Raw genomic sequence first — 57,671 nt, forward strand, 5'->3', positions numbered from 1 at the left:
ACCACAAGACCATAGTATTAAGTCCTGTACGATTTCTATGACACCTACTGGTAAATACTATGTGTCCATCTTGACTGAATACGAGAAAGAGATTGTACAAAAAGAAGTAGAAACAGTTGTTGGATTAGACTTTGCGATGGATGGATTATACGTTAGTTCTAAGGGTGAGAAAGCCAATTATCCTAAGTTCTATCGTAAAATGTTAGACCAATTAGCAAAGGCACAACGAGTATTATCAAGACGCACTAAAGGTTCTGAGCGTTGGAATAAACAACGTATCCGTGTAGCTAAGTTACATGAAAAAGTATCAAACCAACGCAAGAACTTCCTTCATCATAAGTCTAAAGAGTTAATTTATGCATTATAACGATTTCTTCTTCGTTCCATCCTCGTTTGACCTTGCGTTATTTCCATTTCATGATGTTGTTGCTCTCGTTGTATTGTCTGATGAGTTGGTACTATTTCCTCACGATTTGGTTCATACGTACGGATTTCTTTTGATTTAGAAGATTTTTTTCTACTAAAATTCACTTTCAATCTTGGTAAACTTGGAATGCGCATTTTAAATGTAGGCTGGAATGGTTTCTTCTTTCGCTTAAATAGATTCGTTTTTTCTTGTTTTTCATCGATGCTACCACGCTTTAACATGCTGGCAAACAAGCCACCAAGTAAAAATCCGGCTACTAGCAGAAGTAGATATAATCGTTCTGCTGTCAGTAAATTCATGATATGTCCAAGAACTACTAATGATTTTGCTTGTTTTATATCCCATAATAAACCACCCCACAATGCTAGTAATCCTAATGTAATTGCATAGGTACGGAATCGTAATATAAGTGGAATCACAGCAACGCATCCAGCAATCTTTGCATTTGCTAGTAATGAATTAGTTGTTACGTATTGATCCCAAATTGTAAGTAAAAATGTGATAAATATCGTATAAGCAAGCCAACTACATATTCTTGAATGCATTCGTTTTGTGTAATAACTACCAAAACTAGTGAAAAACAACATTCCCCCTAAATATAATGACAATTCAAGCGGGATTTGTTTCATAATACCTGCAATTGGGAACAGGAGGCTGAGTACCATTAAAAGCACATCAAATTTCTTCAAAACTCTCATCCCTTTCCGATTTCTATCTTTCTTCTATATAACAAAGCAATTTTTTGTTTTAGCATGCTCCTCACTTCCACTAAATTATAGTTTATATGCATGCGCATAATAACATTCCTAAAAAACATCTTAATCCTACTAGCACCAAAAAGTAAATAAAAAAACAAAACTATAATTGACAATAGAGGTCTAGATTTATATAAAGAAATGACAAATCCCGCTATTTTTAGATTAGCGGGATTATCAAATTACCTATTATATACTTAACGATCTTTCCCATCTTCACACATGTGATGAACAAGAGCTTAACAACTTGGATATACTCTTTTTATATGATACTTCCATTCACACAATAGGGAATTTATTATTTCTCATTCACTCCCAAAGCCCCAAGCGCCATCTCCATATGTGCTTCTTCCTTTGTCTGTAGTGCAAACAATCCAATCATGACTGGATAAGCAGCGCCCAGTTCAATGATGTGTTCAAACATTCTCGGCCAAACTTTTCCTCCTGCTTTTTCATATTCGTTTAATAGTACTTTCAAATTTTCCTCTCCAAAAATTCTCAGATAAAGGGTGAAATCAGTAGCTGGATCTGTCACTTTCGCTTCTGTCCAATCTAAAAGACCTGTTACTTTTTCATTTTTATCAACTAAAATATGCGGCGGATGTAGATCGCCATGAACAAATGCAGAGTGCTTCGGCCAATACGATTCATCTGCAAGCCATTTTTGCCAGCGTTTCCATAGTTCATCAGAAACACTAAGTTGTGATTTTATTTGTTGCATTCTATCTACTAATAACTGTTTGGCTTCAGCAGGTGGAAGAACTTCTATTCCGTGTTTAGTCGCTTCATGATGATTGATCGAATGCAAAGTAACGAGAGATTCTGCTAAAGATTGAATAAATGTCATAGACGGTGGATTATGTTGAATGTGCCACACATAATTTTGTATTTCTAAATCAATCACTGCTGCAGGATTACCTTTTACTAATGGATACGCAATTAACTCTGGTGTGTTGATTTTCCAATTCGGTACTGCAACAGGTACATGCTTTTGAACAAGATCTAGTATTTTCCCTTCTAATGCCCCTCTTTCAATGACGTCTGGCCTTCTTGGTTTGCGAAGAACCCATGAAACGCCCTTCTCATCAGTAGCAAATACAACTTGAAAATCCATTCCTGATTCATTTAATTCAGCACTTGCTTTATCCAACTGTAAACCATTCTTTTCAGCGATGTTTAAAATCTCCTCTATACTGGTTTGCTCATTTCCATTTGTCATAGAAAAACACTCCCTTCAAATTCTTCATATGAGTACAAAAACCACAGACTGATTGCCCATGGTTAGATTGACCACTCCCACGGCTAAAGCACATGGGCTTTCCTGCTCACAAATTCTGTAAACTGAATATACCGTAACAAATAAAGTGAAACTTTAATCAGTGAGGTCTTACTACCCGCAAATAGCCGGATAAACCGAAAAATATCTCTATGATTATATGTGTCTCTCAATTACAAATAATTTTTAAACACTACTTTCCTATTTTTATTTCGCTCTTCCTTGCACCCAAGTAGCAATATCATTTATAACATACTCAGGGATATTGGCAGGGCTATAATATTCATCCGGTTTACTTAATTCTCCCTCTCCTTCTGTAAAGAAGTGATTTAGCTTTGGATATAGTCGATAATCAACGTTATCTCGCTCTTTTAATTGTTCTTTCCAAAGAGGAATTTCTATTTTTGATTGAACTTGATAGTCTCGTTCTCCTTGAATAATGAAAAGCGGCGTCTTTTGTTCTTTTGACAGTTCTGCTGCCTTAATTTTATGAATAGAATCCCAAAATACAGGTGATCCTAAATAAAAATCTTTTGGAGGGTTCTGACTAGAGAAGTTAGGATCGTTTAATAATTTAAATTGCGCTTTGTAAAATTTATATTCTTCAGGTTTCATTCTACCGATAGAATACAAGTAATCAAATTGGTCTAAAACAACATCTTGGATTGTACGAGCTGGTCCTCCCATCACAATTGCCCCAGCGATATTTTGATTTTGGTCTTTTTCAATCATTTTCGGAACCATCATTCCACCTTGGCTATGACCAAGGATATAAATTTGATTCTTGTCTATCATAGGTTCATTTTGAAGAAAACGAGTGGTAAGAAGTGCATCGTCCGTTGTCTCTTTATCAACTGTATAAAAAGGGCTTAATTGTGTTTTCAAGCCATGTTCATACGTTCGTTTATTATAGCGAAGAACAGCAATTCCTTTCGAAGCAAGCCCTTCAGCTAAATCGCGAAAAGGTTTTAAAGCAAACGCAGTTTCATCCTGATCGCTTGCTCCAGATCCTTGAACAAGAATAACTGCTGGGAAAGGGCCCTTTCCTTTCGGAACAGACAATGTTCCTGGTAGTGGAAACGCGCCACTTCCGACCACTACTTCTTTTTCAACAAACGATTCAGGCTTACTATATGATGGACGTTCTGCAACAGGACTAAACGACATACTAAGTTGAAAATCATCTACTTTTCCAGATGGGTCTAATTTAATTAGTAAAGGTACAGTAAATTGTTCAAAAACTAGTCCCACTTCTACATTTGTATGTACAGAATTCGTCTCTTTTTGTTTCACTTCCCCAATACCAATAAAGGAACCTGCTTCTAATTGCAGCGGTAATCCCTCCCAATATCCTTCCAATCCCTTTTCGGATAGTACCTTCTGTAAAGATCGAGAAGTTAAGTCAAATGCAGCTTTATAATTTTCATTGTGCATATTACGGATAAATGTAAGAGTAGTAGATATAACAGGATTTTCATCATCAACATTGTCTATTTCTTTTATATTTGTGTTTGTTTCCTTTAATGTCGAAATAAATCGGTAGCTGAACGGATTATTATATGTATCTGGATAAAAACTTGTTTTTAATACATCCGTATTCCTATCCTCATATAAACTTGCGAAATTTTTAGGTAAAATTACTTCCTCCGCATATGAAATAGAAGGAATACTTATCGCACAAATGGCACTAACGAGTAAAATTTTATTCCCTATTCGTTTTCTCGTTCTCATATTTATTAGTTCCTTTCCAAAATTAATTTTTTCAACATACATCCCAATTCATGCAATCCGAATGAATATTGTAAAAGAAATTAATAATCTCTTTTACAATCAACCCTAAACAAACTTCAACAAAAAATCTCTTCTTCCTCTTTTTTATTATATAAATTCTTTATAATATGTAATCGATTCATTACTAAAAATAACTGTTCTAAAACAGGGAGGGAATAACAAAAAAATGACTAAACTAAGTTAGTCATTTTTTATACTCTTACCTGCATGATGAGCGACATATCTTTTACTTATAAACTTACATCTTCTACTTGTTTTTTCACTGGCCATTCTTCTAACGTGTAAGCCATCTCCCAAAATGAATATTCGTATTGACTGCTAATTACAAAATGCTGTTTCATCCGCTTACGGTCAACTTCTGTTACCGTTTCCGCAATCGCATCTAGTCTAGCAATTTGCTCCTCTACTAAAGTACGGAACCAGTCAGATCCGTATGCTGAAATCCATTCTTGGTAAATTGGCTCTTCAGGTTTACATTCTTTGAGTTTCTCGCCGATTTCATAATAAAGCCAATAGCACGGTAAAATCGCCGCAATCACATCCCCGATATGCCCTTCATATGCAGCGCGATACATATGTGATGTATACGCATAAGCGGTTGGAGCAGGAATGAATGATTTTTTTTCTTCTTCCGTAATTCCTAATTTTTTCGCGAAATTCTCATGTAGTGATAATTCAGCTTGATATGTATTTTGCGCATGATGTGCCATACGAGCTGTTGTTTCTAATTCAGTAGCTTTTGCCGCTCCTAACGATTGTACTCTTGCAAAATGACTTAAATAATATGAATCTTGCAAAACATAATAACGGAAACTAGCTAAATCTAATGTTCCTTCTCCTAGTTTTGTCACAAATGGATGGTTAAAACTTGCTTCCCAAATCGGATTAACTTCTTTACGTAATAATTGTGAAAATGACATAATAGACCCTCCAATAAACATTTGTAATAGAAAAAAATAAAACGAGTTTCTTAACTAAACTACTAGGATCCACTCAAATAAGTGTGTAAAATAAAAAAGCTTTCTTTACACATACGTAAAGAAAGCGGACTGGACATCATTAATATTTTAAAAATATTATCTTCTGTCACTTCCACTTCCCTACGCTAGTATTACCCAGATCAGGTCCTAAGGGTTTCAAAGGTATTCTTTGGTCTCAGCCGGTAAAAGGCCCCCCTAGTGGATAGATATAAACTATTTATTTCATATTAATCATAACATATTTTAGAGTACCATCAAATATGATTAATAAATTTAGCACTAATATACATACACAACTACTTTTCATCACACATCTTTCCGATACAAATTAATTAAATCTTTCAAAGCTGCCGCTGCTGCTCCTCTTGGACTTGAAGCTCCCCCGGTTGAAGTAACTTTCCCCATTGTGTCGGTATGAAAAGTAATTCCTTTTTCCGTCCCATTTACATGCGCTAGTGGGTGCCCTTTCTCTATTTCACGCGGATATACTTCAAGTTTAAGATTTCCTAAGTGATCTTTATATGCTTTCGCAATTAGTTTTAGAGATTTACCATGTTCTTTTGCTTTCTCTATATCTTGTTTTGTAACACCTTCTATCCCATTTACACATACGTAATCAAGGGCGTATTCCGACTGAAATAGACTATTCGCTAGCAATAATAGTTTACAAGCACTATCCATTCCACTTACATCTAATGATGGATTTGTTTCGGCGATTCCTTTTTGCTGTGCTTGATGTAACGCTTCTTCGAATGTTACATCTTCTTCGTACATCTTTGTAAGAATATAATTTGTTGTTCCATTTAAAATGCCTTCTATACTTTTAATTTGGCACCCTGCTAAACTATATTGTCCAATATCTAATGTAGGGAGTGCGGCAGCAGTTGCTCCGCTATAACAAATACGTACGTTTGCGAGTTTTGCTTTTTCTTTTATTTCTTTCCATGCGTTAACAAGTGCTCCTTTCGAAATAGCTACTACATCCATCTGATTTTCAATTGCTGTCTGCATGTATGTTTTTCCTGGTTCCCCAGTTTGAAGATTAGTTGGTGTTGATTCAATGAATACAGTACCAAGAGGAAATTTTTCATTTTTATCAAGCGGATAGTGTTCCGTATACTTCTCTAATGCATAAGAACCAGTACCATAAGTTAATAAATTTTCAATATGTAAACCCTCTTCATTATACAGGCTGACTGCCCTTCCAATAATCCCAGTAAAAATTAGTTCGATTCCGTATACCTCTTTTATATATGAAGATTTCTCAAATACTAATTTCAAAAATTCTTTTCCAACAGTTCCATATCCAGACATCACTACGTTAACTCTCATATCATCACCTCAAATTATTATGCTATTTTAATATTAACTCCATTATACTCCGAATGTATGATACGATTCACGAAGTAAAACTCCCTCAGAAGAACTTGAGGGAGTTATTACATTTCCATATCAATATGAATCCAGTTATTCTGGTAAATTTGATAATTTTCTAGCAATATCTCGATAAAACGCATTAATATCAGAAAACCCTAATGCATCCGATACACTTAATCCCACCATATCAAGGTGATCCCAGTTTTGCTTTGTCTCAATATGATTCCATTTTCCGCGCTCTGGTGTACCACTACTATTTATAACTACATCAGTAGAAGGTCCTACCATGGAATTTGTATTTACTACACCGTCATTTTGCCACCAAGATGACTCAATAAATGGCCGATTTTGTTCATACCTTGCGTATGATCCTAAGAAAATCGCATTCCCCATTAATGTTTTATTCATGGTAATGTGCGGGAAATGAAGCCCTGTTAAAGGCGCTGCCTGTGTTGCATGTCCACTGTAAGAGAAATAATAAACATCTGGTTGCGCTTTTACCCAATCATTCAATTCTTTCGCTCCATCTGTACTTAAATCCCATTGGCTTATATCTTTCCCATCTTTCAAAATAGAACTATTTAACACACGGTTTGCATATTGATAAAATGATTCTCCCGCTTTCTTTTTCATTCCCCATTGATCCAATTTAAAATCATATAATGATAGATTATTATTTTCTCCAATTCCGGCAGTTGCGACTAATAATTGCTTTACAGCTGGCAAAAGTAAACTCCCATCTGCAAGAGTTGTCCCATTATGCGGGGTTGCTAATGTTGTTACACTATGAACATATGACTTTCCGCCTTGGAACAATGGCGATATCTTCACATCAGTATGCTGTTTCGCATATGCTCGTTCATCTTGATTCCCTTCTTTCAACAATTGAACAAGCGTGCGGATCGTTTGACCTCCCATGCTATGTCCTACTAAATGAACCTTATTTGTTTCATTCCAATTTGAAATAAATCCATTATATGTTCTTCCATAACGATCATGCCCATGTTTCTCAGCGTGATATGCCCCGTAATCAACTGTTCCACCACTAATTTGAGCATATAACTCACAAGCACGATCCCAGTTACTTGATAACGGTCCAACAGCAGCAGTATGTACACTGTATCCATCTCTCTTTAAATTCTCTTGAATATCATGTACACCTCCCCAATACTTCACACCTAACAATTCATCTCTGCCCCATCCTGTAAAGCCATGAACTAGAATAATAGGTTTATTATTTTTCTTCCCTTCTTCTGCATGTGTTGATACTGGAAGTGCTATGCTAGAAATGATAAAACATATAACCGATAATCCCAAAAGTAATCTTTTCATTTTACATCCCCTTTTTGTTTTTCTCTCCCCAATAAAAACGCTTTCAATTTTACCTCCTTGTAATGTAATAGAAAAAAGGTCCACAAAGATATACCAGCGCAAGTTGCAACGGTTATATAGTGTGGATCTCCAATTCTCTATCACAGTTAATAACTTAAAGATAATGTAAACCATCTTATCAGAATTGTCTATCAATTATGAAATATTACATAGTTGATAAAGTTTTGTTGACAAATTTTCAACTTGCATCCTCAAAAGTAATAAATTTTACCGAAATTAATTTATGAAACTCTTTGACTTGTCTTTTCATCTTTAAATATTCATTTACTAATGTATTGTCTGTTGACATTTTAGGCTTTTCGTAACCTAATGATTTTTTGAAGTGAATAAGCTGTAGCTTCGTTTCAGCCGCTTCCATTTCTCTATATACATCCTTTTTCGCAACAATCAGATACCATTGAGACTCAGAATCACGAGAATTTCCAATCCAAGCATCGCTGTTATACGAAACAGGAATTTCTTTACTGTTTAAATCGATACTCGTAATATGTTTTTCATCTTCATGTGTAAATAATAACGAAACTCCTTTTGGGATTTCCGGTAATTTTTTTATAGAAGTGTAGCCGTAGTGATCATTCATATCACTCTTCCGCAAAATTTGATTTTTTATCATAACTTGCGCTGTAGATTCATCTATAATAAGTACTTTTTTTTCATCAAAAATCCCCGTTTTCACTTCAAATACTTCTTTTTCTTTTATATTTTCTTTGTAACGTTCAAAAAGAGGTAAAGTAAATTGTTCGTCCCCAATCATTATCATCCCGTTCGCAGGCCGTTTATTTTCTTCAGAAGAAGAACAGGCACTTAGGCTTGTTATGATCAGGACAATTAACATAAAAAAAGATATTATTTTTTTCATTATAGTTCCTTTCGTTGTCTAATTTAATTTTCAAGTATACTCATTAAGGTTTGATTTCATTTATCTTTGATACAGCAAAACCTGACTCATCCTATTTTACTGATCCATAGTCCTATAAAGTTTTTGCAGGTAACGCCAACGAGTCATAAAGAAATACAAGATTTGTATACATACAAATGAAATTAAAATGGTAATTGAACTATTTAAAATAGAAAAATCCACTAATTGTTGCAGTGCAATGTATGCGACTGCAGTATGGATTACTGCAATAATAATTGGTAAAAAGAACATGATTAACAACTGTCTCGTTACAACTCTTTTTAGTTCTCGCTTGCTTAATCCCATTTTTGAAATCATTTTATATTGTTGCTGATCCCGATCTAAATCTGTATATAATCGGAAATAAATGAAACTCGCTGCAAAGGTAAAAAATACGATTCCCACTAAAACACTTGCCATAAGTAGCAATCCGTTTGCTTGTTTTGCTTGTAACCACTCTAACGTTAAAGCAGCGAAATAATAATTACGCTCTTCACCATCTCTATCTAGTATGTTATTTAATTGATGTGAAATTTCTTTCGTTTTCATCCAATCATCTACAACAAATCCATAAATACGCTCTTTAGAGAACGTGATATCCTCACGAGCAATGAATGGAACTGTATCATATACTTGGTCTTGTACTGCAATTAAAGTATTCCCTACTTCATGTGGTAAAACTAAATTCTTTACAGCTTTTTTCACATGAAATGTTTTCACCCAATCCCCATGAATCACTTCAATTTCTTTTTTAAATTCACCATCTTTAAATTCTTGTATTTGTGCTACCCATCCTGGGACTAACAAAATCTCATCTTCTTTATCAAGCATTTCCTGTTGGTAGCCAAGAGCCTTCGCAAGATCATTATATTCACTTAATTTCATAACAGAAACATTGCTTTCCGTATATTTAGTAGAGGCAGAACCCAGTCGATAAGCAATATTTTCCTCATTAAGATATTTCTTAATTACAGCAAGGTGCTCATTTTCCATCTTATTTTCTTCAAAACTCATATACGTAAACGTGTACGGATTGGTCATTCTTGACAGTTCTTTATTTCCAAGTGCAGCAGTAGTTCCAATTGCAGTGAACGCGACTGCCGAAATGATAGACACAATAAAAAACATCGTTGCATTATCTTTCATTCGATATATTAGCTCTGAGAACGTTAATATATTTGTTTTCTTTAAAAATAAAGATTCCCGCTTTTTAGCAGCTTGCAACAGAAAAACACTGCATTGCGTATACAGAAAATAAGTACCGATTATAACTAATAACACACCTAATCCTAATAATGGAAAAGAGATAATTCTTCTAAAGTTAATATAAAGTACGATTCCATACCCAGAACTGATACTAATAAACGATAGAACCGACAAAATAATAGAAGATTTCGGTTCAGGTTTTGGTTTTTCTTCGGCTTGAATGAGTTCCACAAGCTCTGTTACTTTTATCATTTTAAAAGTAAACAGTGATACAAGTAAAAATAAGAAAAGAAATGTAACCACAGTTAATAGAACTGCTTGAGTTGGAATATAGAAAGGCAATCCATTATTAATCATTAAAATACTGGCACTAATAAGTAATACCAATTTAGAAAAAATAAGGCCGATCATAATACCTATAAAGATTGAAACAAATCCAATTAACATATTTTCAATGAGCACTAACTTTTTTAACTGTTTTATAGACATTCCTTGTATCATTAAAATACCGAACTCTTTTTTACGTGTTTTTAAAAATGAACTTACTGAATATAAGATAAAGAAAAATGAAAAAACAAAAATCAAACCTTGTGAGATTCTAAACCCAATCGTACCAAGTTTACTTATCGTTTCACTTGTCGATTTCAACTCACCAGCTAAATCAGGATGAAATAATAAAAGCGCATACGTAAAGAAAATCATAATGGAAAATGTGCTGCTTAGGAAATGAGCAGCATATGTACGTTTATTACGAAAAACATTATTAAATGCGAATTGACGAAAAGTCATTTTTCTTCCCTCCCAGTAATGAGAGCACATCCATAATTTTTTGATAAAAAGTTTGCCTGCTTTCACCACAATAAATTTCATTATATAATTCGCCATCTTTAATAAAGATAACTCGACTGCAATAGCTCGCTGCATATGGATCATGAGTAACAAGCATCATCGTGGTGTGTTCTTTCTGATTTAGCTCTGCTAACATACCCATCACATCATTTGAAGACTTAGAATCTAAGTTTCCTGTAGGCTCGTCCGCTAATAATAATTGCGGCTTATGAATGATCGCACGAGCAATCGCAGTGCGCTGGGCTTGACCACCTGAAATTTCATATGTTCTTTTATGCAAAATATCCAGAATTCCTAACTTTTCTGCAACTTCTTCCACCCGCTTATTCATTTCCTTTACAGCCACTCCATCTAACGTCATTGGCAACACAATATTTTCTTTTATAGTAAGCGTACTGAGAAGATTAAATGACTGAAAAACAAATCCTAGCTGTTGTCGACGAAATAACGCTAATTCTTCAGATGACAATTGAAAAGGATTCGTACTATTTATTAAAATATTTCCTGATGTTGGTGAATCAATCGTAGATACCATATTCAATAATGTTGTTTTTCCGCTACCAGAAGGACCCATAATACCAACGAACTCACCCTCTTGAATAGATAAATCAATATCAGCAAGAGCTTTATAAGGAACTTTCCCCTTATATACTTTACTAATTCCTTTCGCCTGTAATATTTCCATACTTCATTCTCCCTTCATTTATTCTGCTTAGTTTGAAGTGTAAAGGAGTTATCTTACATCTCATATTGATTCACCTTTCATTTATCTTACAACTTTGTAAGGTTTCTAAAAAAAGCTGATGAAATAAACTTTTTCATCAGCTTTTTATGAAGAATAAAACATAGTCCGTACCGTTGTACCTTTTCCAACTTCAGAATGTACTTCTACTTTATGGCCTAAATGTTTTGCGATTTCATGTACAAGATATAGCCCCATCCCTGTAGATTCTTTAAAATCTCTACCATTTTCTCCTGTAAAGAACGGTTGAAATACTCGTGGTATATCTTGTTTTGGTATACCTACTCCAAAATCCCTTATTTCTAAGATGATAGTTTTGTCTATGTTATATGCTTTCATTATAATTTTTTCTCTACTGCCCGCTGAATACTTAATTGCATTAGATACAATTTGACCAACTAAAAATTGAAGCCATTTCACATCGCTTTCTACAATTATATCTTTTTCAATCTTGACTTCTGGATATACAAAATTCCGGATAAAAAAGCGCTTATGTTCATGTATTGCTTCGTTTACTAACTTGTATAATTGCACTCTTTCTACGTAGAAATCCTGCGTGAAAGTTTCTAGACGCGCCACGTATAGAGCCATTTCTAATCCTTTTTTCAGTTTATCTGCCTCTTCACCAATACTCTCAAATCTAGGATCAACTTCATCTTGTGTAATCAATTCAATAACAGATAGAGGTGTTTTCATCTGATGGATCCATTGATTCATAAAAGTTAAATGCTCCTCATTTTTACGTTCCTGCACTTGTAACTGATTCTGATAGTGACGATATTGAACTTCTAATAACTCATGTAATGCAGTAGATAGGACTGCAAAATCTGATTTTTGTACAGATTCATCTAAGGATTGCATCGGATTTGCCAATCTTTCATAAAAAGACTTATGGGTAAAATAGCGATATAATAAATACGCAAGCAAAAAACATAACCCTAAAAACATTGCATAAAGTGCAGTTGTCATATGACGATAGCCATCAAACCAATAAACAAGGAAAATAGCGATGAATTGAAAAATTGTAAAACATAGTAGTGGAATATGCTCACGTATAAATAGTTTCATCATTATTCTCCACCGATTTCCCATGTTATATGTAATCGATAACCGACACTACGAATGGTTTCAATTGCACCTTGAATACCTAACGCTTGCAACTTTTTCCGAACACGTGTTGTATTCACACTTAGCGTATTATCATCAACATATGATTCACTATCCCAAAGTTTGTTCAATAGCACTTCTCTACTTACAACGCGCGGATAATTTTTCATTAACATTTCTAACAAAATCGCTTCATTTCTTGTTACATCAATTTCTTGATTACGTAGCTGTAATATTAAACGCTCTGGAAACAACGTAAGCCCTTGTTGTTCAACCATTCGTTCTTCTATTTTGGGCGCATAGTCTCCATATGCACGCCTTAGTTGACTACGAATTTTCGCCATTACAACTTCATAATGAAACGGCTTTGGAATATAATCATCCCCACCATTTTCTAATGCCATCACTTGATCCATTGTTCCTTCACGCGCTGAAATAAATAAGATTGGACATGTAGAAATAGCACGAATTTGCCTGCACCAATAATATCCATCGAAACTTGGTAAATTAATATCTAGTAGCACTAAGTCTGGTTGTTCTTGTGAAAAAATATCTAATACACGTTGAAAATCAACAATCACAATTGCTTGATACCCGTATTTCTCAATATAAGAAGATAATAATTCCGCGATTTTAGGATCATCTTCCACAATCATAATTTTAACCATGTTTTCATTCCTTTCTTATACTCTCTACGTAAGCATATACTACCATACTTTTTCTTACTTATTTTAAAAATTCATGACATGACTACGCGAACACTTCATTTCTTTACCTATATGACAGCTGGCATTTCCTTCAATTGACACTTATGCATACAAAAACCCCCTTTTTACAGATACAATAATGACAACATTATAAAAAAAGAGGGAAATAACGGGGACTACTAACAAAAGAATTCGTACAAAAATGCTTAAAAAACAAGGGGCTACTATTTTAGATTACGGATGTGGATACGGAAGAACATTATGTGAGTTAAGAAAAGCAGAATTTATCAATCTATATGACGTTGATTTCTCAGAAGAAATGATTAAACGAGCAAAATGCAAGAGTCAAATGAACTCCGTTCGCTGTGATGCCGGAGCAATTCGCTCGTATTCAGCAAATTATTAAAGAAAAAAGAAAGGTATCACGTCCTATATTAACTCAAGACACCAAAGAAGAAATTGAAGACAAATTATTACGTTCTCTCTTATGTGAAGAAGAGATTTTGATTACATATTATGAAGATGGTTATGTATTAACAAGCTATATGACTGTTGTTGATATAGATCCAATGGACAAGAAGGTAATTTGTACAGATGCTTTCTACGATAAGAGCACTTATAAATTCATTGATATTATTGATGTATAATAAAAAAAGAACCTGCTCTTATGATTTTATTGATGTGCACCCCAATTGTTAGACACAATTAGAGGCGCACCTTTTTATGACTCTGTGAATAAAATAACTATAAACCTTTTTATTTATGGGGATAAATTATAATTTTACACAAGGTAAGATTCTGTTTCGCTTGGGATGGTGATTCCCATGTTGATCTGAACTTATGGTGCTGGTGTTATGCTTATAATATCTAATACATTTTCCAATTTGAATTGTAGAAGCATTTCTTGTTTAACAGCCGCTTGCAATGTCTGTTTCACACTGTTATTTACTGCTAACAAACTTGATAATGTCACAGGTGGAGGTGTAATACCAGTAGTTAATGTTCCTAATAAAAATTGAATTTTTTCCGCTTCAGTATTAATAATATGAGCTAATGCTAATTCTTCAAGAGCAATAGAAGCCAAAATTAAAGAAGTTGATTGACCTGCAGTAATTGATATCGTTGGAGTTATATTAGGGATATTCGCTTGAGACATACTCATCTTCCTTTCATTTTTTAATTCCATACATCATACGAACTTCTAAAGGAATTAGAGTCTGTCCACAAAGCCCGTATTTTTTTTGGACTCCTGTAATATAAGATTTAGGCGCTAACGGAACGAATAATTCCCTTATATCATCTAATGTAAACAACTGTTTGTTACTTTCTAATTCATTTTATTTTCGGGTTATATGCCCTGTATATTAGAAGTGACACCAGGAAAAATCATACAAAAAGACACCTTCAACTGGGGAAGGTGTTTTTTATCAATTCCAAATACATATAAATTTTTAACATCAAGAGGCTAACGTAAAGTAAACGTAAAAAGACGCGCCTCCTACCACCATTGCTCCTGCATAAGCTGTAATTAAATCTCCAATAGATGATACAGAAACCTAGAATGCAAGAGCAAATTCATTCATCATACATGCATCCATAAATTCTGAGTATTGACAAAATGACATCGTCAATATTTAAGCTCTTTCTTTAGACTCATGACATTTAAATATTAAAAACTATCGCACTAATTCCTCTGTTACTGATTTGTACATTTACTTATACCCTATCTCTATAACAGGAGAACCCGTCGCATCATTCCTAAACAAGTTAGTTCCATGCGCAGCTCCAAGTCTTTTTTCATTAAGATTCTTACTTCTCCTTCTCAGCTACCGGAGTTCTCTGTATGCAATCATTCTTAACTACTCTTCTCTTCATTGCTATTTTTGTTATTAGTTATTTTTCATATAATAATTTACAACATCCCTGTTGTCAAATTTTTCTGAAATAAAAGGTGTGTGATCCCTTTTCAGAGAATATGTATTTAGGTTAGCCTTATAGAAAGGAGAAGTATATATTGTTAGAACAATTAGAATTAATTCTCGATGCGAAAGCCAGTCTAGGAGAAGGTCCTTGTTGGGATGAACAGAAACACCTACTATACTGGGTTGATATTCTAGAAAAAAAGTTATTGATATATAATCCTATTACAAATATAAATCGCGAAATTTCATTCGACCAACAAATTGGATGTGTCGCTTTAGATACATCTGGCGGAGTTATATTAGCAATGGAACGTGGTTTCCATTCTCTTAATCTTGAAACAGAGGAATTAAAACTTATTCATGACCCGGAACCTCATTTACTAGAAAACCGCTTTAACGATGGAAAGTGCGATCCTGCTGGTCGTTTTTGGGCCGGAACGACAGATTTATATGGCGTCAATGCAGCCGGTTCTCTCTATTGCTTACATACTGACTTTAGTGTGGAAAAGAAATTAAAAAATGTTAACACATCAAATGGTTTAGCATGGTCACCTGATCATACCTATCTTTACTTTATTGATACGCCTACCAAAAAAACAGTCCGATTTGAATATGATCTACATACAGGGAATATCTGCACCCCAATAGATGTAATATGTATACCTAATGATGAAGGACTTCCAGATGGTATGACAATTGATAAAGAAGGCTATTTGTGGATTGCACATTGGGGCGGCGCAAAAATTACAAGATGGAATCCAAGAACTGGAGAGAACGTGTTGACTGTTCCAATTCCATCCCCCTATGTAACTTCCTGTACTTTTGGAGGATCCAACTTAACAGAATTATATATTACTACTGCCCGAACAAGAATGGATCCAGATCAATTAAAAGTTTACCCATATGCTGGTGGCGTATTCCGAATAAAAACACAGGTGAAAGGCTGCCTGACTTATCGGTTTAATCATAAGAAATCGCAGGTGAAAAAATGAATCGAATCGCATACATTAGACAAGAAGAAAAAAAGTATCATGATTTTTGTTATGAACAATATAAATTATTCGAAGCCGGCTCTTGGCTTTACAAACCAGTAAAAACAGTAATAGATATGATGCGTTATTTTGAAGGCAAGGATCAAGTGAAAGTACTTGATCTCGGTTCTGGGGTTGGGAGAAATAGTATACCAATTGCAAAAAAGATCATTCATAATGGTGGAAAAGTTACATGTGTCGATTTATTGGACTCTGCACTAACAAAATTAAAAGTAAATAGTGAAGAACATCATGTCATCGGCGCCATCGAAATCATACAAATAGAAATTGAAAATTATAATATTGAACCCGAAAGTTATGATTATATCGTTGCGGTATCTAGTTTAGAACATGTTCCATCAAAAGAATCTTTTGATAAAGTACTCTTATCCATGAAAAATGGAACGAAACATAATGGTATCAATTGTCTAATTGTAAATTCTCAAGTTCAAGAAATCGATTTAACAACGAACGAGGAACTTGACCCTTTAATAGAAGTAAACCTTTCTACTGAAATGATGATGAATACACTTCGGAATATGTATGCAGGGTGGAAAGAAATTCAAGTAGAAGTTAAAAACTTGACGTATAACATCATGCGTAATAATAAATCAGTTCAACTAAAAACAAATGCGGTAACTTTTGTTTTTCAGAATGCATAACTGCAAAATAAATAATCCCCTCCACTTACCTCATATGTACAGTGGAGGGATTGAGTATTCTTTCATACGTGTTAAAAAAAGGGGCAATCTAGTTCATCAGTTAATACCCACGGCTTATCTTCTATACATTTAGGAAACTCTTCCTTTTTCATATCTACACTTTCAGTAAACTCTTTCTTTTTCATCGTTACGTTTTTGAAAGGATTTACTTCAATTTTAAACATAGGAGTAGGTTCAATGTAAACGGAAAAAACATGGCTACTTGGTAATGTTTTTGAAACATCAATATCTCCTACTTGTTTAAACAGTTGCTGGACACCGTATAAAAAAAAGTTTGTTATATCAGATTGCTTATTAATCCAAGTAATCATTTCTGGAGACACAGATTTATTTAAATGTATTTTCACCCGATCACCACATTTATACTTCTTACGCCGCATGTTCACACCAACTAACTAATTGTTAAATTCGTGAACCCTAATTCTTTTTGTTTATGTTCTCTATACCGCGGTGAACATGTGTAAACTAATAATCCACGTGCATTAGTAAATAAAGGATTATCTACAAATGTTACATTTTTTAAACGACCTTTTTGTTTTAAAATAAGTTGCAAACTATTTTTAATGATAACCGCTCCACCACCATAGATAAATACATATGGATCATCTTTCATATCATCAATTTTATTAATAATGTCCGTCGCAACCCGTGCGGCTAATCCTAGAAATGCTTGTTGAGACTCTTCCACTAGCATCGTGTGTCTCGGGTGTTTCTCATTTAAATAAATTTGATTAAACTCTGTAATGCTATCTATTGTTTTTGTTGGATGCTTCCGATTCCATCTTGTAATAATTTGTAATAAAGTTTCTTTCACTCCATAGGACAACCCTTTACTTAATTGTGGTCTAAAATTCACTCCAAATGAAACTACTTCTTCAGTTGTACCAGCACCTATATCAAAAGATAATAATGTTTTGTCAACGAAATCAATCTCAGTTGTTTTATTTTTTTCATCTTCTACTTTATGTTTTAAGACATTACCATCTTCATCATATACGAGTCCCCACGTTCCAGATGCTCCTTCAGGTAAACATTTACAATATTCAATGGATACATTTATCGTTACATCTCTTCCATTGGGATAATGGAAAATAAGTTTATGATTCCCCATATAACGTTTCGCATTTTCTGCCGCGACTTCCTGCGTAATTGTTTGCATTGGAAGAGCGACCGATAAATCGTAGCGAATATTAATATGGTCTAATTTCGGACTATGACGCATAGCACCAACTGCTAAACCTGATAAAATCGTAAGAACCATTAGTTCATCTGTAGATTTATCAGATTTCTTCTCTACTTCCGTCCCTTTTAACTGATCATTGATAACCTTTTGCCCAACAATGTACCGTACGTTATTTAACATGAGCGATGGTGAATTTATCGTTACATCAATATGATTTTCCACTTCAGTTATCGGTACATCTTCCTCATCCAATAAACCTGTCGTCTCTCCGATATATAGCGAATATATACTTGGGATATAAATTGGATTTTGACCTTTTACCATTAATTTCAAACCATTATTTCCAGCGTCTGCACCCGCTTTTAAAAGTATGGACATATTTACCCCCCATTTTAATCTGACATCCCTTCAAAATATATGCGATTCATCCCCCCGACATTCAAAACAAATAAAAATCTTTGTAATTTTTGTTCTTTTAATGCGAGGAAAAAAACGATTTTTTGTAAAATATGTTTTACATTATTTTCTATCATTTTATACTATTAAGTGTAAAGAGTTTTTTACACTTTTAAAGCGGTGAATAAGATGAATCATAAGAAATTTATTTTTGTAGTTATTGTACTATCGTTACTTAGCATACTCGTCTATAGTGCATATACGTATATAACCGACGGAACGATTCTCGGAGGAACTATATTTGGAGGCTCTCTCATACTTAGTTATTTATTAAATCATATTACATGGGGCGATCCAAACGGTGTCTCAAAAGAAAGTCAAGATGAGATGGGATAATATATTACATCTACAAGTTTCAAAATTGGGTATTTTGTGTTGGTTGTTATTATGTTTATTTTAGTGATGTGGTCAGAAGGATTTTCTGTCTTATATTCACTTGATACTATTCAAAACCTCCCTTTATTTATCGCACTTTGTTCTTCTTTTATTGTGATTCCCCTTGTAGAATTGATTGTTTCAAAGGGGTACCAATAAATATGTACAAAAAAAGAGAAGGCTTGTCCTTACGCAGGAACGCCTTCTCTTTTTGGTTCTATCATGCACTCTCATTATCTATTTTATGAATAGGTAAATATAATACAAGTTGTCTTCCAATAGGCCCCATTCTTCTTTGATCTCTATCTTCAAATCCTACTTTGAAATACAACTTTTGAGCAGGAATGTTCCTTTCGTTTACAGCTAGTACAATTTCATTTTTATCTGAAAAATGAGATGACACAAAATGATGTAATAGCGTTAATCCTTTTTTGGCATACCCTTTCCCTTGTTCTTCATAATGAATAGAAAAAGACGTTAAAAGTAATGCATGCGGATTACCTGTATATTCTCCTACCCTTTTTCCTGATTGTAATGCAAACACTCCAACTGGTTTTTGATTTGCGGTAATGACAACAACGTTTCGGGTTGGGTCTTTCTTTGCTTTTTCAAGTAAGTCCCTCGGTTTTGCTGTAAATTGTACTTGTTCACTAGGTAAAGTAAATGCTTCAATTGTTGTTTTATATTGTTCATCATATGGAATAAGCTGAATATTTTCTGTTTGTAAACTCATTTTCGTTTCCTCATTTCTTCTCATTACTCATTTAAACGCCATCTCTCCTCCTAACTATTATTAAATCATATATCACCTCTTCGATAAACAGAATATTTGAAACAAAAAGAATATCCCGCATTTGCATAACACGGGACATTCTTTATTATCTATTAAGATGATTATTTGATTGATCCTCTTGTTCTTTTCTTAATTCATTCTCTTCATCTTTCGGTAACTGTTTATCATTATCTTTAATTGGATCCGTTTCTTTATTTTCAATCATATCATTTGGTACTTGTGGCATAACACGTCCAACAATTGCAGCAAGTTCATCAAGAATTCCTTCGCCGTTTTTCCCGCGCTTCATTTGATTCCCCATTTGCTTTAATCGCTCATACGTATCAATATCAGCAACAACAACTGCATTTGCACCATTTGGATCATGTTTCAAGCTTTCTGCAACCGAATATTTGATTGATTCTACGCGAGAACGATCCAATTTCGCTTTCACATCTATACCAACAACAGCATATTTCCCTATAACAACCGCTGTCGCATCTTTCACTCCTGGTATGCTAGCAGCTAAAGATGCCAAATGATCTGCTACTTTCTCATTCGGTTTATTTTTATCATTTGTATAACTGACATTTTTCATCGATACATTTTTTTGTTCTGGTTTGTCTTGTGGATTATCTTTCTTTCCGATGCTACATCCAGTAATAGCAAAACAAATCATAAGCATGTATATAAGAAGTTTCATTATTTTCACCACTTTATCATTGATGTTTAATCATAAATTTTCTCTACAGCCTGCATCTTCTTCACTTTTTCTTCTGTTCCGTTATCCGCATTAATGAAAATTTGGTACGTATCTTTTCCTAATGTCCCAACAAACTCATAACATAAAACTTCTTTATGAATGTCATTCACAACAATTGCTTGACGCTCTTCCATTACTTTAACATCTGGATTGATTTTCTTTCTCGCCTCACCAGCTGTTAACTTTGCTTTTGGAATCGTCCGTTTTTGATGCGATGCTAAATATTCTTTTGCAGAAAAACCAACGATTGATCCATCGTCTAAAGCGATTTTCATTTGAATCGCTTCTGGATAAATACGTACATTTTTTTCATTCACTACGTACGTAAACACACCTATATTATCGTATTGTGAACTATCATAAAGCTCCATGTTAGCAAATTTATGATCTTTCAAGAAAGCTGACCCTTTACTTCCTGCATCATTCAAACTAATTTTTTGTTCTTTAATCTCACGGTTATTCATTACCCAAATTGGATACCCACCTTTTCCCGTGATATCCATATAAAATTCATTTTTTGTTTCAGGATCTTGAATTTTCACGCTGTAAAAAGATTCTTTTGCTCCTTTTCCACTCTTTTCAACTTCTACTTTTTCATTCCCTTTCAAATTTAAAAATGATTTAGCGATTTTGACTGCTTCATCTTTTGAAATCGCTTTACCTGTCGCTTCAAAGCCACCTTTTTTATCTTTCTGCATGCTTGTAAAGGTTGGACCAAAATTATTTGAAGAATAGGATGAGACGTTCTTTTCAACCGTTTTAAGTCCATCAATGATCGTGTTATCTGCTGGATCTTTATTCGATGCAAGTGCAAGTTCTACATCCATCCAGCGTAAATTATTTTTCAAAACGAGATGCTGTACTTTTCGGAGCTCATCTTGAATGTTGCCAGCATTTGAATATAGGTTTTGCAATGTTTTATATTCTTGCTCATTTAAAGGCTCTTTCTCTAAGTCACGAATTGCCGTACGATAACTAAAATCACCAATATTCGCTAGAAATTCTTCCGTTTTATTAAATGGCATTAACGTTAACGGAAGTTGTCCTACATCAGAACGAGCTTCTGATGTTAAGCGCCACACATCTGCTAGTGCCGGTGATAAAGATGTTCGTGAATTCATTGCGAGTGTTGTTCCAATTTTATCGTGTAATAGATCAACCTCATATGCTAAATCATGAAAAGCACGCTGATAGCTGTTTTCGGCCCGTATTAATACCGCATTTTTTTCTTGATGTTCTTTATATCCCCAGTATCCTGTTCCAACTACGCCAATTGTTAACAATACAATGATAATACCTCTTAACATTTTTTCACCTCCGCTCTATTTACAGAAAATATGTTTTCCAATTTTTTTAATTTGTGGTCGACTCCAAATCCATTTACTCGTTGCCGTATCTGGATTGAAATAATAAAGCGCATTCCCAGTAGGATCCCAGCCGTTAATCGCATCTAATACAGCCTTTTTCGCTGTTTCATTTGGTGTTAAATAAATTTGTCCATCCGCAACTGCTGTAAATGCACGCGGTTCGAAAATAACCCCAGAAACTGTATTCGGGAATGATGCACTTGTCACGCGGTTCAAAATAACTGCCGCAACGGCAACTTGCCCTAAATACGGTTCACCACGAGATTCGCCATAAACCGCATTCGCCATTAATTGAATATCATTTTGCGAATAACCATTTGGTACATTTGTCCCCTTATTCTGAGCTGGTTTATTACTTTGTCCACCTGTATTTCCTTTATTCGCCGTTGATTTTTCATACTTTGTTGCTTTTGCTAGCATTTGCTTCGTCTTAGCACCGGCTAAGCCATCTACAGGTAAACCAAACTTTTGTTGAAAGTTTCGCAATGCCCAATATGTACCCCAACCAAACACACCATCTACTTTCCCTGTATAAAACCCGTTATATTTCAGTCGAGACTGTAATTCAATGACATCTTCTCCAGAAGCCCCTCTTTGAATTACTTGATTAGAAAAAGCTTGGACATTTCTTGTTTGCCCGCTACTTACAATGAGAGACATACCGACTAATATAAACAAAATCAGTATTTTAAAAATGGTCTTTTGATGCATACATTACCCTCCTTATTTCCAACAATGATTTCATGGTTATGTTTTGTAAATACAACGCTTTTATGTAAAGAAGACAAAAAAATCCAAACTTATATGATTTAGACTGCATGTACACAATAAGAAAAACGACTAAAAGGAGTTTATTATGAAGCGTATTTTTACATGTTTCGTGTTATGTATTATATTTGTTGCAGCATACAGCAATACATATACTCATTCTGCTATCGTTTATGCCCAACCACCATATGCAAAATGGGGTAAACTTGCAGTTGAAAAAACGAAAGAAAAATATCCAAAAGCGCAAATTATTGATTACCTTCATATCGGAAGAAAACCGAAGACAGTGAACATAACAGTTGAAAAATTTAAATTATGGCTGCGTGAAGCTGGAAAAGAGTATGGTGTGTTTGTAGATGTAGAATTTGATACGAAGACGGAGAAGTTTTTGAAGATTACATTTCAAAAAACGAGCAGATAAAGGGAAACATCTATGGTTAAGTAGCTGTAAAGTTTTCATATAAAGGGTTCGGATTTAAAGTGTACAATTAAAAATAAATGCAAAAGAGGTGCAATTAGTTAAATATATATAAGGACAATTAGTTACCTAAATATAAAGCCTGTATCTTAAATTACCAAGTAGTCATTGATACAGGCTTTTTTATGTTCCTTATTATACTAATGCACCCGTTAGCTTAACAGAAAATGATTACAACCCACTATTTCTCCCAAAGCTCGACGAGTCGACCTTCAGGATCTTTAATCCAAATAAACTTTCCAAATTCACTAATCTCTTTTTTCTTTACAAGAGGTACACCAATATATTCAAGATGCTTAATAGTCTCATTTAGATTATGTACTTGGAAATTTAACATCACTTGTTGTTCTGTCGGAAAATAACTGTCATTCTCGGTAAAGAAAGAAAAGATAGTCTCATTTCCTAATTGAGGTTTAATCACAGTCCCATTCCAATTTTCTATTTCAATCTTCAACACTTCACTGTACCATTTTTTTGTAACATCAAGATTCTTAGTTCTCCAAAATATTCCTCCGAAACCTTTTATCATCGTATCTAACTCCTGTCTGTCTTTACATTTTTAGTTTTTCGATTATTGTTAAGTTCCTTCTTCAGCTAAACTGCCTCATTATCTGTTTGTGCTTCTCTAATGGATATAATCTCATGCTGTTTATCTTTTTATTTATATATCTTTAATAAACAGAACTTCTTTTGCCCAAATTACTGAACCTTTACTATTACTAATTTGTCCTAACGGTTTCTTGAAGTTTTTCCATTACCCTTGATACAGCTACAATGGAAGTTGTTGTGTCAAATTCTTCAACATCTAAGGAATGGTTTGCATTTTTGATAACATCAATCTTTACATTTGATTTACTTAATCGGTCAATTTGGTTTGAGTTGTAATGACGGTCTTTATCCCCGATAACTAAAAGTCCTTGATGGTCACTACTTAAGATTGAGTCAAAAATCGAATCAAACGTTAGTAAAGGGGTGAGTAAAATCATTTTTGACTTTAAAAATGCCTCTCTCTTCATTAAGTCATTCGCAATTGGAATGGTTCCGAGTGATTTTCCTAAAAAAATGAAATTGTTGTATTGTCCACTTTTTACAACTTCTGAAATGACAGGGTTAATATCATCCATCATGATTGCAGTTATTTCTTCAATCGTTTTTTTCATTGTTTGCTCATCGTAGGAGTAATGAATATGGACAACATCGATTTTATGTTGGAGCATGACCATTGTCGAGTAATAAAACAAAGGTTTATCGTAATTGTAACCTGAACCGGAAAACATAAAGCAAATCATTTTAGAACCTGTTTCTATATGTGTATAACGAATTACTTTGTCGTTTGTTTGTATTTCCTTTTTATTCCCCTTCATCCGATCTCCCTCCAGAATTGTTTGAATATTACACTTTTTGTATATTGTAACATAAATCATCTCTTGTTTTATAAAAAAACTTTTGACGGGATCTAGCTGCTATGTAAGAGTACCAGTGCCTGCTTTCCTTTTCTATTGTCACTCTTCATTCATTTTTGAACAATTTTCTTGTAAATGACTTATAAATAATTTAAGTGGTACTAATCCTCGCTTAGGCATGTTACTACTAATTACAGCTACAAGTTCTAACTTCGGAATGATAATGATATATTGTCCGCCATATCCCATAGCAAAGTACATACAATACGGTATGTGAAATCTTTCATTTTCTAGCACCCACCAATGATACCCGTATGCCCCAACATGTTCATATGTTAAAAAGTGATTCTTACTTGATTGTTCAATCCACCCTGAAGAGACAATCCTTTCTCCATTCCAGTAACCATCTTGTAGACATAATAATCCTAGTTTTAATAAATCCTCCGCCTTCATTTTCATACCAAATCCACCAACATAAATCCCCTGTGGATCTTGTTGCCATTCATACTCAGTGATTTGTAAAGGATTGAATAGATGTTCCTTTGCGAATTGTTCCGTTGTCCTCCCAGTTGCAACTTGTAATATATAACTTAACAAATGTGAAGAACCTGAATTATAATTCATTTTCGTTCCTATCTCTTCTATCACCGATTTCTGTAAAATATATTTTACCCAATCATCTGATTCGACAAAATCATTTGGAAATACAACACCATCACCAAACTCTTTCCAATCTTCACCTGTTGTCATTGTCAACAAATGATAAATGGTCATTCCCTGCTTCTCTTTCGGGACATTCGGAATCCACTTTGCTATAGAGGTATGTATATCATTTATGTATCCTTTATCTATTGCGATACCAATTAAAATCGATACGATGCTTTTCGTGATCGAATTAATTTTATATAAATTGTGTGCACAGTCTGCTTCTTTATAATACTTTGTCGTTAATTCCCCTCGTTGATATACAAGGAATGCATTCACTTTCTTTTTCATGAACGCATCTTCTAATTTATAAAAATCCAATTTACGTTCCTCCAAATATATATTGTTCTTATTTATTTTACTATGTACTTAAATGAAATATATATTTCTATCGCTGTGTAATTTCAAAGAAGCATTCTATTTTCTATATAACACATAAAACTTATTCAGTTATACACTGCTACTTTCTTTACATATTTTATTCCAAACGAATAAAATAGAAAAGGTATCTTGCTCTATTACACACAAGATACCTTTTTTATTTATTTCTTTCTAAATTCTAATATTGGATTTTTATCGCTTAATTCAACAAAGAAAGGAAAAATAAATAAGAAAAGAAGTCGTAACATTTCACTTGAAAAATGAAACGTTTCTAATGATAAGTACTGCCTTTGATAGCAATGTGGACAATCTTTACCATTGTTTTGAAAATAAAGAGACCATACATCCTTCGCTGTCCATCTCGCCTTGCAATACGTACAACGAGTCACAAAATTCCTCCTATCTTTTTATCCAATCTTCGAACTTTTTTCGGAATATGATATCTTCATTATACATAATCACAAAGAAAAAAGTACAACACTCTTCAACAGATGTTGTACTAGCAACTATCATATTACAACTTCGTCCGCACATTCCAAAGCTCTGGGAAAAAGCGTTGCTCAAGAACGCGTTTTAAATACGAAACACCAGATGATCCGCCCGTTCCCATTTTGTGTCCGATGATACGTTCTACTGTTTTCATGTGACGGAAGCGCCACTGCTGGAGCCAATCTTCAATATCGATTAACTTCTCTGCAAGCTGATATAAATCCCAATATTTTTTCACATCAGAATATACTTCTACCCAGGCTGCTTCAACTGTCGCATCTTCCTCATAAGGCTGTGTCATATCACGATTTAATACGTCTTTATGAATTGGGAACCCCTCTTTTACAAGTGCCTGAATCGCAACGTCATAAAGACTTGGCGAATGAAGTGCTTTATGCAAACGCGCATGTAATTCGGGATCTTTTTCATAAATTTTTAATGCGTGAGGTGTTTTATAGCCAAGTGCATATTCAATCATACGATATTGATACGATTGAAATCCTGATGCTTGACCGAGCGAATCACGAAATTCAATATATTCAGACGGCGTGAGCGTCGCAAGAATATCCCAAGATTGGATGATTTGCGATTGAATTTTCGAAACGCGCGCAAGCATTTTAAAAGCGGGTGCTAATTTTTCATTTTGGATAGATTCAATTGCCGCATTCAGTTCATGTAGTATAAGTTTCATCCAAAGTTCACTTGCTTGATGAATGACGATAAATAACATTTCATCGTGATGATCAGAAAGTCTTTTTTGACTTCCTAGTAAGCTATCTAACTGTAAGTACTCACCGTATGTCATATTCTCTTTAAAATCTGTATGAATGCCTTTTTCCATAATCACTTTTTCATTTTCCTTCATAGCAAAAAACACCCCTTCTATACATCATCTATCTACTATTATAATGGTCTTATTACAGCTCGAACTGGACTCCCATCCGCATCTGCTAGCGCAAGTGGTAAAGCAATCAGTTCATAATCTCCGTCTTGTACATGATCTAAAACAACATTCTCTAAAATATGAATGCCATGCTGAAATAGTTGGTGGTGCGCTGCTAATTCTTTATCGTCTAACGGGTCTACAGAAGGTACATCTACTCCAATTAACCGAATACCCTTTTCAGAAAGAAACGGTGCGATATCGGCACGTAAATATGGTATTGTTTTTGGAAATTCTTGTGCATTTCCATGTGAAGAGGTCCGAAGTAATAGTCTCTTTACACCATCTAAAGAGAATACCTCCAATTCTTTTGCGCCAATAGTCTCGATACCTGACACATCAATAATTCGAGCTTTTCCAACATAGACGTTCACATCTAACTCTGATACCTTTTTTCCATTGTTATCAAAATGAAATGGTGCATCAATATGTGTACCTGTATGAATACTCATCGTTAATTTCCCAACATTAACAGATCCACTTTGCTCTTTTGACCATGATACTTCATATGAAAAGGGTGTATCTCCTGGCCATGTCGCAATCTCATTATTTAATGGTTGTGAAATATCAATCCAGTCAGACTCTTTCATCGTTTACGCCACAACCTCTCGCTTATTTTCAAATTGTTTATATTCTTCATCTTTCATAACCTTTTTCAATATTTGCACAGACTTCCACACTTCTTCATACGTATTATATAAAGCAACTGGCGCAAGACGCACTCCATTTGGTGCACGAAAATCAGGAATCACTCCATTTGCCTTTAAAGCTTTACAAATACGTGCAGCTTCTTGATGTTCTAAATATATATGTCCTCCGCGCTTCTCATCTTCTAATGGATTTCCAATTGTAAATCCCATATCCTTCAATTCATAATGGATTAAATCTAGCATATAGCGGGTAATATGTAATGATTTTTTGCGCAGCCTTTCAATACCAGCTTCTTTGAAAATCTCAAGGGAGCCAATTAATGGCGCTGTACTTAGCACATGCGGCGTCCCAATTTGATATGCCCCGGCATGATCAGCTGCCGTTAATATATGCTCCATATCAAATTGCTTATCTTTTCTTGAACTAAACCAGCCAGAAAGACCAGGAAGACGTTCGAAATGTTTTTTGTTTACATATAATCCCGCAACCCCACCAGGGCCTGCATTTAAATATTTATAATTACACCATACTGCGAAATCAACATCCCACTCTTTAAAATCGTGCGGAATGGAACCAATTGAATGACATAAATCAAAACCAATAGGAATGCCACGTTTATGTGCTTCAGCTGTTAATCTCTTCATATCAAGAATTTGGCCACTTCGATATAATACAGCTGGTAATAAAATTAATGCGATATCATCAGTCATTGCATCAATAATATCTTCTTCTTGCAGCATTCTGCCATCTCGGCTCTTCACGCGGACAAGATGTTCATCTGGATCTAGCCCTTTTAAACGAATTTGACTTTGCAAAGCATAAATATCTGATGGAAACGTTAATTCATCCGCAAGAATTTTTGTTCGAATCCCTTTCGGTTCGTAAAACGTCGCAATCATTTGGTGAATATTTGTTGTCGTGGAACCGGTTACAATTACTTCTTCGGGTAAAGCGCCAACAAGTGGAGCCGTGAATTCTCCTAATCGCTCTGAAAGAAAGAACCAAGGATGTTCCCCCTCTGTCCATCCGTCAATCCCATACTCTTTCCACGAATCTAGCATCGTAAGTAAAGACTTTTCTGCTCTTTTCGAAAGTAATCCTAATGAGTTTCCATCTAAATAGATTGTATCTTCTTTTTTATAAAATTCTTTTTGAAATCCTGCAAGTTCATCATGCTTATCACACAGCGTCGCATATTCATAAGATGGTTTAAATGGCTCTTGATACATTCTTTCACCCTCTTTTAATTTTCTTTTTATTCTAACTAGTTGAAATATATCACTATAAATGACATGACGTCAATGATATTATGTCAGTTGACTTTTTACGTTGTATGCAACTAGAATAAAGTTGTATTTTCTGATTTTTCAGTGTAAAGGAGTGTCCATTTTGGAAAAAGATTCACTTTCATTTAGACAACAACGATCTATAGAAACGAAAAAGAAATTATTAAAATCCGCTCGGAACGTTTTTTTAGAAAACGGCTTTCAAAAAACAACAATCTCTCAAATTATTAAACATGCTGAAACTGGTTATGGCACAGCATATGTTTATTTCAAAAACAAGGATGAGCTCCTAATGATTCTAATGGAAGACGTGATGAAACGTTTTTACAAAGTAGCTGAACGATCTTTTTGTCCGCAAACAAAAAAAGAAGCTCACAATATGATTCAAAATCAAGTGCGAACTTTTTTACAATTAGCTGTGGAAGAAAGAAACATGCTACAAATCGTGGAAGAAGCTATCGGTGCATCAAAAGAAGTACACAAAAAATGGAATGAAATTCGCGAACGTTTCATTAGCCGCATTATACAAGATATTACCTATTCTCAAGACCACGAATTAGCAAGAAATGAATTAGACAAAGCTATTGTAGCGCGTGGCTGGTTCTCTATGAACGAGATGTTTCTATGGGAAATTGTTCGAAATGAGAAGGAAATAGATTTAGAGAAAATTGTGTATACATTAACAGAGCTGTACACAGCAGGGTTATATAAAAACCATTCCTATAGCACTATCTTAGGATGCGGCGACGAATAAATTCAATTGTGTCAAAAGCGATTTTCTTACGTCTTAGTACAATACCTGCATGACCAGTATGATACATATATCGCGTTGGTTTATCCCAAGAACTCCATAAATAATCGGTATCTTGAAAATGCACATATTGATCATACTTTGCGGCTATTAATAAGATGTTTTCTTTATTCATTATTGGCATTGCTTGATTCGGTTCAATAATTTTCCAATGCTGCACCAATTCTTCATACGTCACACCATGAAACTCTAAATCAGCTCTAATAAATTTCCCAGGATTTGTGTTCCATATCGAATAGGACAATCTATTGGCATAAAATATCGAAACGAGCACATCTATTTCTTGTTCAACGAGCGCGGTTAAATTTGTAATAAACCCGCCTAAACTAATACCAATTAATATAACCGGTCCTTTTTTATTCCTTTTTATCCAATTAATCAATGTTCTTATATCTATTACAGCTTACTGAGCTGCGTGAATGGTTCGCTTTATATTGGCACTAATCATATACTCTCCACTATATGAAGATTGTTTCGGTTCTCTTTCAAAATGATATGGCAGTGTGAAATAGTACATATTCCATCCCAATTTCTTTACTTGATCATGAAATATCTTTTTCACACGATCATTGGAATCCATTCTCCATCCATGTACAAAAATAAGGTTGGGAGCATCTTCATTTTTATGGAAATAAACTTCCCCGGCTGCAATGTCATTTTGCAAAAAATCAGATTGCAGCGCACTTTTATACTTAAAATGCCCTATATCGTAGTTCTCCTTTGCGGATTTATTCAAATTAAAGGAAATATCAGTTGCATGTAATTGATAAAAATCCTCTAACCTTTCTTCCATTTTCATTTTCAAAGGGTTTTGTGTAAATTGAAAATCCTTGCTTTTTTTCTTATGTAAATCATATAAAGCGAGTTGATCTATCATTTTCCATATAAACATATTTCGTCTCCCTAAAATGTAAATCCTCTTTCTATTTTTACTCAATTGCCATTATAAAATATTTCTTGCGGATATGGCAGAACTAATTTTGGTATTTCACTTCTTTTAAAACATTGCAGTTTTAAAGACTCTCCATCTATCATCATTAACTCCCCACCTATTTGCTGGTTCTATCGCACCTTCACGCAAATTGAGGAGGGAGTCTTCTGTCGGAAAATGATAAATTGTGCTATGATGTGAATACATATAAAGCTATCTAAAGGAGGGATTCACATGCCGCATGTTGTGTTTCGTGGAATTACTACTGAACAATTAAAGAGCATAAGCAAGCCATTAGTAGAAGAGCTCGCAGAGATTTGTGAGTGTGGTACGGATAATTTTACGTTGGAACTACCAAGTTCTACGTTTGTATTTAATGGGGAAGAAATAGAAGCGTTTCCTCTTATTGAAGTGAAATGGTTCGAGCGTGGCCAGGAGATTCGTGATCAATTTGCCAAGGTCATTACTACATATGTAATGGATTTTGGACTTCCAGAAGTAGAAGTTGTATTTACGGTTTTCACAGAATCAGCATATTATATTAACGGGAAGCATTGTGCAAGTTAGAGCTATTTGAAAGATTTTTGTAACATTTATGAGAGCGTAATGAAAGATTTGTTATGTATGTGGGATCACCACACATACATCAACTTAAGAAAACAGGTCACCCCCAAAAGCTTTTTCGTTACAAGAAAGCCTAAAAATTTCGTTCTGGAGGTGTAATAAAACTTTAGCTTGATAGGTATGGGGTACCGCCAACATTACAAAAATTTTGTACGCTAAGACATTTTTCGAAAATCCCCCCCTTATTTTTCTACGCTAATCAGAAAAATAAGGGGGGGATTAAGGTCTATTATTTTTAGGTTTTAATTTCTGAATAATGTAATATTAACCTAAAGCTCACGTTAGTCCAACAACGATTTAGTCATTACACATCTTTTCAATATTATTAAGTTCTATCTTTTCTCCTGTTCGATAATCATTTTTATTGTTTTTACTCATTATAAAAATATTGTGGCGTAAAATAACTTAATAAACTATCAAAAGAATGGATCTCGGCATATGGTTTTATTTCCGTATCATTCTTGATCATATGAGGGTTGAACCATATGCCCTTTATATTTGCATGTTGACAACCGCTAATATCCTTTTCTATGTCATCTCCAACGAATAATGCGGCTTCCGGTTGCACATTAAGCTTATTTAGGGCTAATTCAAATATGCGCTTGTCAGGCTTACTAAACCCCACTTCTTCAGAAATAATTATTGTATCAAAACAACTATTTAAATGAGTGTTCATGATTTTAGCTTTCTGTCTCTGAGTTGAGCCGTTTGTTATAATCGCAACTTTAACTTGCATCTTTATAGTATTTATGATATTCATAGTGTTTTGGTTTATAGAAAAACAACGAGGGAAATTATGATTCCAAAAATCTTGAATGTAATTGCTTGGCAATCTATATTTTGGTGGAAATTCATCAAAAAATGATTCCAAAACTTTTGTTTTATCACTATGTCCATAGCTTCTTTTATCATACTCCTTGAATTTTTGTAACATTTCGTTTTTCAACGAATATTTAACATCCTCATAAAATTTTTCTAAAATAATTAAAAACATTGTATCTACTGCCTTATCCCTATTAAGTAACGTATCATCTAAATCAAATAGCATTGCTTCATAACCTCTCAAATAACTTCACAGCCTTTCTCATATTATATAAATAATTCCTAGTTCGTATCTTCAAGTTTTTGGTTACGTAAATAGTGTGCTAAATTCTAAATGACAATGTTTTAAAACAATGTTTCGATAATGAAAAAACAGAATTTATTTTAACTTCTTCTGAACTCACTTATTGGATAACAGAAACGTTTCACATTGACCGAAACTTATATGAAAATGCGGTGGAAATCTATAAAGCGAAACACAAAGAGTAATAATTACGTTTCGTTTATGTTCTATAAATCACTCACAATCCCTAAAATAAACTTATACTCATTCCGCTTCTTTTTCATCTTCTTAAACCCTTCCTTCGAGTCTAAAATAAAGCATGTTCTTCGAAACCAAACTCGTATATAAAAAGATTCAAAAGCAATTGGCTTCACAATGCCTTTTTGTTCAAACTCAGTTCCATCTTCTTTTTCTATCTCTGTTCGAACGAACCACCTATTTCCAATCCCAATTTCTATGTATTTCACTCTTAACACCTCTTTATAACTGAGCTTAACTTCCTAACGAGAAATGTTTTACTATTTCCCTGGTAAGCGCATATTGTGACAAGTTCTCTATTTTTTCTACTTCACGAAAACTAGCAATAACCACCTTTATATAGGAAAAGCCTTTACCATAACGAATTACAAAAATGAGTACAATTTTTCAAAGGAGATATACATGTCATGAATAATCAATTTACTACTCTACTAAATGAGATGATCTTTATAGAAAGACAATATCAATTTCAACATCCCGATGTCGTTCTCTATCATCCTGGCCATTACACTGAATTAAATGAACAAATCATCAAATTATTTCATGAGGAAGGGTTTAAAACGATTATGATTCCAAGTGTCCATAATACATTTTTACATGCAAATGAATTTATCTTTCATAAAGAAATGCTAGTTAAATTAGGAATTCCGGAAGAACTAGTTATTCCCATAACAGGAGAAGCTATTACAGCTACCGATGTTATAAAAAACGCAATGCTTCATCTATCAAAAACAGCAGAAAACAAAACTATTTTATTAGCAGGGAAAACCTTTTTTATGAAGAGGTTTTTGCTGATTGCAACTGCATTCGCTACTCGCAACATGAAAATTGATGTTCTTCCATTGCAAGATAATAGAAACATTACGAAAAACACGTGGTACTTAACTGAAATAGGCCGGAAAAGAGTATGGAATGAATATCATATGATTTCACAATTCCTAAACGAACACTACAGCTGACTATTCTCCCTTTCTCATATACTCATATTTCCTTTCGAGTAGGTTTTACTATTTCCCCGGTAAGCGCATATTCCGACAGAACGTGCGCTTACCAGTAGATTAACATTATATATATCATTATTTTAAATACGTTTTACTTATTTTAATAAAATCGAACATACCTTTCATAACGAAAACTTCCCATATATGTAAGTGACACAGTGAATTCATTAGAGGGAATGCAAGCACGTTAACAATTCGGATCTTTTAATGAACCCCCTTGTTTTTTCTAATTAGTACTACATTTTGTACAATAGAACCTATTGTAATGAAAACCCATAACCATTTCATCGAATGATTCGTTAGAAAAAATATTGTGCTTGCAATAATGAAGAAAACAGTGGACATGATACTAATATATAATTTTGTGCGTAGTTGCAAGATATTCACTCCTCTTACCCTACACTCTGGATTTTGTTCTTGTAGAAATATATAATTCCATCAGTTATTGTTCCTTGAATCTTCCCATCATGACAGTATGATAATACTTCCCATCAGCAAGCTTTTTATCATTTTTTAATATCCCTTCCACTTCAAAACCGAGTTTTGTATAAAGTGCAATCGCTTTCTCATTTGTTTCTAGTACATGCAAGGCGATTTTTTTAATCCCATTCGCATCGGCCCAATGTATCGATTCTTTTAAAAGATTTTTACCAATCCCATATCCCCAAAACTCTTTTAATACACAGACTCCAAATTCTATTTTGTGAGAAAATCTTTTTACATACACACCCTCACATCTTGAAAATCCGACTATCTGCTCATCCACTACAGCAACTAAAAATAAATTTCTTGCACTTTCAGTATCCGTTTTAATCATCTCTTCAAATCCTGAGACATCTATAAATGCCTCCCCCGGTTCTCTATCCATATTTTCTGTTTCCCCATCAATCTGGACCCTTAATTTAGACAACGCTTTCGCATCTTGATGAAGTGCAGATCGAATCGTATACTCCATGCCATTTATATAAAATTGTTTTTGATTTATTATCATGGGATCCCTCTTGTCTATTTAGTTTAACGAATTTTTGTTAATTTCCCTGCAAATGTATCTCTGTTCGTTCCATCCATTCTCCAACTAAACTATTAAACAACTCAGGTTGTTCAATTTGCAAGTTATGACCAGCCATATCTAAAATAGCAATCGTTCCTCGCGGATACGCTTCAATCGTCTCCAATAAATCTTGATATCCAACAACTATATCTTGTCTCCCAGCTAGCAAAAGAACTGGTTTATCGTATGTTTCATTTGTATGAAATGATAACGTGTAATTTCTTTGCAGCATTTCCACAAATTCTTCGTTAGCCGCCATAAGCCCTGATTTGATTTCTTCCTTATAACGATTGTATGTATACTCATTTGCTACAACCGCTAATTCACAAAATTCATTTCTTTCATCCGCTGAAAGTGTATTTAAAAATTCATCATCACTTATAATCTTGTTATAGTTTGGAACCGTTCTTTCTTTATGCTCTGCAATAACAACTGGGCATATAAGCAATAAGCCATCAATTCGATGAGACATTTTTGAAAGTATCGCTCTAGATAAATATCCGCCATACGATTCTCCCACAAGTAGAAAATTTTCATTAGGAACAATCTTTTCTATAAATAAAGTTAAGATTTCTAACAACCTTTCAGAATGGTTTTCCCAATTAGGCACAGATGATTTTCCCATCCCCGGTAAATCAATATAAATACGCTTATAATTTGTATGTTTCTGAAATATTGGTTCCATACATCCCGTCATCAGCTTATGATCTACAGAACACCCATGCAAAAGAATGACTGGTTTCCCCTCACCAATGATTTCATAATATATTTGTACATCTTTAATTTGGCATATCATAAAACATCCCCCTTATTTCAAACAGAAATTTTTTCCAAACTACCCGTTCTTAGTATATAGCACCTCGTTAATGACTGACAACTTAGGTTTTTCAAATTATTATTCTATCATTTACATTTCATCTCTCCTCCAATCATTAAATTTGACAAAAAAAGTTATTTATGCTATAATTTACATTTATCAATATAGTATGTATAATAGGATTCTCCTGGCCAGGGGAATCCTATTTTTTTGCTCTAAAATGAAGGAGGATGTTTATATGAAACAAAGTGAGTCTAGTTTAACTTCATTAATATCAGCTTTTGGTAGAGCGTATCATAGTCAGTTTGATACACCTAAAATCTTTAATGACTATATAGCGAAAGATTTAATCTCACAAAAAGAATTTCATGACATTAAAGAGAATATGGTTCAAGGCATATCGTTCTTCAACAAAGATATCGCGCAAAAATTTGAAGGAAATAAAGGAGAAATATTAAAATGGATTACACAAGTTCAACTTTCTCCCATCTCCTTGGCACGTGCTGCTTATTGTGAAAAAGTATTACAAAATGAAATGATGTTAGGGTTAAAACAATATGTCATACTTGGTGCTGGATTAGATACGTTTTGTTTCCGGCACCCAGAATTAAAAAACTCCTTAGAAATATTTGAAGTTGATCACCCTGCTACGCAGGAATTTAAAAAGAAACGATTAGAGGAAGCTGATTTTAACATTCCGAGTAATCTCCATTTTGTGTCCATGGACTTTACGAAACAGTTTTCCTATCAACCTCTACTAGATGAAGGGTTCCATAATAAAAAAACTTTCTTTAGTTTGTTAGGCGTTTCTTATTATTTAACGAAAGAAGAAATTACAAATTTGATAGATTATTTATTTGCCAACGTCCCATCAGGAAGCTCTATCGTGTTTGATTACGGGGACGAAAAACTGTTTGAAGAAAAAGGAATTTCGAACAGAGTTGAAAACATGGTAAAAATGGCGGCAGTAGGCGGAGAACCAATGAAATCATGTTTTTCTTATGATGAAATGGAAAGAATGCTAGAAAACTCTGGTTTACTCATTTATGAACATTTATCACCAGCTAACATGCAGGAACTTTATTTTCATAATCGAACAGATTACCTATCAGCTTTTGAAACCATTCATTATATTCACACAGTAAAAAAATAAAACGTATCAAAAATATGATGATGTAAATTTGAAAATGACCGAACAATCTCTTACTAGAGTTTGATCGGTCATTTTTTCATATAGTGTTTTCGGAAATTCACCTCACTTATGATTGATTCAAAATATTTCTTTTGCATCAGAAGGTAAACTTCTTACATGTTTCAGGTATTTCGTCATGTTTGTCTCATCGTCAATTGGATATGTAAACAATAAGTGATTTGCGACATCTTCAGCTAAAGTTCTAAACAATTTACAGGTTATAGATATAGAATCCCAAACATTCTCGTAGTCATGATCAGAATAAGTTTTTTCATACATTTCCCAATATGATTCAGGAAGATAATGTTTGAAATACTTTCCCATTTTCCCAGTTGAAACTTGAAAGTTATGTTTTATACCGATCCACCAAGAAATTATCTCATCTAACCTATCTCTTATTACATATTCAAACATTTGCTTCGCATATGGCAATTCATCACGCCAAATTCCTTTCGCAACGTTTTGTAGACACCACCAAAAGTCATTACAGCAGCTCATAAACATAGATTCTGTTGGCTTATTCACATGGTAATCAATATCTGTGGCGGGCGGAATCACTGGTAAAATATTATCTTTATCCAGCAATGGGACTGTAAGTTTATCATTTCCATATCCCTCACGCATTGTATCTTTCGTTTCGATATGCAGATCTATCCGGTTTCCATCAGTAAAGAGCATCAAATACCCATAAGACTTATCAAAATTCATTTCCCTACCAACTGATTCATCATTTTGATCAGGTTCTTGTATCATAAGTAAATCTCCAAAAGTATGAATCCACGTCTTATCTTTTATAAACGACGCTGTTTCTTTTACTACATACACAATATCGTAATCCTGAAAAATATCCTTTGGAACAGTAGGATTTGTTCTTGAGCCGTTCAGATAAACTGCTCGAATACGTTCATCTTTCTTAGCTATACCTACTATTAAATCAAACATCTCTTCTTCACTTCTCATCGCTATTCACCTCAGATCCCCTTTTATTCATTTTTAAATTTTTCTATACAGACTATTGAATGAATCCATTCGACATGAATCATAAAATTCCTTTACAACAGGCCTATTCATTATTTTATATTTCATTTACAATGCTATCTTTCTAAAGAGATATAGTTTTCTCACACCGACAAGAAATATATGACTAACAAATCCAAAAAACTCAAACGCAACAAATGTATGTAAAGAAACAAAAAGGATACTGACCACCAATTAACAAGAACGATAGATTTCCGCTCAATAACTCGTTATGATATAAGAAAAAAGAAAGTGAGTACACAATGAGCAGAATCGCAATTATTACAGGTGCATCGAGTGGATTTGGACTTTTAACTACCATCGAACTTGCAAAAAAGGACTATTTCGTCATCGCTACAATGCGTAATCTTACTAAACAAACGGAATTATTATCGCAAGCTACTGCACTACAATTACAGAAAAATATTCAAATCCATCAACTAGATGTTACAGATCCAAAATCCATACATACATTTCAACGGTTTTTACAACAATTCAAACAAGTGGATATTCTTATTAATAATGCGGGATATGCAAGTGGTGGATTTGTAGAAGAAGTTCCAGTAGAAGAATACCGGAGACAATTTGAAACAAATGTATTCGGAGCTATATCCATTACTCAACTTGTATTACCTTATATGCGAAAACAAAAAAGCGGAAAAATTATTAATGTAAGTAGTATTAGTGGGCAAGTTGGATTTCCTGGTTTATCCCCTTACGTTTCCTCCAAATATGCATTAGAAGGTTGGAGTGAATCTCTTCGTCTAGAAGTAAAACCATTTGGAATAGACGTTTCATTAATTGAACCTGGTTCTTATAACACAAACATATGGGAAGTCGGAAAAGAAATCGCAGAAAATTATGTAGAAGCAACCTCTCCCTATAAAGAATATATGGATAAAATACAAAATCATATTAATAATAGTGATACATTTGGTAATCCCATGGATGTTGCTCAAAAGATTGTAGCAATTGCTGAAGCGAAACAGACAACACTTCGCTATCCAATTGGAAAAGGTGTAAAATTGATGATAATCGCGAAAAAAATGCTTCCGTGGAAGTTGTGGGAATTTCTTGTTCTTAGAAGCTTTAAAAAGATGTAATGCACAATCAATAAAAGTAGTGATGTTATCTGATGGTTATACTCAAAATGGAATTAACATGGTAATGTTTGCTTCATTCGTCTCAAGTGGCAATATTACTATTAATTCACAAGCAACCACAGATGCTCAAGTTAATTTAGTGGGCGGAGGAATAAATGGCAATGTCATCATTAATGTACAATCTGGTCATATTCCAATCGATCCTTTAAATTTAACCAGTTTTGCAATTACAGAAAACATCTTCAATCCCAGTCCTAATTCAGGAAACTTAATTGTCAATGGTGTTAACAACGTTATCACCAGAGTAAGAGCAACAGTCGATTCAATCCCTATTCGTTCACGAGTAGTTCTTACAGGAACGAATACATCTTTAATTAGAGTGGATGACGCTTTTGGATTGGCATACACACCTGTTAATCCAGGTAATTGGGCACCTCCTCCTCCAACTACAGTACAAGAAGCTTTAGATAGAATAGCTGCTTTATTGGCTATAACGATTGGTACTCCTTAACTACCTGAAAGATTCTTTTTAAAAGAAACCCAAGTTTATACGTGTGAATGAATAGTCTCTTCAATTTTGAAGGGACTTTTTAATACACAAAAACTGAAGTTAGATCATAAACCATCTATTCTCTCTTTCCTTTTTATAAGAAATATGCCCTTTTCGTAAGTAAATACATCCCCCCCTATTCTTTTGTTCTATGAAAGAAACAATCCCCTCAGGATAAGTCTGTTTATCTTTTAGCTCCTGGATATTTTTCCACGTAAGAATAATATTTTCATGCTCTTTATGATGTAACACTTCATTCATAGAGGCTGCAAGTTTACACCAATGAAACAATGTACATTGATGATGCAATTTTCCCTCAATCTCAAATAGGTGCTCATTTACGATTGCTAATTCTCCAATCTTAACTTCTAAATCATATTCCTCAAGTAACTCTCGAATAATTGCTTCACACGCTGTTTCACCAAATTCAATGGATCCACCTAGAAAACGATAGAACGTTTCTTGATTATCACACTGCACAAGAACTTTAGAATGATCTTCACTTAGGATAATGGCTTCCGCACGCAGTAAAGGTCTTTTCATTTCCTGTCCCCTTTACGACTTATTTGAAAATTGTATTTTCTCTGGTTGATTACTCGGATACGTACAATACGCATGATTTTCATAATCCCAACTCATCATTGTCGCACTATCTCGTCCTAGCTGATCATGAACATGCTCTAACACATTTTGAACACATGTTGTTAATTCTGCCTTATTTTCATACATATCTTGATATAAATGAAACGGGTTTTCATAACGGCGCTCTCCGCATTCTAGTACCCCATCTGTTACCATTACGATTCTGTTGTTCCCTGTACGTAGTTCCCGAATACCAGATGAATAACAAGGAACTGATAAAGAAAATGTATTAACGTGTCCAATCCATTCATAAAAAATGACGTTGATTCAATGTATATTGCCCTAGTTTATGGAACTCTTCATGAAATACGTAAACGAGGCAATCCCCGATAGAAAACCACCAAATATAATTTTCTTTTCTTACACAAATTAGGCAAGCTGTTTCACCTTTTACTTGCTGACAAGCCTGTTTAAATGAATTGGACTGAAAAATGGAAAGTAAGTGCTGTTCAACAGATTGAAATACCGTTTCAACAGGTCCTTCTAGTATACGCTTCATATTTTCATATTCATTTTGAATTGTATATACGACTAAAGTGACACTTTCTGCACTGTTGTGTCCATCTAATATCATCGTAAACTCCCAATCCCCATTTGACCAAATAAGGGCACCATCTTCATTCTTCTTTGCACCCGCACTTGTATTTCCACCATACCTACCAAGGACTACATTACCATGTTTCTTAACCGAAATTTCCCCTAAACACATTTCGTTACTACCAACCCATGAATATCGTTTTTTATTTGTTGTATGCATACTCATTCCCCATATACATTTGTATTCTTTCACATACTGTTCGTATTTGTTCTGCCTTTCCATGAGGTGCCCCTTCCCAGTTTGCAATTTTAGTTGGTGACCAAAATTCCTCCGGTGTATTTGAATAGCGCGGAATGATATGCATGTGCATATGCGGTGCTCCATTCCCTGAAACGAAAGCATAAATATGTTCAGCACCTTCGCATTCTTTTAATGCTCTGCTTACTCTACTTGCCATTAACCCAAAAGTTTTCGCCTCTTCCTCTGTTAATTCCGCTAACCCAGGCGTATGTCTTTTTATATCAATCATTACATATCCAAGATACGTATTTTCCTCTTCTCCCCAATGAACATGCCCGATATATACAAGGTCATCTTCATAAATCGCACCGCCCGGAACTGTGATGTTTCCTTTATGTTTTTGACATATAAAGCAGCTTTCTTCAGATTGTTTATTTGTAGTCATACGTATCCCCCTCATCCCTTAAATTTACAATTTATCATACCATAAAAACGAATGTTTATTGTGATTTTTCTGAACATTGTATCTTAGGATAGAAATTACTCCATAATAAAAAGACAGGGTATGTTTTAAAAAACTTCATCAAAACATACCCTGTCTTTTTATTCATGTATCGAAGCTATTCGCTCCCTGTAAAAGTGATATTGAAACATCTATTAGATGATGGTTCCATATCACTTACATTACTGGAAATCCACCCTTTCAATAAACTCAATGACTTCCCCATTCGGGCTATATACAAGTGCGTTATTTACTTTAATAGCTGGTGATCCCAATTCCATAGTAGCCGGTGGAATACATTTTTTCGCCCCAAAATAAATTGCAGTTTGATAAGCTTCACTTGCATTTTCTACTGTTAAGGCAAAATGTAATAACGCACCATGTGTTATTTCTTCATGCTCCAAAGCCTTTCTTCCTTGTGCAGCTATTTGAGCTTCATAATCAAAGACTTCTATATACGTAGTACCATCAGATGAAACGAGCATAGCGGCTTTCTCCAAATTAAACGCAGGTAGTGCCCAAGTATGTGCAATTTTAAAATGCAATGCATTCGTGTAAAAACGAATGACTTCATCGAAATCTTTTGCCTGTATTGCGATATGTGCAATTCCTTTAACATTAGACATCTTAACTCCTCCTTTCCATAAGTATAATTTGTTGAAAAGGATGAATACATATGATTAATAAGTTAAATCTGCTAGTATAACTTATAAATAATGGCATTTCGAAATAAATACCTTAGGAGTTGTAAGTATGCAAAATTATAGTGATTTAGATGAAATTGATTATAAAATAATGAAGATTTTACAAAAAAATGCCCGTATTCCCATTTCAAAAATTAGTCAAAAGATTTCTATGTCTCAGCCTTCCGTAAAAGAACGTATTTCTAAATTAGAAGAACGAAAGATCATTTTAAGTTACAATACAGTATATAATCCGGATAAATTAGATAAAGGTGTAACGACGTTTATTTTATTCAAAACTGAAAAATGTCAATCTTTCATTGCATTTTGCGAAGGGTCTAAAGAAGTTTCCGAATTACACAGAATTAGTGGCGACTTCAATTATTTAATGAAAATCCAGACTACCTCTATTGAAGCTTTAGCAGATTTTCAAGATTCCCTTACCAAATATGGGAATTCTAAATCTCTTATTAGCATGAAAAATCATATTGAGAGCAGATTATTATTTTAAAATACTCTAATTCATTCGGAGACAACAAAATCAAGTTTGTGTACCTGTCATTGTTCGTATGTAATACATGTATCTTTTTAAACTTCATCAAAACAAAAAACACGCCTCGTAACCAATATATATATCCATTTTGATTTTCCGACACATACCCCGCTGCTAGGAAGAACAAAAAGTGAACTACATTCATTTTCTCTCTTTGTTTTCACTTGGCATGGGGCAGGAAGAGGGGCTGACCGCTTCTATGCGTGGCCGGATCCTCTCTCCCACCTAAAATGGTTTTATGTCATTCTTTCAATTTGGATTTATACACTCACATACGAAGCGTGTTTTCTATTCATCCTCTTCTTTTCCGGTGAAATCCTTGCGTAATCCGGTCTAATACAATCGCAATAACTACGATAGCTAGTCCAGCTTCAAATCCCATTCCAATGTTCACTTGTGTTACGGAGCGATATACATCTACCCCAAGTCCTGGTGCACCTACGAGTGAAGCTGTAACAACCATTGATAAGGATAGCATAATACTTTGGTTTACGCCGGCCATAATTGTTCCTGTTGCAAGGGGCAATTGTACTTTAAATAACTTCTGAGATGTAGTAGATCCGAATGCATTCGCAGCCTCGATTAAGTCTTCAGGTACTTGTCTGATCCCTAAATCAGTAAAACGGATCGTTGGTGGCATCGCGAAAATAACAGATGCGATAATACCTGGGACAACACCTACTCCAAAGAATGTAATCGCTGGAATAAGATAAACAAAGGCAGGCATTGTTTGCATAAAGTCTAATGTTGGTTTTAAAATTTTTGAAAACCTTTCATTTTGAGATGCTAAAATGCCCATTGGAATCCCTACAATAATAGAAATAATGACTGATGTGAGAACAAGTGCTAATGTTTGCATCGTTTGTCCCCAATAGTTAATGTTTAAAATAAATAATAAGCCGATTAACGAAAAAATAACGAGAGATACTTTCCGCGTTGTGTACCAAACGAGAAAACATATGATTATAATCATTAAAAATGCTGGAATCACTGTTAAAAAGTTGGTAAGTAACTCAACGAAACCACCTATCACATATGAAAACCCTCTAAATAGTCCTTCAAAATGTGCATATAAACTAGCAACAAATGCATCAACCCATTCACCTAAAGGAATGCGCGGAATACTATTCATCGTCATCCACCTCTTCCTCGATATTTCCTGCAAGGGCTTGAATGACGCTTTCTCGTTTTATTATGCCTCTTAGTCTTTTCTTTTCATCAATTACTGGTAATGGTAGCTTCATCTCCGCCATTTTCGCATACGTTTCTTCTAGTAATGTATCTACATACACATGCGGAATATCTTTCAGTAACAAATCGGCAATCGGCCATTGCTTTTGAACTGCTTTACTTGCATCATCAGCCGTTAAAATTCCTAAAAACTCATGCTTTTTATTTACAACATATACGCTAGAAACACCCGCATTTCTCATAATTTGTAATGCTACACGTGGGCCTCGATCAATTAATAACGTTTCTGGTCTTTTTAAAATGGACTCGGCAGTAATTACTTTTCCTAAGTTCACATCTGCCACAAACTTCTCTACAAACTCATTCGCAGGACTCATCATAATTTCTTCTGGGGTCCCAATTTGCACAATTTCTCCATCTTTCATTAACGCAATACGATCCCCAATTCTAAGCGCCTCATCTAAATCATGTGTAATAAAAATAATTGTTTTTTCCATTTTATCTTGTAGTTCTAATAACTCATCCTGCATCTCTTTTCTAATAAGTGGATCCAATGCGCTAAAAGACTCGTCCATCAGAAGGACGTCTGGATTATTTGTAAGAGCCCTGGCGATTCCAACGCGCTGCTGCATCCCGCCACTTAATTGTCCTGGATAACTATCTTTATGATGATCTAATCCTACTAATTGAAGCGACTCCAAAGCTTTCACTTCCCTTTCTTCTACCGACACACCTTGTATTTCTAAACCGTAGGCTACATTCTGCAAGACTGTACGATGCGGGAATAGCGCAAATTTCTGAAAAACCATACTCATTTTCGTTCTTCTTACTTTCCGTAAAGCTTCTTTCCCCATCGTTGCGATGTCTTCCCCATCTATGTATATGTGACCTGTTGTTGGCTTAATTAATTGGTTCAACATCCGCACTAAAGTTGATTTTCCACTTCCGGACAACCCCATAATTACAAAAATTTCTCCGGTATATACCTCAAACGTTGCCTTTTTCACCCCAACGTTCATTCCTGTTTCTTTTAATATTTCTGATTTACTTTTTCCTTCTTTTAATAATGCAACTGCTCGTTGCGGATTTTTCCCAAATACTTTTGTTACGTTTTCAACACGTAATTTTGTATTGTCCATGCAACTACTCCTTTTCTGCCCATCTATTCACATAGTGTAACGATTTTAAACAGAAATATTACATAACGAGGCTTTTTTTAAAATTCTTATTTTCGTTCATAATAAGAAGGTTCACTTATAGAGTGATTTATTTCACTATCAATGGTGAATGAAAAATTGCTACTGATGGAAATTTCACTTTATAACATCTATGTTAAATCACACAAAGGATGAGAATCTCAATGAAACGAAACATATGGCTTATCAGCATTTTGTTATTTATCTCTATGATTGTCACCTCTTGTAATGCAACAAATGCGAATACAAAAGGAAAAATTAAACTTGGTGTAACAAGTTGGAAAGAAAACATTGCGACCGCAAATATGTGGAAAGTCTTATTAGAACAAAAAGGCTATCAAGTTGAACTCATGTATTTAGAAAAAGCAGCCGTTTGGACCGGTGTTGCGCGCGGTGATGTTGATGCAAACTTAGAAGTGTGGCTTCCTGTAACCGATAAGCCATTAAATGATCGGTATAAAAATGATCTTGTCTTGAAATCAAAATGGTATGAAGGAACTGGACTTGGTTTAGTCGTTCCTTTGTATATGAAGGATATAAACAGCATCGAAGATTTAAATACTCATAAGGATGAGTTAAACAATAAGATTATCGGGATTGAACCTGGCAGTAGCCTGATGAATTTAACAGATAAAGCCATGAAAGAATATGCTATACAGCTGAAACTTGTCCAATCTTCAGAAGCTGCGATGATGAGTGAATTAAAAAAGGCCTATACACAAAAAAAGCCAATCGCTGTAACACTTTGGAATCCACACTGGGGCTTTTCAGAATTTGATTTAAAATATTTAAAAGACCCTAAGAAAGTATATGGTGAAAAAGACGACATTTATTACTCTATAAGAAAAGGTTTTGAAAAAGATTATCCGGAAATTGTGAAATATTTCGATCGATGGAAAATGAATGATGAACAGCTCGGTACATTAATGGTTATGTTAAACAAAACAAAGGATCCTGAAGAAGCTGCTAGAAAATGGATCAAAAAAAATCAAGAATTAGTAAATGAGTGGATACAAGATTAATGTATTACGCAAAAACAGGCCAGGGAACCCAATGTTCACTGGCCTGTTTTTATTATTTCTTTTCAATAACCGCATCAACAATGCCATATGCTCTTGCTTCTTCCGCCGTCATAAAATAATCTCTTTCTGTATCCTGTGCGACTTTTTCAATTGGTTGACCCGTTCGGTCCGCTATAATTTGATTAATATCTTGTTTTAACTTCAATATTCGTTTCGCTGTTATTTCAATCTCTGTCGCTTGCCCCTTCACCCCGCCAAGCGGCTGATGAATCATAATTTCACTATTTGGGAGCGCAAATCGTTTTCCTTTTGCTCCAGCGAGTAACAATAATGCTCCAAATGACGCTGCGAATCCCATACAAAGCGTTTGCACATCTGGTTTAATGAGGTTCATTGTATCTAATATCGCAAATCCTGCTGTAGTTGAACCACCTGGGCTATTAATATAAAGGAAAATATCTTTTTCTGCATCTTCTGCCTCTAAAAATAATAACTGTGCCACTATACTACTCGCTACTTGATCATTAATTTCCGATCCAATCATAATAATACGGTCTTTTAACAACCTTGAGTATATATCATAGGAACGCTCTCCTAATTTCGTTTGTTCCACAACATATGGAATTGCATTCATCATAATCCCTCCATCTTATTATTAAGCTGCACATAACATGTAACTGTAAGAAGAAGTTTTTTGAGTACCAAATCGTAGCATCGGTTCTTTAGATGATAAATGTGTAAAATGGATGGTTGGAAGAAATTTTGTTAATAATTCTGGTTTTTGTTCGCGAATGGCTGTCACAAGTACCTCAACCTCATCTTCTTGCCCAGTTAATGTAACTTCTTCTTCGCTTACCGTTTTCAATCTATTTCTACTCCGAAATAATGAGGCCTTAACTGCTCCTTCTGATAAGGAACATATTGTTGCAATGTCAGATAAACTGTACTGAAAAACATCCTTCAATAAGAAAATAACGGATTGCTGTGCATTTAACGAAGAGAGTACTTTTTCCACTACTTCATGCAAATCAGCAATTGTTCCGTGCGGTTCTTCAGTTATAATTTGCTGCTCTAATTTCTCTTGAACTGATTTTGTCTTCAACTGATCTAACCAATGATTGCGGGCGATTTTATATAGAAGTGTAATACAAATATCCTTATCTACATATTTTTGAAGTACTTTGCAAACTGTTTCTTGCGCAAGGTCCTCCCCCTCCCATTTGTTTTTCGTTAAAAATGTACAGTACCTTTTTAACTCTGCATAATTTTCGGTTAAAAAGTTTCTATTTGAATGATTCATATCGATATGATTTTTTAACATTTGAGTTACTTTTGTGCACAAAATAACCACTCCTTTTCAGCGCTTACTTTATTAACGATTGAACAAATAAAAAAGTTACGGGATAAATAAAATTTTTTCATGTTTATGTTTATAATTGTACGGTCATAAATAGTTTATGTAGAATTTTACACGAGGAGGCTGTAATATGCCAAAATTAACCGTTGTAGGTAGCGGAACATTTGATGTAAAAGAAGGGACAAAATTAGTACTAGCACTTGAAGATAATGGTATCCAGATTCTTCATCGCTGCGGTGGGAATTCTCGCTGTACAACTTGCAGAGTTGAGATCATCTCCGGTGACTTTTGTGAGCCTACCCAGGGTGAGAAACATGCAATTACGGAAAAAGGGATTGAAGATCATTTACGATTGTCCTGTCAAATGCGCGTACATAAAGACTTAACTGTTCGCCCTATATTAACAGTCGAAAATTCAGGTTTAGATGCTGGGCCACGTCCCGCGGAATAATATTAGAAGTCATATAAATGAAAACAGCCATCTTTCATTTTGTAGAAGATGGCTATTTCACACGAATAAAACAATTTTACTAACCTTGAAAGAAGGTTACATATTATATAGCTAAAGTTTCATCTCTTTGATACTCTTATATAAATGATGTTTTTTTATATCCTCTTCATAATAGAAAGGACTGAATAAGTTGGAATCAAGACAAATCAAAGAAATAGCTGATTTAGAAGTTGCCTTTCAAATTCGAAAAGAAGTATTTGTTAAAGAACAAAATGTTCCGCTGGAAGATGAATTTGATACGTTTGATACACTAAGTGATGCATGTCATCACATTTTAGTTTATTTTCACGAAAAACCTGTAGGAACTGGACGAATAAGATTTGTAGATAACATCGGTAAGTTAGAAAGAATTTGCATCTTAAAGTCTTACCGGAAATATGGTTTAGGAAAAGTAATCATTCAAACATTAGAAAAGGTTGCTAGAGAAAAAGGTATATCCAAAGTGAAGCTGCATGGGCAAACACATGCAGAAGGTTTCTATCATAAACTCGGTTATCAAACTACTTCTGATGTATTTATAGAAGATGGTATCCCGCATATTCTTATGACGAAAGGGTTATCTGTTAACGTTATTCAATAATACATGAAAGCTCCTTTTCTGCATTGGTGAAAAGGAGCTTTCATATTTTTTATTTTTTTCGAACAACGGATTCACAAAGCGCACCCATTCCTATCCCAATCGTATAAGCCACTAAATCACTCCATAAAAAACCATACCCTAATACAAGCCCACCTACAGTCGTTGCTCGTATACGATCGATCCATTCGGCGTGATATAGTTGACTCATTTCAATTCCATAGCAAAATAGTAAACTTATGAATACAACTTTCTTTGTCCCCATTTTATTGAACAAAAATCCAAATCCAACAAAAATCATAAGAGCCCACAGTGCGTCCCCTAAGTAGGCATTTAATAGATTAGGTAAAGCGTACGCAAATTTCCTTGAAGCAAGTCCTAAAATCATTACGATTATTGTTACAACTACATACAGCAATCTATTTCGTTTATCGCTCATGATGAAGTCCTTTCTGTTTACACGAAATGTTTTATACATCCTATACTTTTTTCAATATATAGCCTTTTTATCTCTTTTATATGCACATCCTCTTTTGTGGTTGCTATATACGCTATCTTCCCGTCATATTTTCTCATATATTATATCGTATATCTTAATTACGTACCAAAAAAAATGCTGAACTTTCTAAGGATGCTTGGATGAATGGACAAGTCTCAAAAACATTTCAAAAGTGTGTATATTGTTCTTTTCATCAAACCCTTAATACGCCTATATTTATTGAGAAAGTTTCGATTTGACTGAATATTATTTAAATTAAAAGTAATAAAGAGTACAATATATGCATATAAGGAGGAATGTATATGAGTTTTTGGTCTATGCATCGAAATATAAAAATTAGAATTATCACTTCATTTTTTTCGAGAACTGTTTACACGATGATTTTCCCATTTATGGCCATCTATTTTTCGAAAAGTTTAGGAAGTGGTCTAGCAGGTACATTGCTATTTGTTAACGTATGTATCTCTATCATCGTAGGCTTATACGGTGGTTATATCGCCGACCGGTTAGGACGAAAGAAAATCATGCTTATTGGACAAGCAATGCAGTTTACTGGTGTCGTTTCTATGGGGATCTGTATCTCTCCATACGTTAATTCCCCTTGGCTAACATTTTGTTTCATGCTCATACATAGTCTTGGTACAGGTTTAATGACACCAGCAATCGAAGCAATGCTAATCGATGTTAGTACACCGGAAAACCGAAAAATGATGTACGCTATTAACTACTGGTGTATCAACTTATCTATGGCAATTGGAGCTCTTTTAGGCGGTTTATTATATGAACAATATCGTACACAATTGTTCATCTCATTAAGTATTGTTTCAGCAATTACGTTTATCCTACTTGCTGTATTTATTGAGGAAGTTTATGTTGTCAAAAAGAAAGCACCGCAAAAAAACATTATAAAAAATATTGCTGCAAGCTATAAAGTGGTAATAAAAGATCAGGCATACATTTATTTTTGTTTAGCATTTCTTTGTACACTCGGATTAGAATTTCAAGTCAATAATTATATTGGTATCCGGTTAGAACAGGAATTCCAAGCTTTTCAATTGAATCTATGGGACGGCACTGTATTCAACTTGACTGGCATTCGTATGCTGAGCTGGATTTCAGCTGAAAATACGCTGTTAATTGTCCTTTTCTCCGTCTTAGCGGTAAAACTAATGAAAGGATTTAAAGAGGAAAAAGTATTATTCACCGGTGTTTTTATATTCACGCTTGGATTTGCAATTGTCGGCTCAAGTAACAACGTATGGATTTTATTACTCGCTGTATTTCTATACACAGTAGGAGAAATGATGTATGCGCCAGTAAGACAATCTATTTTAGCAACACATGTACCAGAAGATGCTAGAAGTTCATACATGGCAATTAACGCTTTAATCTACCACGGTGCAGGAATCATGGGTGCTTTAGGTGTGTTAATTGGTTCCATTATTCCTTCCTTTGGTATGAGCGTTGTCTATTTCGTAATTGGTGTAATAGGAATGCTGTTATTTATGAAAGGTATTCAATTGTATAAAAAACAAGATGCAAATACTGAAGATCTAGTAAAAAGCGTTTAGTAGAAAAATAGCCTCCAACATAAGCATGTTTTGAAGGCTATTTTTCTTTCTCAATATGTAAAAACAAAATAACCTTGACTTTTCTATATAATTCTTAATTTTATATAAATTCAATTTGATTTTATAACAGATACATTATGGTTATGAAGAATAGACAGAGACCTTCACTCATTTTCTCCTTCTGTTTTCACATGGAATGGGGCTAAAAAAGGCACTGACCGCTTCTATGCCTGGCCGGATGCTCTTATCCATCTGAAAAGAATGATTTGGTGTTAGTTTTTTTAATTTGGATTTATATATACTCATTCTTCCTCATATAACACTTGAAAATCAGTGACTAGTGATACAACGTTTCCTTTCTCGTCAAATCCCCAATAAGAAGGATAAAAACCATCACCGTAACCTGAACGGAACATAATAATATTACTTCCTGTTTCCTCACAAACTACACAATTTCCCCACTCATCATCATGTTCTGTTAGTACATCGTCTATCAAATCATCATACAAGCTTATAAATTCGTCCCCTAGCTCTTGTTGTAATCGATCCTCTATTTCTGCTAACTTATTCATTGCTTCTATATCTGCAAAACAACCTAGCCCCGTATCAACTGGGTAGCCAAAAATATATCCTTCCTCTAATTCACTTACATTCTGTCCTGGTTTTGTTGCCATTTTCCATGCTGTCACTTTTGCTTCTGATAATTTCAATCCAGCACCAGCAATTACGTTATCGTGCCACCAAGCAACGATTGGATATGTACCTGGCTGAATCGTTTGTTCGAAGTAATTTTTATTGAAAATAAGAGGATCACAGGCAACCAGTTTTCCTGAAGTAACTTTTAACGGCTCTAACAGTTCAGACCGAAGAATTTCACTATCTGATTTTGATAATTCTTGTAATAACTTTGACATTATGCTTCTCTTCCTTTCGTTTTCTTGTTTATAGTAAGAGAGAATTCGCATTTCAATTCATCTCTCCTTATTAATGCCATAAAAACATTAATCATTCCTAGCCCAAGATTTCTTTTTGCACCTTTTTTGAAAAAGATTGCAACACTAATTCATAAGACCAATCTATCATTTTATTAATTTCTTCTTGACCTAATCCTCTATGTATATAAACCGTATTCCAATGTTTTTTATTCATATGATAGCCCGGAATAATCGAATCTGGATATTCTTCTCGAATCTGTAATGCGACATTGGGATCACATTTCAATGTAATTGCTGCTTTTTCTCCCTTTTCATAGTTTAAAATTGCAAATATTTTATTATGAACCCTCATACAAGTTGCATTCCATCCATCCGGAGAGTCTTCTGTTGCTTTTCCTTTTGAAAGACAATATGTACGCATCGATTCCATCACTTCTTACATCCTCTCATTCTCTTAACTAATTACATTTTACTGTGTATATTATAGTTATAAATTCTATTTATCGTTTTTATTTTACATAATATAATTACATCCAACTTACAATCGCTTCTCTAAAAAATGCTGACTATACCCTTTCGGATGATCTTCCACTACGCCAAATTCCCGATAGCCATGCTTCTTATAAAATCCAGGTGCTTGAAAACTAAATGAATCGAGTAATATGAGTCTACAATTTTTCTCTTTAGCAATTTCTTCGATTTTATGTAGTAGTTGACTACCGTAACCTTCTTGACGCACTGATTCATCTATCCATAAGAAATCGATGTGCAGATGATAAAAATACATCGTTCCTGTTATGCCTCCAAATATTTTTCCAGCATCGTCTTTTAATACAACACTTACATGTTCTAACGTTTGTTTTACTTCACCTGGTAGAACTGACATGTTATATTGGATTACTTTGTTTTTGATGTATTCACTATCTTTCATATTATTTTGTTGGATAATTTTCAAGTAGATTCTCCTCTCTTAACACTATATATAACCTTCTGTATGTTCTTTATATAAATATTGCAATGTTTCTTCTATTCTTATATCAACTTCTTCGTTTTCATAACGATTTGGTAAATCTGTTCCTCCAATCACGTAAAGAAACGGGGTTTCATAAAACGTTCCAAGAATACCAACATCAATAACAGCTGTAGGTAATCCACCTGTCATATGCGCCAAATGATAATGTGGTATTCCTTCATACTTTCCTTGTTGTCTTACCATTCCATTTATGAGTGGTTCCCATAGCACCGGATCTGATTCATATCCTTGGAATATACGAATCAAAAGTTTAAGAACTTGTTTTAAGTTCCCAACGTTCTTCCCATCCCTTGGGTCTTTTGTAATATACATCTTTGCAAAAGAGCATTGAATCCTTCTATTTACTTCTTCCCATCCCCCGCAAAAGTTCACCACGGATTGTGCAATACAAGTGTCATGACATGCGATCATGACTTCTACAGCATTTCTTAGTGTTAACACTGTTCTTCTTTGCAGATGTGGATATACTTCTTTACTATCTTCTTTCGGATGAAATGTGATATTTTTGATTTCATCACTCCAGCAAATCTGGTTTTCTTCAACCATGTTAGCTACAGCAAATCCAATTGCAATTTTTGCTGCGGACGCTAACGGAACCAATATATCATCATTGTATAAAGCGACAATATTTTGGCTTTTTGCTGAATACACAACTATCCCTACTTGTCCTGATTTTATCTCCTTTATTTTCTTGATTGCTTCTTCCATTTGTCCGCCTCTTCTCGCTTTCGTCTTATTCCTTTCAATACTTCGATAATACGAATTAAAAATCCTTTTATGAGGTGAACAAATGCATGCTCCTATTTTCGCTCTAATTCTACCGGTAAAACATAAACGTCATTTTCTTTTTGAAGTTCTATTACCTTCACAATCGCATTTGTATTTATAGTTCCATATATGTGTGGATAATCTTGACCGTTAGAAGCGCATTCATATTTTATCTCCGCATCAACTAATGATGGCTCAATAACAAGTAATACTAACTCCATTTCTGTACTAAAATGCTTTTCTGCAACTTTAAGCGCTTGTTCTGAAAAAGAACAATGAATAAATCCTTCTTGCAGCAGTGAAGCTTCCATGATGTTTCCTTTTATTTTCGCTATTTCCCATTCGCTTTTTTTCATTACTTTTGTAATCATATTTATTCTCCTTCTCAGCTATGAATACTCCCCCACTTAGCAAAGCTTGAAGTGGAGGTTTCTAACGTTTCGGCCTAACGGACGATTAACGTCAGTGGAGTTAACACACTAGCGAGCTGTTTCACGCCTAATCCCTCTATCCCGTTTTTCCATGCATTCGGGACTACTTTTCGTAAAATATTCGCCGCAGCATTTACGTCTGCGTTAAGTTCGATGCCTTTTGCAGAACGATACATACCACGTTTTATTCGTTTTCCTGAAAAAGTTGCATGTTGGTCATTTATTCCATACGTTGGAATGAAGTCATGATCTAGAAAACTTGCTTTTGACGTGTACGATTCCTCGGTTACAATAACTTGCATGCCTACTGCATTTGCTTTGTATGTAATCATTTGAATCAATACAGTATGCGAGATATGGCAAAATGTTTGGTTATTTTTCTTTCCCATATCAGTTTCTTGTTTCCAACTTTTGTTTTGACCAATAACGATTTTGCAAACTCTCTCTTCTTGAGCCAGTTTTACAATATGATGACTCGCTTTATGGAAGATGTCTTTTATTTTCAGGTAACGCTTTTGATGAAGTTTTTCTATTCTTTTTGAAGTAAAAGGTCCTGTCCCTGTTTGTTTACCTTGCCTGAGAACACTTGTAAAGTGACTCTTCATTTTGTTGTAATATTGATTTATGCTTTTGACATGTTTGCCCTTAACAAGTACAGGCTTTATACCTGTGTTTGTTACAATGGTTGCAAGGTTATCAATACCTAAATCAATACTCATATAACGACCATTCTCTTCAACAGTTTGTTGTTTTGAAGGACCATCTAATACGAATTCCACTACATACGCATTGTATTTTGGAATGACACGAACTTGTTTCAGTTTCCCTTCAGTAAACCCTAATTTCCCAATATTCAATTGTAATTTTGTCTTTGGAAACTTTAAAAACAAAACAAGAACGTACGTTTCTATCATTTTATTTGAACATAAAATATTTTTTCAATTCACCTCACCATCTTCACATATGTTTAGAGGTAGGAGTCCTCTCGAAAGATATGATAGAAAAGCAAGAGGATTTTCCTCCCTTATCGTTTGAAAATCCTCTTGCACATCTTTTATTTACTTTCGTAAAATGCTTCTTGTATTCCTTCAATTAAAGGGGATGCTTCTCCTGAATAGAAAATCCGTAAATCATGTAGGGATCTCGTACAGCCTACATATAATAATTTTGCATCATGCTTCGTACCTTTATAATGTACTTTATCGACATCAATAAGAAGCACTGCGTCAAATTCTAATCCTTTTGCTAAATAAACAGGCACAACTGAAATGCCACCTTCATATTTACTTTGATTTGCTTCGATGACATTAGCTTGGATTCCTACACCTGTTAACCCCTCATATATATGACGACACTCATCATCTGTTCTTCCGATAACAGCAATCGTCTTCACATTTTCATTTTGCATATGCTGTATGGTCTTTACAACTTCTGCAAATTGATCATCCGTAGAAATAACCTTCACTTTTTCCCCACTACGAAAAACAGGAATTGCGAGGCCTACTGGAATATGTGCATTTTTAATAACTTCGTTTGCAAACTCAATAATTTCTTTTGTCGATCGATAACTTCTCGTCAGTTCATAATAACCTGTTTCTTGAAATACTTCTTTAAAGTCACTCCAGTCTTCAATTCCTTGATAATCATAGATCGCTTGCGATAGATCACCTAAAATTGTAAACGAGTTACCCATTGTAATCTCTTTTAATATATAAATTTGGAAAGGTGAAAAATCTTGCGCTTCATCGATAACGACGTGATGGAATTTTTGACCAATTTCAATACCTGCTAATCGATAATGAATATGAATAAGAGGTGCTAAATCCTCTATATATACTTCTTTTTTACGACAATTTTTTTCTGTTGCCTGCACAAGTTCTTCAGGCAACACTTCTACTATTTCTTTTTGCTTCATGATCGAACTATAAAATGATAGCGGACTCATTTTAGGCCAAAACTTCATATAGGCATTCAATCTTTTTGTCGCTTCTTTTTTCAATTCTTTTTTCTTGTTCGTTCCTTCAAACTTTTTCAGTTCGATCTCAATCCAGCGCTTGATTCGACCAACCAATCGTTCTCTTCGTTTCATTAATGGATAATGCTTATATTCTACTTGCATCCATTTTTTAATTTCTTCTACTGTAATAACAGCTTTCTCCCATGCCTCAAAATCTTTTGTTGGCACTAAATCTTCTTCAAAGTGAACGATACTTTCTTCAATAAATGCCTTAAATTGCATCGTTCCTTTTAATTTTCCGAGCATAACCTTATGATCATCACGATTGATTGCAAAAGCTTGTGTCAGTTTTTCTTCAGTATTTTTTAATTTCACCGCATCATCTAATGTACGCAGCGCCCAATCTTGAAATGTTGTTTGCTTAATATTTCCAACGCCAAGCTCAGGAAGTACACTTGAAATATAATCTAAAAACAAACTGTTTGGCGCAAATACAATCATTCTCTCTGCCTCTAGTTGCTCACGATATTCATAAATTAAAAAAGCAAGGCGATGTAAAGCGATCGTTGTTTTTCCGCTTCCTGCAACCCCTTGAATCAATAGTGGCATGTTTTTCTCTGCACGAATAATATCATTTTGTTCCGATTGTATCGTTGAAACAATATCTTTTAATTTATTATCTTTATTTTCACCTAAGCGATATAGAAGAAAATCATCTGCAAGAGATACATCTTCACTTCCTTTTACATATGTATCCACGACACGTTCTAGTTCTCTTTTACGAATAGCAATATTTCTTTTTAAATACACATCACCTTCTACTAATCCATCTGGTGAATGATAAAAAGCCGGTTCTTCACCACCAGTGAATGAATAAAACATACTCGCAACTGGTGCACGCCAGTCAATAACAATCGGTTTCATCGTTTCTGTATCTGAAACACCTACTTTACCAATATAAATCGGATTTGGCTTTGAATGTCCCTCTTCCTGAAAATCAATTCGTCCAAAGTATGGCTCTTGTACACCAACCCGTAAATCTCTCCTATTTGACTCCCTCATACTTTCAAGGATTTGCTCCTTAAAATCCTCTCCATAATAAACTGGAACCTTTTCTAGTTTGTCTAATTGCTCATCCATTGTAGATAAAGTCTCTTTCATTCGCTGTAATTCTTCTTCAAATATAGTACTCATTGTGATGATTCCCTCCTGTCCGTTCGAAAATTTCAGTCGAGATACAATTGTATAAAAAATACATTTATAAAGTCAATAGTTTAAGTGAGAATTTTCTAAAATATAAAACGACTTCCAATCCTTGTAGGCACAAATTAAACTAATAGATACATTTCATTGGGAAACGAACTTCCGCTAATGCAGATTATATGAATGGAAAATCCCTTCAGTAATCTGAAGGGATTTTTAAAGGTTTTACGATACTTTGGTTTTGTGTTGAAAAAAATTACCTTCATGTACAACAACTACCTTTTTAGTCTACAATGTTTAAAAAAATGATGTACCAAAATGTATATAATGTGTAACATTATATACATCACCTTGATTCTATAATAATTATTATCTATTTTATGGTATAAATTTTACAGAGTACCCTGTCTTTTTGTTATAGAATCAACCTTTATCTTCTCATCCATAAACAGCATTACAAATATCGATTGTAAATTGCCCAGACATCCCTTCAAATGCTGTATTTGTAAAAGCAACAACACTAAGTTTTTTGATGGGATCAACAAACCATGAATGCCCATAAGCTCCCCCTAAACGCCATGAGCCGATTGACTCTTTTGT

General features: G+C 34.3%; 60 protein-coding genes, 7 pseudogenes and 1 riboswitch (1 of these 68 running past the window's edge). Of the genes and pseudogenes, 18 read left to right on the top strand and 49 right to left on the bottom strand.

The window, feature by feature from the left end; all coding sequences use genetic code 11:
* Positions 1–352 (top strand): annotated as a pseudogene (locus ACX5JI_RS20540) (RNA-guided endonuclease TnpB family protein); the annotation flags it as partial.
* A gap of 2 nt (positions 353–354) precedes the next feature.
* Here ACX5JI_RS20540 and ACX5JI_RS20545 read toward each other — a convergent pair.
* From ACX5JI_RS20545 to ACX5JI_RS20595, 11 genes are all read right to left on the bottom strand, one after another.
* Positions 355–1,116 carry a DUF3959 family protein gene (locus ACX5JI_RS20545; protein ID WP_459502886.1) on the bottom strand — a complete coding sequence of 254 codons (762 nt, stop codon included), beginning with the start codon at positions 1,114–1,116 and terminating at the stop codon, positions 355–357.
* A gap of 364 nt (positions 1,117–1,480) precedes the next feature.
* Positions 1,481–2,401 carry a macrolide 2'-phosphotransferase gene (locus tag ACX5JI_RS20550; RefSeq protein ID WP_459502887.1) on the bottom strand — a complete coding sequence of 307 codons (921 nt, stop codon included), beginning with the start codon at positions 2,399–2,401 and terminating at the stop codon, positions 1,481–1,483.
* A gap of 264 nt (positions 2,402–2,665) precedes the next feature.
* Positions 2,666–4,189, bottom strand: a complete 1,524-nt coding sequence (locus ACX5JI_RS20555) for an alpha/beta hydrolase (protein ID WP_459502888.1) — start codon at positions 4,187–4,189, stop codon at positions 2,666–2,668.
* 290 nt (positions 4,190–4,479) lie between these two features.
* On the bottom strand, positions 4,480–5,169 hold the full coding sequence (gene tenA / locus ACX5JI_RS20560; protein WP_459502889.1) for a thiaminase II: 690 nt from the start codon (positions 5,167–5,169) through the stop codon (positions 4,480–4,482).
* 160 nt (positions 5,170–5,329) lie between these two features.
* Positions 5,330–5,436, bottom strand: a riboswitch (TPP riboswitch).
* Between the two features lie 99 nt (positions 5,437–5,535).
* Positions 5,536–6,561: a homoserine dehydrogenase gene (locus tag ACX5JI_RS20565; RefSeq protein WP_459502890.1), complete on the bottom strand. Its 1,026-nt coding sequence runs from the start codon at positions 6,559–6,561 to the stop codon at positions 5,536–5,538.
* Between the two features lie 135 nt (positions 6,562–6,696).
* Positions 6,697–7,938: an esterase/lipase family protein gene (locus tag ACX5JI_RS20570; RefSeq protein ID WP_459502891.1), complete on the bottom strand. Its 1,242-nt coding sequence runs from the start codon at positions 7,936–7,938 to the stop codon at positions 6,697–6,699.
* 238 nt (positions 7,939–8,176) lie between these two features.
* Positions 8,177–8,857: a lipoprotein BA_5634 family protein gene (locus ACX5JI_RS20575; RefSeq protein WP_459502892.1), complete on the bottom strand. Its 681-nt coding sequence runs from the start codon at positions 8,855–8,857 to the stop codon at positions 8,177–8,179.
* Between the two features lie 96 nt (positions 8,858–8,953).
* Positions 8,954–10,891 (bottom strand): FtsX-like permease family protein, encoded by a 1,938-nt coding sequence (locus ACX5JI_RS20580; RefSeq protein WP_459502893.1) that lies wholly within the window; start codon positions 10,889–10,891, stop codon positions 8,954–8,956.
* Positions 10,866–11,636 carry an ABC transporter ATP-binding protein gene (locus tag ACX5JI_RS20585; RefSeq protein ID WP_459502894.1) on the bottom strand — a complete coding sequence of 257 codons (771 nt, stop codon included), beginning with the start codon at positions 11,634–11,636 and terminating at the stop codon, positions 10,866–10,868. Before ACX5JI_RS20585 ends, ACX5JI_RS20580 begins: the two co-directional genes overlap by 26 nt.
* 144 nt (positions 11,637–11,780) lie before the next feature.
* Positions 11,781–12,764: a sensor histidine kinase gene (locus tag ACX5JI_RS20590; RefSeq protein ID WP_459502895.1), complete on the bottom strand. Its 984-nt coding sequence runs from the start codon at positions 12,762–12,764 to the stop codon at positions 11,781–11,783.
* Positions 12,764–13,468 carry a response regulator transcription factor gene (locus tag ACX5JI_RS20595; RefSeq protein ID WP_459502896.1) on the bottom strand — a complete coding sequence of 235 codons (705 nt, stop codon included), beginning with the start codon at positions 13,466–13,468 and terminating at the stop codon, positions 12,764–12,766. Before ACX5JI_RS20595 ends, ACX5JI_RS20590 begins: the two co-directional genes overlap by 1 nt.
* Before the next feature lie 229 nt (positions 13,469–13,697).
* Here ACX5JI_RS20595 and ACX5JI_RS20600 point away from each other — a divergent pair, with 229 nt between their 5' ends.
* Together ACX5JI_RS20600 and ACX5JI_RS20605 are read left to right on the top strand one after the other, a co-directional pair.
* Positions 13,698–13,913 carry a class I SAM-dependent methyltransferase gene (locus ACX5JI_RS20600; protein ID WP_459503005.1) on the top strand — a complete coding sequence of 72 codons (216 nt, stop codon included), beginning with the start codon at positions 13,698–13,700 and terminating at the stop codon, positions 13,911–13,913.
* Positions 13,876–14,154 carry a YolD-like family protein gene (locus ACX5JI_RS20605; protein ID WP_459503006.1) on the top strand — a complete coding sequence of 93 codons (279 nt, stop codon included), beginning with the start codon at positions 13,876–13,878 and terminating at the stop codon, positions 14,152–14,154. The genes ACX5JI_RS20600 and ACX5JI_RS20605 overlap by 38 nt, the downstream gene beginning before the upstream one ends.
* A gap of 191 nt (positions 14,155–14,345) precedes the next feature.
* On the opposite strand, the gene ACX5JI_RS20610 is transcribed toward ACX5JI_RS20605, so the two are convergent.
* Positions 14,346–14,663: an alpha-helical endospore appendage domain-containing protein gene (locus ACX5JI_RS20610; RefSeq protein ID WP_459502897.1), complete on the bottom strand. Its 318-nt coding sequence runs from the start codon at positions 14,661–14,663 to the stop codon at positions 14,346–14,348.
* A gap of 337 nt (positions 14,664–15,000) precedes the next feature.
* Positions 15,001–15,132: pseudogene (locus tag ACX5JI_RS20615) on the bottom strand (MFS transporter); the annotation flags it as partial.
* A gap of 389 nt (positions 15,133–15,521) precedes the next feature.
* Here ACX5JI_RS20615 and ACX5JI_RS20620 point away from each other — a divergent pair.
* On the top strand, positions 15,522–16,421 hold the full coding sequence (locus ACX5JI_RS20620; RefSeq protein WP_459502898.1) for an SMP-30/gluconolactonase/LRE family protein: 900 nt from the start codon (positions 15,522–15,524) through the stop codon (positions 16,419–16,421).
* Positions 16,418–17,122 (top strand): class I SAM-dependent methyltransferase, encoded by a 705-nt coding sequence (locus ACX5JI_RS20625; RefSeq protein WP_459502899.1) that lies wholly within the window; start codon positions 16,418–16,420, stop codon positions 17,120–17,122. The genes ACX5JI_RS20620 and ACX5JI_RS20625 overlap by 4 nt, the downstream gene beginning before the upstream one ends.
* A 71-nt stretch (positions 17,123–17,193) precedes the next feature.
* Here the strand turns inward: ACX5JI_RS20625 and ACX5JI_RS20630 are convergent, their stop codons facing one another.
* Entirely contained in the window at positions 17,194–17,562 is a 369-nt protein-coding gene (locus ACX5JI_RS20630; RefSeq protein WP_459502900.1) for a hypothetical protein, read from the bottom strand.
* Positions 17,563–17,573: 11 nt separating this feature from the next.
* Complete coding sequence (locus tag ACX5JI_RS20635; RefSeq protein ID WP_459502901.1) at positions 17,574–18,743, bottom strand: ParM/StbA family protein; 1,170 nt, start codon at positions 18,741–18,743, stop codon at positions 17,574–17,576.
* Positions 18,744–18,950: 207 nt separating this feature from the next.
* Between ACX5JI_RS20635 and ACX5JI_RS20640 the strand changes: the two are divergent.
* Positions 18,951–19,355: pseudogene (locus tag ACX5JI_RS20640) on the top strand (hypothetical protein).
* 61 nt (positions 19,356–19,416) lie between these two features.
* Here the strand turns inward: ACX5JI_RS20640 and ACX5JI_RS20645 are convergent.
* The 4 genes from ACX5JI_RS20645 to sleB form a co-directional block, all read right to left on the bottom strand.
* Positions 19,417–19,929 carry a GNAT family N-acetyltransferase gene (locus ACX5JI_RS20645; protein WP_459502902.1) on the bottom strand — a complete coding sequence of 171 codons (513 nt, stop codon included), beginning with the start codon at positions 19,927–19,929 and terminating at the stop codon, positions 19,417–19,419.
* Positions 19,930–20,074: 145 nt separating this feature from the next.
* Positions 20,075–20,671 (bottom strand): YhcN/YlaJ family sporulation lipoprotein, encoded by a 597-nt coding sequence (locus ACX5JI_RS20650; RefSeq protein ID WP_459502903.1) that lies wholly within the window; start codon positions 20,669–20,671, stop codon positions 20,075–20,077.
* 26 nt (positions 20,672–20,697) lie between these two features.
* Positions 20,698–22,038 carry a germination protein YpeB gene (ypeB, locus tag ACX5JI_RS20655; protein ID WP_459502904.1) on the bottom strand — a complete coding sequence of 447 codons (1,341 nt, stop codon included), beginning with the start codon at positions 22,036–22,038 and terminating at the stop codon, positions 20,698–20,700.
* Positions 22,039–22,053: 15 nt separating this feature from the next.
* A complete protein-coding gene (sleB, locus tag ACX5JI_RS20660; protein WP_459502905.1) occupies positions 22,054–22,809 on the bottom strand; it encodes a spore cortex-lytic enzyme in 756 nt (251 codons plus the stop codon).
* A 145-nt stretch (positions 22,810–22,954) separates the two neighbouring features.
* Here sleB and ACX5JI_RS20665 point away from each other — a divergent pair, with 145 nt between their 5' ends.
* Positions 22,955–23,287, top strand: a complete 333-nt coding sequence (locus tag ACX5JI_RS20665) for a YqzG/YhdC family protein (protein ID WP_459502906.1) — start codon at positions 22,955–22,957, stop codon at positions 23,285–23,287.
* A 238-nt stretch (positions 23,288–23,525) separates the two neighbouring features.
* On the opposite strand, the gene ACX5JI_RS20670 is transcribed toward ACX5JI_RS20665, so the two are convergent.
* From ACX5JI_RS20670 to kynU, 7 genes are all read right to left on the bottom strand, one after another.
* Entirely contained in the window at positions 23,526–23,873 is a 348-nt protein-coding gene (locus ACX5JI_RS20670; protein WP_459502907.1) for a VOC family protein, read from the bottom strand.
* A 190-nt stretch (positions 23,874–24,063) separates the two neighbouring features.
* Positions 24,064–24,708: an alpha/beta family hydrolase gene (locus tag ACX5JI_RS20675; RefSeq protein WP_459502908.1), complete on the bottom strand. Its 645-nt coding sequence runs from the start codon at positions 24,706–24,708 to the stop codon at positions 24,064–24,066.
* Positions 24,709–24,846: 138 nt separating this feature from the next.
* Positions 24,847–25,773 (bottom strand): serine hydrolase domain-containing protein, encoded by a 927-nt coding sequence (locus ACX5JI_RS20680; RefSeq protein ID WP_459502909.1) that lies wholly within the window; start codon positions 25,771–25,773, stop codon positions 24,847–24,849.
* A 221-nt stretch (positions 25,774–25,994) separates the two neighbouring features.
* A complete protein-coding gene (locus ACX5JI_RS20685) occupies positions 25,995–26,222 on the bottom strand; it encodes a hypothetical protein (RefSeq protein WP_459502910.1) in 228 nt (75 codons plus the stop codon).
* A 125-nt stretch (positions 26,223–26,347) separates the two neighbouring features.
* Positions 26,348–27,187, bottom strand: a complete 840-nt coding sequence (kynA, locus tag ACX5JI_RS20690) for a tryptophan 2,3-dioxygenase (RefSeq protein ID WP_459502911.1) — start codon at positions 27,185–27,187, stop codon at positions 26,348–26,350.
* A gap of 38 nt (positions 27,188–27,225) precedes the next feature.
* Complete coding sequence (gene kynB, locus ACX5JI_RS20695) at positions 27,226–27,855, bottom strand: arylformamidase (RefSeq protein WP_459502912.1); 630 nt, start codon at positions 27,853–27,855, stop codon at positions 27,226–27,228.
* Positions 27,856–27,858: 3 nt separating this feature from the next.
* Positions 27,859–29,145, bottom strand: coding sequence for a kynureninase (gene kynU / locus ACX5JI_RS20700; RefSeq protein ID WP_459502913.1), 1,287 nt, complete (start codon positions 29,143–29,145; stop codon positions 27,859–27,861).
* A gap of 160 nt (positions 29,146–29,305) precedes the next feature.
* Here kynU and ACX5JI_RS20705 point away from each other — a divergent pair, with 160 nt between their 5' ends.
* Positions 29,306–29,956 (top strand): TetR/AcrR family transcriptional regulator, encoded by a 651-nt coding sequence (locus ACX5JI_RS20705; protein ID WP_459502914.1) that lies wholly within the window; start codon positions 29,306–29,308, stop codon positions 29,954–29,956.
* On the opposite strand, the pseudogene ACX5JI_RS20710 reads toward ACX5JI_RS20705, so the two are convergent.
* A pseudogene (locus ACX5JI_RS20710) lies at positions 29,931–30,905 on the bottom strand (alpha/beta fold hydrolase). The gene ACX5JI_RS20705 and the pseudogene ACX5JI_RS20710 overlap by 26 nt on opposite strands.
* Positions 30,906–31,178: 273 nt before the next feature.
* On the opposite strand from ACX5JI_RS20710, the gene ACX5JI_RS20715 reads away from it, so the two are divergent.
* On the top strand, positions 31,179–31,511 hold the full coding sequence (locus ACX5JI_RS20715) for a DUF1904 family protein (RefSeq protein WP_459502915.1): 333 nt from the start codon (positions 31,179–31,181) through the stop codon (positions 31,509–31,511).
* A gap of 427 nt (positions 31,512–31,938) precedes the next feature.
* Here ACX5JI_RS20715 and ACX5JI_RS20720 read toward each other — a convergent pair whose 3' ends face one another.
* Both ACX5JI_RS20720 and ACX5JI_RS20725 read right to left on the bottom strand, forming a co-directional pair.
* On the bottom strand, positions 31,939–32,616 hold the full coding sequence (locus tag ACX5JI_RS20720; protein WP_459502916.1) for an HAD family hydrolase: 678 nt from the start codon (positions 32,614–32,616) through the stop codon (positions 31,939–31,941).
* Positions 32,617–32,900: 284 nt separating this feature from the next.
* The gene (locus ACX5JI_RS20725; RefSeq protein ID WP_459502917.1) at positions 32,901–33,140 is read right to left on the bottom strand and encodes a DUF3977 family protein; all 240 of its coding nucleotides are present in this window, start codon (positions 33,138–33,140) and stop codon (positions 32,901–32,903) included.
* Between the two features lie 198 nt (positions 33,141–33,338).
* Here ACX5JI_RS20725 and ACX5JI_RS20730 point away from each other — a divergent pair, with 198 nt between their 5' ends.
* Positions 33,339–33,890, top strand: a complete 552-nt coding sequence (locus tag ACX5JI_RS20730) for a hypothetical protein (protein ID WP_459502918.1) — start codon at positions 33,339–33,341, stop codon at positions 33,888–33,890.
* A gap of 484 nt (positions 33,891–34,374) precedes the next feature.
* Here ACX5JI_RS20730 and ACX5JI_RS20735 read toward each other — a convergent pair whose 3' ends face one another.
* Positions 34,375–34,923, bottom strand: a complete 549-nt coding sequence (locus tag ACX5JI_RS20735; protein ID WP_459502919.1) for a GNAT family N-acetyltransferase — start codon at positions 34,921–34,923, stop codon at positions 34,375–34,377.
* Between the two features lie 37 nt (positions 34,924–34,960).
* Complete coding sequence (locus ACX5JI_RS20740) at positions 34,961–35,779, bottom strand: alpha/beta fold hydrolase (RefSeq protein ID WP_459502920.1); 819 nt, start codon at positions 35,777–35,779, stop codon at positions 34,961–34,963.
* Between the two features lie 259 nt (positions 35,780–36,038).
* On the opposite strand from ACX5JI_RS20740, the gene ACX5JI_RS20745 reads away from it, so the two are divergent.
* Entirely contained in the window at positions 36,039–36,953 is a 915-nt protein-coding gene (locus ACX5JI_RS20745) for a class I SAM-dependent methyltransferase (RefSeq protein ID WP_459502921.1), read from the top strand.
* A gap of 117 nt (positions 36,954–37,070) precedes the next feature.
* On the opposite strand, the gene ACX5JI_RS20750 is transcribed toward ACX5JI_RS20745, so the two are convergent.
* Positions 37,071–37,952 (bottom strand): aminoglycoside 6-adenylyltransferase, encoded by an 882-nt coding sequence (locus tag ACX5JI_RS20750; RefSeq protein WP_459502922.1) that lies wholly within the window; start codon positions 37,950–37,952, stop codon positions 37,071–37,073.
* A 320-nt stretch (positions 37,953–38,272) separates the two neighbouring features.
* Between ACX5JI_RS20750 and ACX5JI_RS20755 the strand changes: the two genes are divergently transcribed.
* Both ACX5JI_RS20755 and ACX5JI_RS20760 read left to right on the top strand, forming a co-directional pair.
* Positions 38,273–39,112, top strand: a complete 840-nt coding sequence (locus ACX5JI_RS20755; protein WP_459502923.1) for an oxidoreductase — start codon at positions 38,273–38,275, stop codon at positions 39,110–39,112.
* 16 nt (positions 39,113–39,128) lie between these two features.
* Positions 39,129–39,623, top strand: a pseudogene (locus ACX5JI_RS20760) (collagen-like protein); the annotation flags it as partial.
* A gap of 99 nt (positions 39,624–39,722) precedes the next feature.
* On the opposite strand, the gene ACX5JI_RS20765 reads toward ACX5JI_RS20760, so the two are convergent.
* The 4 genes and pseudogenes from ACX5JI_RS20765 to ACX5JI_RS20780 form a co-directional block, all read right to left on the bottom strand.
* Entirely contained in the window at positions 39,723–40,205 is a 483-nt protein-coding gene (locus tag ACX5JI_RS20765; RefSeq protein WP_459502924.1) for an NUDIX domain-containing protein, read from the bottom strand.
* A 12-nt stretch (positions 40,206–40,217) separates the two neighbouring features.
* A pseudogene (locus ACX5JI_RS20770) lies at positions 40,218–41,067 on the bottom strand (PP2C family serine/threonine-protein phosphatase).
* Positions 41,045–41,533: an HIT family protein gene (locus tag ACX5JI_RS20775; RefSeq protein ID WP_459503007.1), complete on the bottom strand. Its 489-nt coding sequence runs from the start codon at positions 41,531–41,533 to the stop codon at positions 41,045–41,047. The pseudogene ACX5JI_RS20770 and the gene ACX5JI_RS20775 overlap by 23 nt, the downstream one beginning before the upstream one ends.
* Positions 41,534–41,766: 233 nt before the next feature.
* Complete coding sequence (locus tag ACX5JI_RS20780; protein WP_459502925.1) at positions 41,767–42,210, bottom strand: VOC family protein; 444 nt, start codon at positions 42,208–42,210, stop codon at positions 41,767–41,769.
* Between the two features lie 127 nt (positions 42,211–42,337).
* Between ACX5JI_RS20780 and ACX5JI_RS20785 the strand changes: the two genes are divergently transcribed.
* Positions 42,338–42,778, top strand: a complete 441-nt coding sequence (locus ACX5JI_RS20785; protein ID WP_459502926.1) for an Lrp/AsnC family transcriptional regulator — start codon at positions 42,338–42,340, stop codon at positions 42,776–42,778.
* A gap of 334 nt (positions 42,779–43,112) precedes the next feature.
* Here ACX5JI_RS20785 and ACX5JI_RS20790 read toward each other — a convergent pair whose 3' ends face one another.
* Both ACX5JI_RS20790 and ACX5JI_RS20795 read right to left on the bottom strand, forming a co-directional pair.
* On the bottom strand, positions 43,113–43,952 hold the full coding sequence (locus ACX5JI_RS20790; protein WP_459502927.1) for an ABC transporter permease: 840 nt from the start codon (positions 43,950–43,952) through the stop codon (positions 43,113–43,115).
* The gene (locus ACX5JI_RS20795) at positions 43,945–45,150 is read right to left on the bottom strand and encodes a quaternary amine ABC transporter ATP-binding protein (protein WP_459502928.1); all 1,206 of its coding nucleotides are present in this window, start codon (positions 45,148–45,150) and stop codon (positions 43,945–43,947) included. The genes ACX5JI_RS20790 and ACX5JI_RS20795 overlap by 8 nt, the downstream gene beginning before the upstream one ends.
* Positions 45,151–45,371: 221 nt before the next feature.
* Here ACX5JI_RS20795 and ACX5JI_RS20800 point away from each other — a divergent pair, with 221 nt between their 5' ends.
* Positions 45,372–46,229 (top strand): glycine betaine ABC transporter substrate-binding protein, encoded by an 858-nt coding sequence (locus ACX5JI_RS20800; protein WP_459502929.1) that lies wholly within the window; start codon positions 45,372–45,374, stop codon positions 46,227–46,229.
* A 52-nt stretch (positions 46,230–46,281) separates the two neighbouring features.
* Here ACX5JI_RS20800 and clpP read toward each other — a convergent pair whose 3' ends face one another.
* Entirely contained in the window at positions 46,282–46,863 is a 582-nt protein-coding gene (gene clpP / locus ACX5JI_RS20805) for an ATP-dependent Clp endopeptidase proteolytic subunit ClpP (RefSeq protein WP_459502930.1), read from the bottom strand.
* Between the two features lie 21 nt (positions 46,864–46,884).
* Positions 46,885–47,571, bottom strand: coding sequence for an RNA polymerase subunit sigma-70 (locus tag ACX5JI_RS20810; RefSeq protein ID WP_459502931.1), 687 nt, complete (start codon positions 47,569–47,571; stop codon positions 46,885–46,887).
* A 145-nt stretch (positions 47,572–47,716) separates the two neighbouring features.
* Between ACX5JI_RS20810 and ACX5JI_RS20815 the strand changes: the two genes are divergently transcribed.
* Positions 47,717–48,037, top strand: coding sequence for a 2Fe-2S iron-sulfur cluster-binding protein (locus tag ACX5JI_RS20815; RefSeq protein WP_459502932.1), 321 nt, complete (start codon positions 47,717–47,719; stop codon positions 48,035–48,037).
* A 190-nt stretch (positions 48,038–48,227) separates the two neighbouring features.
* A complete protein-coding gene (locus tag ACX5JI_RS20820) occupies positions 48,228–48,677 on the top strand; it encodes a GNAT family N-acetyltransferase (protein ID WP_459502933.1) in 450 nt (149 codons plus the stop codon).
* A gap of 49 nt (positions 48,678–48,726) precedes the next feature.
* On the opposite strand, the gene ACX5JI_RS20825 is transcribed toward ACX5JI_RS20820, so the two are convergent.
* On the bottom strand, positions 48,727–49,113 hold the full coding sequence (locus ACX5JI_RS20825; RefSeq protein WP_459502934.1) for a ribosomal maturation YjgA family protein: 387 nt from the start codon (positions 49,111–49,113) through the stop codon (positions 48,727–48,729).
* A 362-nt stretch (positions 49,114–49,475) separates the two neighbouring features.
* Here ACX5JI_RS20825 and ACX5JI_RS20830 point away from each other — a divergent pair, with 362 nt between their 5' ends.
* Positions 49,476–50,744 (top strand): MDR family MFS transporter, encoded by a 1,269-nt coding sequence (locus ACX5JI_RS20830; protein ID WP_459502935.1) that lies wholly within the window; start codon positions 49,476–49,478, stop codon positions 50,742–50,744.
* Positions 50,745–51,046: 302 nt separating this feature from the next.
* Here the strand turns inward: ACX5JI_RS20830 and ACX5JI_RS20835 are convergent, their stop codons facing one another.
* The 8 genes and pseudogenes from ACX5JI_RS20835 to ACX5JI_RS20870 all read right to left on the bottom strand — a co-directional run.
* Complete coding sequence (locus tag ACX5JI_RS20835) at positions 51,047–51,658, bottom strand: DUF4241 domain-containing protein (RefSeq protein WP_459502936.1); 612 nt, start codon at positions 51,656–51,658, stop codon at positions 51,047–51,049.
* A 97-nt stretch (positions 51,659–51,755) separates the two neighbouring features.
* On the bottom strand, positions 51,756–52,109 hold the full coding sequence (locus tag ACX5JI_RS20840) for an MmcQ/YjbR family DNA-binding protein (protein WP_459502937.1): 354 nt from the start codon (positions 52,107–52,109) through the stop codon (positions 51,756–51,758).
* A 108-nt stretch (positions 52,110–52,217) separates the two neighbouring features.
* Complete coding sequence (locus ACX5JI_RS20845; RefSeq protein WP_459503008.1) at positions 52,218–52,610, bottom strand: GNAT family N-acetyltransferase; 393 nt, start codon at positions 52,608–52,610, stop codon at positions 52,218–52,220.
* A gap of 45 nt (positions 52,611–52,655) precedes the next feature.
* On the bottom strand, positions 52,656–53,420 hold the full coding sequence (locus ACX5JI_RS20850) for a serine hydrolase (protein ID WP_459502938.1): 765 nt from the start codon (positions 53,418–53,420) through the stop codon (positions 52,656–52,658).
* 92 nt (positions 53,421–53,512) lie between these two features.
* Entirely contained in the window at positions 53,513–53,851 is a 339-nt protein-coding gene (locus ACX5JI_RS20855) for a DUF952 domain-containing protein (protein WP_459502939.1), read from the bottom strand.
* A gap of 74 nt (positions 53,852–53,925) precedes the next feature.
* Positions 53,926–54,798: pseudogene (locus ACX5JI_RS20860) on the bottom strand (RNA-guided endonuclease InsQ/TnpB family protein); the annotation flags it as partial.
* Between the two features lie 167 nt (positions 54,799–54,965).
* Positions 54,966–57,062, bottom strand: coding sequence for a HelD family protein (locus ACX5JI_RS20865; RefSeq protein WP_459502940.1), 2,097 nt, complete (start codon positions 57,060–57,062; stop codon positions 54,966–54,968).
* A 447-nt stretch (positions 57,063–57,509) separates the two neighbouring features.
* A protein-coding gene (locus ACX5JI_RS20870) for a serine hydrolase domain-containing protein (RefSeq protein ID WP_459502941.1) crosses the window boundary here: on the bottom strand, positions 57,510–57,671 show its 3' portion. The gene runs 996 nt beyond the window's last position; 162 of the gene's 1,158 nt are visible here — the last part of the coding sequence; the start codon falls outside the window, past its right edge — the gene reads right to left on this strand; it ends in the stop codon at positions 57,510–57,512.

Source organism: Bacillus sp. C1 (assembly GCF_054570475.1).

Coding starts and splice junctions, on each gene's coding strand:
- ACX5JI_RS20755 (WP_459502923.1), top strand. CDS start 38,273: ATGAGCAGAATCGCAATTATTACAGGTGCATCGAGTGGATTTGGACTT.
- ACX5JI_RS20590 (WP_459502895.1), bottom strand. CDS start 12,764: ATGATGAAACTATTTATACGTGAGCATATTCCACTACTATGTTTTACA.
- ACX5JI_RS20780 (WP_459502925.1), bottom strand. CDS start 42,210: ATGTCTAATGTTAAAGGAATTGCACATATCGCAATACAGGCAAAAGAT.
- ACX5JI_RS20840 (WP_459502937.1), bottom strand. CDS start 52,109: ATGGAATCGATGCGTACATATTGTCTTTCAAAAGGAAAAGCAACAGAA.
- ypeB (WP_459502904.1), bottom strand. CDS start 22,038: ATGTTAAGAGGTATTATCATTGTATTGTTAACAATTGGCGTAGTTGGA.
- ACX5JI_RS20835 (WP_459502936.1), bottom strand. CDS start 51,658: ATGTCAAAGTTATTACAAGAATTATCAAAATCAGATAGTGAAATTCTT.
- ACX5JI_RS20625 (WP_459502899.1), top strand. CDS start 16,418: ATGAATCGAATCGCATACATTAGACAAGAAGAAAAAAAGTATCATGAT.
- ACX5JI_RS20575 (WP_459502892.1), bottom strand. CDS start 8,857: ATGAAAAAAATAATATCTTTTTTTATGTTAATTGTCCTGATCATAACA.
- ACX5JI_RS20585 (WP_459502894.1), bottom strand. CDS start 11,636: ATGGAAATATTACAGGCGAAAGGAATTAGTAAAGTATATAAGGGGAAA.
- kynU (WP_459502913.1), bottom strand. CDS start 29,145: ATGTATCAAGAGCCATTTAAACCATCTTATGAATATGCGACGCTGTGT.
- tenA (WP_459502889.1), bottom strand. CDS start 5,169: ATGTCATTTTCACAATTATTACGTAAAGAAGTTAATCCGATTTGGGAA.
- ACX5JI_RS20610 (WP_459502897.1), bottom strand. CDS start 14,663: ATGTCTCAAGCGAATATCCCTAATATAACTCCAACGATATCAATTACT.
- ACX5JI_RS20815 (WP_459502932.1), top strand. CDS start 47,717: ATGCCAAAATTAACCGTTGTAGGTAGCGGAACATTTGATGTAAAAGAA.
- ACX5JI_RS20750 (WP_459502922.1), bottom strand. CDS start 37,952: ATGAGAAGTGAAGAAGAGATGTTTGATTTAATAGTAGGTATAGCTAAG.
- ACX5JI_RS20580 (WP_459502893.1), bottom strand. CDS start 10,891: ATGACTTTTCGTCAATTCGCATTTAATAATGTTTTTCGTAATAAACGT.
- clpP (WP_459502930.1), bottom strand. CDS start 46,863: ATGAATGCAATTCCATATGTTGTGGAACAAACGAAATTAGGAGAGCGT.
- ACX5JI_RS20565 (WP_459502890.1), bottom strand. CDS start 6,561: ATGAGAGTTAACGTAGTGATGTCTGGATATGGAACTGTTGGAAAAGAA.
- kynA (WP_459502911.1), bottom strand. CDS start 27,187: ATGAAGGAAAATGAAAAAGTGATTATGGAAAAAGGCATTCATACAGAT.
- ACX5JI_RS20720 (WP_459502916.1), bottom strand. CDS start 32,616: ATGCTATTTGATTTAGATGATACGTTACTTAATAGGGATAAGGCAGTA.
- ACX5JI_RS20740 (WP_459502920.1), bottom strand. CDS start 35,779: ATGATATGCCAAATTAAAGATGTACAAATATATTATGAAATCATTGGT.
- ACX5JI_RS20670 (WP_459502907.1), bottom strand. CDS start 23,873: ATGATAAAAGGTTTCGGAGGAATATTTTGGAGAACTAAGAATCTTGAT.
- ACX5JI_RS20605 (WP_459503006.1), top strand. CDS start 13,876: ATGCCGGAGCAATTCGCTCGTATTCAGCAAATTATTAAAGAAAAAAGA.
- ACX5JI_RS20635 (WP_459502901.1), bottom strand. CDS start 18,743: ATGTCCATACTTTTAAAAGCGGGTGCAGACGCTGGAAATAATGGTTTG.
- ACX5JI_RS20570 (WP_459502891.1), bottom strand. CDS start 7,938: ATGAAAAGATTACTTTTGGGATTATCGGTTATATGTTTTATCATTTCT.
- ACX5JI_RS20790 (WP_459502927.1), bottom strand. CDS start 43,952: ATGAATAGTATTCCGCGCATTCCTTTAGGTGAATGGGTTGATGCATTT.
- ACX5JI_RS20765 (WP_459502924.1), bottom strand. CDS start 40,205: ATGAAAAGACCTTTACTGCGTGCGGAAGCCATTATCCTAAGTGAAGAT.
- ACX5JI_RS20800 (WP_459502929.1), top strand. CDS start 45,372: ATGAAACGAAACATATGGCTTATCAGCATTTTGTTATTTATCTCTATG.
- ACX5JI_RS20675 (WP_459502908.1), bottom strand. CDS start 24,708: ATGAAGGGGAATAAAAAGGAAATACAAACAAACGACAAAGTAATTCGT.
- sleB (WP_459502905.1), bottom strand. CDS start 22,809: ATGCATCAAAAGACCATTTTTAAAATACTGATTTTGTTTATATTAGTC.
- ACX5JI_RS20845 (WP_459503008.1), bottom strand. CDS start 52,610: ATGAAAGATAGTGAATACATCAAAAACAAAGTAATCCAATATAACATG.
- ACX5JI_RS20855 (WP_459502939.1), bottom strand. CDS start 53,851: ATGATTACAAAAGTAATGAAAAAAAGCGAATGGGAAATAGCGAAAATA.
- ACX5JI_RS20795 (WP_459502928.1), bottom strand. CDS start 45,150: ATGGACAATACAAAATTACGTGTTGAAAACGTAACAAAAGTATTTGGG.
- ACX5JI_RS20630 (WP_459502900.1), bottom strand. CDS start 17,562: ATGCGGCGTAAGAAGTATAAATGTGGTGATCGGGTGAAAATACATTTA.
- ACX5JI_RS20665 (WP_459502906.1), top strand. CDS start 22,955: ATGAAGCGTATTTTTACATGTTTCGTGTTATGTATTATATTTGTTGCA.
- ACX5JI_RS20715 (WP_459502915.1), top strand. CDS start 31,179: ATGCCGCATGTTGTGTTTCGTGGAATTACTACTGAACAATTAAAGAGC.
- ACX5JI_RS20550 (WP_459502887.1), bottom strand. CDS start 2,401: ATGACAAATGGAAATGAGCAAACCAGTATAGAGGAGATTTTAAACATC.
- ACX5JI_RS20595 (WP_459502896.1), bottom strand. CDS start 13,468: ATGGTTAAAATTATGATTGTGGAAGATGATCCTAAAATCGCGGAATTA.
- ACX5JI_RS20850 (WP_459502938.1), bottom strand. CDS start 53,420: ATGGAAGAAGCAATCAAGAAAATAAAGGAGATAAAATCAGGACAAGTA.
- ACX5JI_RS20825 (WP_459502934.1), bottom strand. CDS start 49,113: ATGAGCGATAAACGAAATAGATTGCTGTATGTAGTTGTAACAATAATC.
- ACX5JI_RS20555 (WP_459502888.1), bottom strand. CDS start 4,189: ATGAGAACGAGAAAACGAATAGGGAATAAAATTTTACTCGTTAGTGCC.
- kynB (WP_459502912.1), bottom strand. CDS start 27,855: ATGAAAGAGTCTGACTGGATTGATATTTCACAACCATTAAATAATGAG.
- ACX5JI_RS20830 (WP_459502935.1), top strand. CDS start 49,476: ATGAGTTTTTGGTCTATGCATCGAAATATAAAAATTAGAATTATCACT.
- ACX5JI_RS20745 (WP_459502921.1), top strand. CDS start 36,039: ATGAAACAAAGTGAGTCTAGTTTAACTTCATTAATATCAGCTTTTGGT.
- ACX5JI_RS20735 (WP_459502919.1), bottom strand. CDS start 34,923: ATGATAATAAATCAAAAACAATTTTATATAAATGGCATGGAGTATACG.
- ACX5JI_RS20865 (WP_459502940.1), bottom strand. CDS start 57,062: ATGAGTACTATATTTGAAGAAGAATTACAGCGAATGAAAGAGACTTTA.
- ACX5JI_RS20645 (WP_459502902.1), bottom strand. CDS start 19,929: ATGAGTTTACAAACAGAAAATATTCAGCTTATTCCATATGATGAACAA.
- ACX5JI_RS20650 (WP_459502903.1), bottom strand. CDS start 20,671: ATGAAACTTCTTATATACATGCTTATGATTTGTTTTGCTATTACTGGA.
- ACX5JI_RS20730 (WP_459502918.1), top strand. CDS start 33,339: ATGAATAATCAATTTACTACTCTACTAAATGAGATGATCTTTATAGAA.
- ACX5JI_RS20785 (WP_459502926.1), top strand. CDS start 42,338: ATGCAAAATTATAGTGATTTAGATGAAATTGATTATAAAATAATGAAG.